Origin of the sequence: Streptomyces longhuiensis (assembly GCF_020616555.1) — a bacterium.
Lineage (GTDB): Bacteria > Actinomycetota > Actinomycetes > Streptomycetales > Streptomycetaceae > Streptomyces > Streptomyces longhuiensis.
The window spans coordinates 565,989-623,252 of sequence record NZ_CP085173.1 but is presented as its reverse complement, the minus strand read 5'-3'; the positions used below and the strand labels follow the sequence as shown (position 1 = coordinate 623,252).

Genomic DNA, 57,264 nt, shown 5'->3' with positions numbered 1-57,264 from the left:
GCCGGCAACCGCGTCGTCGACTTCGCGGCGTCCAGCCTGCACGTGCTCGGCTACAGCGTGCCGGTGTCGAGGACGATGCCGCTGGCCGAGCTGCGCGCGCACCTGCACACCCTTCCGGACCACCCGAACTGGGTCCCGTACCGCACGAGTTACTACAAGCCGGAGTGGGGGTTCTGCCTGGCCCAGGAGACCTTGGACGCGCTGCCGGACGGCGAGTACGAGGTGCGCATCGAGTCCACGCTCGCGGACGGCCACCTCACCTACGCCGAGCACGTGGTCCCCGGCCAGGTCCCCGACGAGGTGATCGTCTCCTGCCACACCTGCCACCCGTCGCTGGCCAACGACAACCTGGCCGGCATCGCAGTGGCGACGTTCCTGGCCCGCGCCCTCGCGCAGGAGACGCCGTACTACACCTACCGGTTCATCTACGCGCCCGGCACCATCGGGGCGATCACCTGGCTGGCCCGTAACGCGGAGCGGATCGAGCGGGTCAAGCACGGCCTCGTGCTGGCCTGCGCCGGTGACGCGGGCCGGCTGACGTACAAGCAGAGCAGGCGCGGCGACGCGGAGATCGACCGGGTGATGCGGCATGTGCTGGCCGCCTCCGAACGCCCGCACCACGTCACCGAGTTCACGCCGTACGGATACGACGAGCGGCAGTACTGCTCGCCCGGGTTCGACCTCGGCGTTGGCTCGCTCAGCCGGACCCCGTACGCCGGGTATCCCGAGTACCACACGTCGGCGGACAACCCGGACTTCGTCTCCCCGGAGGCGATGGCGGACACCCTCGCCGTCTGCCGCGAGGCGTTCGCCGTCCTCGACCGCAACCGGCAGTACGTCAACCTCAGCCCGTTCGGCGAACCCCAGTTGGGGCGCCGGGGGTTGTACGACTCGCTCGGTGGACGCAGCGACGCCCAGCAGGCCCAGATGGCCATGCTCTGGGTGCTCAGCCTCTCCGACGGCGAGCAGAGTCTGCTGGACATCGCCGAACGGTCCTGCCTGCCGTTCGACACCGTGGCCGACGCAGCCGACGCCCTGCGCGGCGCCGGGCTGATCAAGGCCTGACGCCGATGACCATCGAGGGGGAGAAGACGAGGCCGACGGCCGCGGCCGCCAGGCGGGGCGTCGTCGGCCGGCTGTCCTGGGGACTGGCCGACCAGGCGGCCTCCAGCCTGTCCAACTTCGCGGTGGGGATCTACGTGGCCCGCTCGCTGGGGGTGACCGCGTTCGGCGTGTTCAGCCTGGCCTGGGTGACGTACGGCGTGGTGCTCAGCGTCTCGCGCGGTGTGGGCACCGACCCGCTCGTGGTGCGCTTCAGCGGCGTGCCGGACGCGTCCTGGCGCGGGGCGGTGGCCCGGTCGTCGGGTACCGCGCTCGGCGTCGGTGCCGCCATCGGCACGGTGTGCCTGGCGGTCGGCCTCGCGCTCGGCGGCAGCGTGGGGATCGCCTTCGCCTGCCTCGGCGTCATGCTGCCGGGGCTGCTCCTGCAGGACGCCTGGCGGTACGCGTTCTTCGCCGCCGGGACCGGGCGCAAGGCGTTCGTCAACGACCTCGTGTGGGGCGTCGCCCTCGTCCCCGCGATGGTCGTGGCCGCCCGCGTGGGCAGCGTGGCCGCGTTCGTGCTCGCCTGGGGCGCGTCCGCCGCGGTGGCCGCGCTGTACGGCTGCCTCCAGTCAGGCATCCGGCCCCGGTTGACCGGGGCGCGCCAGTGGCTGAGCACCCACCGCGATCTCGGCTACCGGTACCTGGTCGAGAACACCTGCCTCAGCGGTGCGAGCCAGCTGCGGGCGTACGGGCTCGGCGCGATCGTCGGGGTCGGCGCGGTGGGTGCGGTCCGGGGCGCGGAGCTCCTGCTCGGCCCGTTCCTCGCCGTGCTGATGGGGCTGTCCCTGGTCACCGTCGCCGAGGCGGCACGGGTGCTGCGGCAGGCCCCGCACCGCCTCGGATCGTTCTGCCTCCTCCTCGGCGGCGGGCAGGCCGTCGCCGCGCTGCTCTGGGGCACGGCACTGCTGCTGATGCCGGACCGCCTCGGCGAGTTCGTACTCGGCGACGTGTGGCACGACGCCTCCCAGCTCATCCTGCCGGCCGTGCTCGGTGTCGCGGGCGCAGGCCTGGGCACCGGGGCGGCCGCCGGGCTGCGCGCGCTCGCCGCGGCCCGGCGCAGCCTGCGCAGCCAGTTGTTCGCCTCCGCCTGCTACGTCAGCGGCGGACTCGGCGGGGCGGTCGCCGCCGGCACGGTCGGCTCCGCCTGGGGCGTCGCCGTCGCGACCCTCTGCGGCTCGGCCGTGTGGTGGCTGCAACTGCGGACCGCCCTGCGTGAGCACCACCAGAACCACATCCGTGAAGTGAGGACGCCATGACCCCCCACCGCCCCCGGCTGAGCATCGGCCTGCCCGTGTACAACGGCGAGGAGTACCTGGCCGAGTCGTTCGACGCCTTGCTCGGCCAGACGTACGAGGACTTCGAACTGGTCGTCACCGACAACGCCTCGACCGACGGGACCGAGGAGATCTGCCGCAAGTACGCCGCGCGGGACTCGCGCATCCGGTACCTCCGGCTGCCCCGGAACATCGGTGCCGCACCGAACCACAACTACGTGTTCACCCAGTGCCGGGGCGAACTGTTCAAGTGGGCCTCGCACGACGACCTGTACGCCCGGGACCTGCTGCGGCGCTGCGTGGAGGCGCTGGACGAGCGGCCGGACGTGGTCCTCGCGCACTCCGGCCAGGCCGTCATCGACGGCGACGGCCAGGTCAAGGTCCCGTACGAGTACGGCATCGCCACCGACTCGCCTGACGCGCCGGAGCGCTTCCGCAGCTTCCTGTTCGAACCCGGTGGTGACGACTTCTACGGAGTGATGCGGGCCGACATGCTGCGCCGGGTGAAGCCGCACGACAGCTACCACCACGCGGACCGCACGTTCGTCGCCGAGATCGTCCTGCACGGGCCCTTCCACCAGGTGCCGGAGCTGCTGTACTTCCGTCGCGACCACCCCACCCGCGCCGAGCGGGCCAACCCCTCCAAGCGTTCCCGCTGCGTCAACCTGGACCCGCGCCGCGCTGGCCCGCTGCACCCGACGCCCAGGCTGCTCAGCGAGTACGTCTGGGGCTTCATCTCGGCCATCCGGCGGGCGCCGCTGTCCCCGGCCGACCGGCGCGCCTGCTACCGCCACCTCTCCGCTTGGATGACCAGCCGTATCCGGCCCGGCGCCGGCGAGCGGGTCGAGGACCGCGCACCGGTCGACCCCGCCGGGCTCGCCGTCTCCGTCGACGCCCTCGTCGCCGGGCGTGAAAATCGCGAAGGGAAGCAGGCATGACGCCCGTGCGCGTCGGAGTGTTCGGCCTGCTCGGCTCCGGCAACCTCGGCAACGACGGGTCGCTCGAAGCCGTGCTCGGCTACCTGCGCGCCGAGCACCCGGGGGCGGTCGTCGACGCGCTGTGCGGCGGACCCGAGATCGTGGCGACCCGGTACAACATCCCCGCGACGCGGCTGCATTGGTACCGCGGGGAGTACCGGAGCGCTTCGCGGGCGGGCGCGATGGCGGGGAAGGGGCTCGGCAAACTCGTCGACGTCCTCCGCACCGCTGCCTGGGTGCGCCGGCACGACGTGGTGATCGTGCCGGGCATGGGCGTCCTGGAGGCCACCCTTCCGCTGCGGCCGTGGGGCTTCCCGTACGCGCTGTTCCTGCTCTGCGCGTCCGGCCGGTTGCTCGGGACCCGGGTCGCGCTGGTCAGCGTCGGCGCGGACACGATCGCCAACCGGTCGACCCGGGCGCTGGTGCGCTGGTCGGCGCGGCTCGCCGCCTACCGCTCCTACCGCGACGACCTGTCCCGCGACGCCATGCGGGCGATGGGCGTCGACACCGCGCGCGACGAGGTCTACCCGGACCTCGCCTTCTCCCTGCCTGCGCCGCCGGCGAGCGTGCCCTCGGATCCGCCGAGCGGCCCGGTCTGCGTCGGCGTCATGGCCTTCCACGGCGGTGACGGCGACCGAGCCCGCGCCGAGGAGATCCATCGGCGTTACCTCGACGGGACCATCCGGTTTGTCCGCGCGCTGGTCGAGGACGGCAGGCCGGTCCGACTGCTCATGGGCGACGAGTGCGACGCACCGGTGGTCGCCGCGATCCTCGACGCGGTCGAGTCACCGCTGGTCACCGCCGCCGAGGCGGTCTCGCTCGCGGACCTGATGAAGGAGATGGCGGCCGCCGACACCGTGGTGGCGACCCGCTACCACAACCTGATATGCGCCCTGAAGGTCGGCGTGCCGACGCTCGCGCTCAGCTACGCGGCCAAAAGCGACGCGCTCATGGAGCGGATGGGTCTCGCCGCCTACTCCCACCCGGCCCGCGACGTTGACGCCGACCGGTTGCTTCACCAGTTCCGGGCTCTGGAACAGCGAACGGCGGAACTCCGGCGGACCCTCACCGACCGGAATCTGCTCGCCGTTCGGCAACTCGACGACCAGTTCGCCGCCTTGACCACGGCCCTCTTCCCGGCGGCCGACCACACCCACGCCCATGCCATGCGGGAGGCACCGTGAAAGCCATCGAAGTCCCGGAGATCGACGGCGCGTTCCTGTTCGAGCCGACGCCGTACGCCGACGAACGCGGCTTCTTCTGCCGCACCTTCGACGCCGACGTCATCCGCTCGGTGGGCCTCGACCCGGACGCCTTCGTCCAGGACAGCGTGTCCCGCTCCGTCCGGGGCGTGGTGCGCGGCCTGCACCTGCGCTCCGGCGCCGGCGAGGCCAAGCTCGTGCGCTGCTCGTACGGGAAGATCTTCGACGTCGTCGTCGACCTGCGGTCCGACTCACCGACCCACCGCAACCGCGCCTTCTTCGAACTGTCCGGCGACACGCAGGTGACGCTCTACATCCCGGCGGGCTGCGCGCACGGCTTCCAGGCGCTGACCGAGACCGCCGACACCTCGTACCGGATCGACCGCCCGCACGATCCGACCGAGGACGTGACGATCGCCTTCGACGACCCGGAACTCGCCGTCCCCTGGCCGCTTCCGCCCGTATCGATGTCCCAACGGGACCGGGAGGCGCCGAGCCTCGCCGTGGCCCTGAAGCAGAAAGAGAGCTGAAGTCAGCGTGGACACCGAAGAGTTCACCCTGCCCCGGTCGCAGCAGGCGAACGAGCGGCTGCACGCCCTGATCCCCGGGGGCGCGCACACCTACGCCAAGGGCGAGGACCAGTACCCCGAGCACCTGGCCCCGGTCATCAGCCACGGCCACGGCGCCCACGTGTGGGACATCGACGACAACCGCTACATCGAGTACGGCTCAGGACTGCGGTCGGTCAGCCTCGGCCATGCCCACCCGCGCGTGCTCGAAGCGGTGCGGCGGGAGATCGACCGCGGCAGCAACTTCGTCCGTCCGTCCATCGTGGAGGTCGAGGCCGCCGAACGCTTCCTGGCCACGGTGCCGACCGCCGAGATGGTCAAGTTCGCGAAGAACGGCTCCGACGTCACCACCGCCGCGGTACGCCTGGCCCGTGCCGCCACCGGGCGCCCGCGGGTGGCCATCTGCGGCGACCATCCGTTCTTCTCCGTCGACGACTGGTTCATCGGCACCACACCGATGTCCGCCGGCATCCCCGCGCAGACCACCGAGCTCACCGTGGCGTTCCCCTACGGAGATCTGGCCGCCACGGAGGAGGTGCTCAGCCGGTACGAGGACGAGGTCGCGTGCCTGATCCTCGAACCCGCCGGCCACAGCGAGCCGCCGGCCGGGTATCTCGAAGGCCTGCGTGAACTGGCCGACCGGTACGGCTGCGTACTGATCTTCGACGAGATGATCACCGGTCTGCGCTGGTCCGAGGCGGGCGCCCAGGGCCTGTACGGCGTCACCCCCGACCTCTCCACGTTCGGCAAGGCGCTGGGGAACGGGTTCGCCGTCTCGGCGCTGGCCGGGCGCCGCGACCTGATGGAGCGGGGCGGCCTGCGCCACTCAGGGGACCGGGTGTTCCTGCTGTCCACGACGCACGGTGCGGAGACGCACTCGCTGGCCGCCGCGATGGCCGTGCTCACCACGTACACCGAGGAGGGCATCACCGCGCGCCTGCACGCCCTGGGCGAGCGGTTGGCCGCCGGAGTCCGCGAGGCAGCGGCCGGCATGGGCGTGGGCGACCACGTCGTCGTCCGTGGCCGTGCCAGCAACCTGGTTTTCGCCACCCTCGACGAGAACCTGCAGCCGTCGCAGGAGTACCGCACCCTGTTCCTGCGCCGGCTCCTCGCGGGCGGAGTCCTCGCCCCGTCGTTCGTGGTGAGCAGCGCGCTCGACGACGCGGACATCGACCGTACTGTCGAGGTGGTGGCTCAGGCGTGCGCGGTGTACCGGAAGGCGCTGGACGCCGCTGACCCCACTTCCTGGATGGGCGGGCGGCCGGTGAAACCGGTCTTCCGGCGCTTGGCGTGACGAGACGGGCTGCGCCGTCACGTCACGTCACGTGATGGTCAGGGAAGCTTCCGCCGACCGGCGTCGGACATCCTGTCCTCCAGCCGGTCGGCAGCTCTCTCGCTCAGCCGGTCGGCCGTCCGGTCGACCAGCCAGGCGGTCGCCGGTGTCACCGCCAGCGCGGTGCACCAGCCGCCGAGAACGTCCGTCGGGTAGTGCGCGCCCAGGACGACCTGTGCCCAGCCCATGGCGGCGCCGGCGCCCAGCGCCGCGCCGAGCACGAGTGAGGTGCCGGCCGCCCCTCCGAGGCTGAGCCGGCCGGTCGCGAGCAGCGCCACCACGAGGGCGAGCGCGGTGGCGAAGGCGGTGTGCCCGCTCGGGTAGGCCAGGTTGTCGTCGCCATGGATGGTGCGTCCCACCACGTGCTTGAGCAGCGTCGTCGTTCCTACGGTGAAGGAGACGCCGGCGACGACGAGCACCGCTGCGCGAGGACTGCGCAGCAGCAGGCAGCCCGTCACGACGCCCACGATCAGCATCGCCGATCCCGCGGGATCGCCCAAGAAGTCCATGGCCTGAGCGACGTGCCACCACGGCGGCCCCACACCCTCCACCGCCGACCAGACTCGCCCGTCCACCCTGCCGGGTTGGCTGTCCCCGGCATACAGAACCCCGAGCACGACGACCACCAGCGCGGCGAGCCCTCCGGTCAGCCCGAGCCGCACGCGCAGCGACGGGAGCAGCATCGCGGATACCTGACGGTGGTTCATAAGCCCACCGCGTCAAGTACGAACTGGACTGCGCCGACTTCCACTTCAGCTCCGGCCAGGCGATCCAACGCGAGCCCTCCCCATCGTGTCCGAACCACCGTCCAGCGACCACAACTGCCCACGGGAGCACTGATCAGCCGCTCCTTGCCACCCTAACCAACCGCGCCCTGTTCGATCTGTCACTTTGGCGTACGGATGCACACGATCCATCCCAAAACGGATCCCCACGGTCCGCTCGCCGATAACTCCGTTCAAATAGAAGGGCGTCTGGCGCCTGGCGCCGGAGGTCAGGCCGGTTCGTCGGTGGACGCCTGCCGTCGCTTGCTCGGCTCGTGGGCACCTGCGTGTCAGAGCAATCCAGAGAGGCGCTTCCTGCTGGGTGTGAAGGGCCGGGGTTTTCGTCGAGTTGCGTCGCCCTGATGCATTGTTTGGGCGGCTTATGGGGGCTTGCCTGCGAGTGCGGTGTGGCATTGACGGTGGTTGTAGATGCGGCCGGTCGCGTTCGTAGCGGCGGATGACCTGTCCGGTGGGTCGGTGCATGAAGCCGTGAACGGGCAGGCGGGCGTTGCGGTGGAGCATGAAGGCCTAGGTGTGGTGCGGTCCTGGCCGGCTCCACCACATCGCAGGTCTTCGCCACGGTGCCATGATCACGCGCGCCAAAGCAGCTCCCGGCCAAAGTCACTACGCCGACCTCGCTCCTGCGCCTCCGGCTGTACGGACTGGCGACCAGGTGGAACTGCCCGAGGCTGGATTGCAGGGCCTGTCAGTGGCGCTTAGCGTGATGTCGGGGCCTCCAGCGGCAGCTGCGCTGCGGCGAGCGGTCCTGATCACGGACCTCCGTGGGCCGCACGAATCCGCGCGTTCACATGATCATGCGGGGCGCGTCGGTGAAGGCCTGGAGGGGGACCCGACGCCGAATGACACTCTGCGCGCGGGCCTGCTCTGTCGGTGAGGAAAGGTCTGGAGCCTGGCCGCCGACGAGAATGCCGGCGCCGGCATCGTTCCTGTCCAGACCGCCCGCCGAGTTCGTCGGGCGCTGAGAGACGAGGTCACTCATGCCGCAATCCATGCGCGCGCTCGTAGCCGGAAAGGTTGGCGAGCCGGCCGATGTCCTGCGGCTGGAATCCCGTCCTGTTCCCACGCCAGAAGCCGGGCAGGCGTTGATCCGCGTCAAGGCGACTCCGATTCACGCCAGTGATCTGCACGTGCTGCGTGGCCGCTACGGTTTCTCCCCCGAGTTTCCCGCTGTCGGGGGTCACATGGAGTGCGTGGGCCGTATCGAGGCCCTGGGCCCGGATACCGAGGGACTGAAGACCGGTGAGCGCGTGGTGGCCGTTGCTGTCCCGGCGGTACCCGGGCCGCATGTGGCCGGCACTTGGCAGGAATACCTAGTCGCCGATACACGAAGGCTCCTGCCGGTCCCCGAAGACCTGAGCGACTCCAGCGCCTGCCAGCTCGCCGTCAACCCGTTGACCGCGCTGCTACTGGTGACTCGCGAACTCGACGTACAGCCTGGTGAATGGTTGTTGCAGACGGCCGCGGGCTCCACTGTCGGCCGGCTTGTCATTCAGCTGGCCAGGCATCTGGGTATTCGCACGATCAATGTCGTGCGGCGGCGCGCTGCCGTCGAGGAGATCAAGGCGCTTGGTGGTGACGAGGTCATCTGCACAGAGGACGAGGACCTGTTGCAGCGCGTGGCTGAGATTGCAGGACCGGCCGGCGTGCGCAAGGCCACCGACTGCGTCGCGGGTGACGTTGGTGCCCAGGTGTCCCAGGCATTGGCTCCGGGAGGAGTGGTCGTGGTCTACGGCGCGCTCTCCACCCATCGGCAGACTGACCCGGCAGCGCTGACGATCCCGCTGCTCGCACGCTCGGTCATCTACGAGACCAAAGCAGTCCGCGGCTTCTGGCTGAACCGCTGGTTCGGGGCTGCCTCACCTGCGGATGCGCTGCGCGCACTGTCCGAGGTCCGCAGCCTCGTCGCTGATGAAGTGCTGAGCATCCCCCAAGGCAAGCCGTTCCCGCTCGAACGCTTCACTGAAGCCATCTCGTTCGCCGAAGCACCCGCACATGGCGCAAAACCGCTCTTCGTCTTCGAGGATGGCCAGGACGAAGAAGGCACGTAGGACGCGGCCCGGCCGGTGCTGGGCGCAGTGCGGCGGCGATGCAAGATCGCCGACAACCGCGGCGCCGCCCAGCTCGGGCAGTCTGCACGGCTCGGCCAGCCGGTGAGCTCCTGCCCGGTCGATGACCCCGCCACCAGAGACCTCACCTGCATCGCTGCTATCGCAGTGGGGCAAGGCGGGCCCTGAGCGTACGGAACTCATTGCCTTCGGGGTCGGCCAGGACCTGTCGCTGCTCTTCCCCGGTCTGCCCGATGTTGGCCGGGTGTGCACCGAGCTTCAGGGTCTACCGTGCTGCCAGCGGTGAGCGGGGGACGAACTGTGGGCCGATCATGGTGGTTGATGCAGGGGGACGCGCACGGTTGGCACCCTCGTGCTCGACCAGGTAGCCCAGCCGTGGTTTGAATGTCGCTTGTCGCCGACTCTCGCTTGGGAGCCCGCTTCGCCCGCGACTACGAAACCCACCCCCACCCCTTCGAAGCCATGATCCACGTCGCGATGATCGACCTCATGAGTCGACGACGGACCCGTGAATCCGCTCCGCGCTTGCGCAACACCTGACCCCCGCACCGAACACGACCTCAACGGTGCAAGGTGCTCTTCTAGGGCAGCAGCTTCTCGACCGCCGCCGCCCCCTCGGCTTCCAGCTTGCGGCGGGCCCAGTCGAGGCTCGCAGGCGTGACGTCCCTGCCCGTCGCCATCACCAGGTCCTGAGGCGTGACATCCCTGGAGGGAGCGGAGTGAAGCAAGGCGTCCGGGGTGCGGCGGTTGTCGGCCGACCAAGACTCTTCGGGTGCTGACGTAGACATGTTGCCTCCTCATCGGCCCGGATGACCGCATCCGTGCCGGTACCGCAGAACGGGGCACACTCTCACCATTGCCCGCCTCGGCGCACCCTGCATCCGGAGGCCGGTACGGCGTGGCCAGGAGCGCCTGCGCACGCCGCGGCGCCTCACTCGCTCCTAAGCTGGAAGCAGCCCGCACACCAGACCGGGGAGGCCTCAGATGGCCGAGACATCCTTCGAGCAGCACCGGTCCCAAAGCCCCCGCTACCTGCCGATCGCCGAGCACGGACTCATCGGTGACCTGCGCAGTGTGGCCCTGGTAGGCACCAACGGCACGATCGACTGGTACTGCTGCCCCTCCTTCGACTCACCGAGCGTGTTCGCGGCGATCCTCGACGCCGAGCGCGGTGGCCGCTTCGAGCTGGCCGCCGCCGTACCCGCTCGCACCAAGCAGTTCTACTTCCCCGACACCAACGTCCTGATCACCCGCTTCTTCACCGAGGAGGGCGTCGGCGAGGTGCAGGACTTCATGCCCGTTTGTTGTGACGGCTCGGGCGAGGGGTGCCGGCACCGGCTGATCCGGCGCGTGGTGTGTGTGCGCGGCACCGTGCCGTTCCGGTCCCTGATCGCCCCGCGGTTCAACTATGGCGCCGATCCGCACACCCTGCGGTCCCTGGACGGCATGATCCTCTTCGAGTCCCCGGAGCGCTCCCTGGCGCTCACGTCCACCGTCGCGATGGAGAGCGGCGGCGGCGACGCGTGGGCCGACTTCAAGCTGGGGGAGGGGGAGACGGCGGTGTTCGCCCTCGACCAGCTCGACGATCACGTGATGCCGCGCGGCTGCGCCCATGCCGAGGCCGAGCACGAGTTCAACGCCACCGTCTCCTACTGGCGGCACTGGCTGCACGAGTCGCGCTACCGAGGCCGCTGGCGCGAGATGGTGCATCGCTCCGCTCTCACCCTGAAGCTCCTCACCTATGCCCCGACCGGCGCCATCGTCGCCGCACCCACCACCAGCCTGCCCGAGCAGCTCGGCGGCGAGCGCAACTGGGACTACCGCTACGTGTGGGTCCGCGACGCGGCCTTCGCCGTCTACGCGCTGCTCAGGCTCGGCTTCAGCGGGGAGGCCGAGGCCTTCATGAACTTCCTGATGACGCACATCGGCCCCGGTGACGGCGCCGGCTCCGGGCCGCTCCAGATCATGTACGGCATCGACGGCCGCTGCGACCTGCCCGAACGCGCGCTGTCCCACCTGGAGGGATACCAGGGTTCCGCGCCGGTCCGGGTCGGCAACGCAGCCGCCGACCAGCTCCAGCTCGACATCTACGGCGCCCTCATCGACTCCGTCTACCTCTACGACAAGTGGGCGCAGCCCATCTCCAGCGGGCAGTGGGACGACCTGTGCCAGTTGGTCGACTGGGTGTGCGACAACTGGGACCAGCCCGACGAGGGGGTCTGGGAGACCCGCGGCGGCCGCAAGAACTTCCTGTACTCGCAGCTGATGTGCTGGGTCGCGATCGAGCGGGCCATCCGTCTCGCCAACCGCCGAGGGCTGCCCGCCGACCATCGCCGCTGGCGCCAGGTCAGGGACACCATCTACCGACGGATCATGGACCACGGCTGGTCGGAGCGTCGGAGCGCCTTCGTACAGTACGAGGACGCCGACGTGCTCGACGCCTCCGTGCTGATGATGCCGCTCGCCAAGTTCATCGCGCCCACCGACCCGAAGTGGCTGTCCACCTTGGACGCCCTCACCGAGGACCTGGTCTCCGATTCCCTCGTTTACCGTTACGACCCGCAGGTCAGCCCCGACGGACTGCGCGGCGACGAGGGAACCTTTTCCATCTGCTCCTTCTGGTACGTCGAGTCACTGGTCCGGGCCGGCCGGCTCGACGAGGCCCGGCTGGCGTTCGAGAAGATGCTTACCTACGCCAACCATCTCGGCCTGTACGCCGAGGAGATCGGCCGCACCGGTGAGCAACAGGGCAACTTCCCGCAGGCGTTCACCCACCTGTCCCTGATCAGCGCGGCCTTCAACCTCGACCGCGCCCTCGGCTGAGGCCGGGGACTTCGGCCGACGGTTCCAGCACGAGAAGAGGCTGGAGACCGGTTGCGGCGGCTGTGGTCAGCAAGGTCCTCAGCCGCCTGCACGTGGTCCTGCCACGGCAATGCGGTTGCTGTCCGTGTTTGGTGTTCGCACAGGTGGGGGCGGGTGCGAACCCCTTCGAGGGGCAGCGTGTCCGGCGGGGCGAGCGCGTTGCGCGGGTACAAAATTCGGTGTGTGAGACTCCGGCGATGGTCGGTGGATCGCCTCCTGGAGCGGCCGTCGGGCCGCGTTCTGGTGGTCTTTCCGTTCGCTCTGATCGTGGTGATCACCGTTGTGGACGTCCACTCCCGCCGGATGTCCACCTGGGCCCGCTACTCGTCATCGCACCGGCCCTGATCGCCTCCGTCGCGGGACCTCGGCTCACTGCCCTGGTCGGCGCCCTGGCTGTGGCCGCCCAGATGATCGTTGGGGTGCTGCACGGTGGGTTCGGGACGTCCAGTCACATCTCGCAGATCGTCTCGCTCACTGTGCTGTCCGTGCTGATCGTGATCTTCTGTCGTGCGCGGGAGCGGCGCAGCCGGCAGCTCAACCGTGTGCGGTCGGTGTCCGAGACGGCGCAGCTGGTGCTGCTGAAACCCTCACCCCCCAGAGTGGGGCCGCTGCGTGTGGAGTGGCTGTATCTGGCGGCGGAGGACGAGACCAAGATCGGGGGCGACCTCCTTGCCTTCGCCCGCACCGCTCACCCCAGCACCCGCGCGGTCTGCGGCGACGTACGCGGCAAGGGTCTCGCCTCGATCGGTAAGGCGGCGGTGGTGCTCGGAGCGTTCCGCGAGGGGCGCTCACCGGCAGACCGCACTGACCGACTTGGTGGCAGCCATGGAGGACAGCGTCAGCCGGAACCTGGAAGAGGTCGCCGCTACCGAACGCGACGCCGGGGAGCACTTCGTCACCGCCCTCGTGCTGGACATCCCGGACGATGGCCCGCACGCGGAGATGAAGAGCTGCGGCCATCCACCGCCACTGCTGGTGCGCGAGCGCCAGGTCACGAAGCTGCCGTCGCGCCACCCCGCACCGCCCCTGGGGACGGGTGCGCTGTCCGCGCCGGTTCTGCGCACTGACCGCTTCGCCTTCACTCCTGGTGACTGCCTGGTTCTCTGTACCGATGGAGTCATCGAAGCCCGCTCACCCACCGGTGCGTTCTACCCGCTCGCCGAGCGGGTCGCCTCGTTCCCCGTGGCCGGCCCCGACTCCTTGCTGCGCCACATCCACAGAGACCTGCTCGTCCACACCGGCGGGCAGCTCAACGACGACATCGCGCTGCTCATCATCGAACGCGTCCCCGCCCCGCCACCCGCTCCACCCACACCCCAACGGCCATCCGGCCGAGGAACGTGCCGATACGCGTCCGCGCGAAACGCCGCCGTCAACGGCACGCGAGCAGAACATCCGCCCCGCAGCTCGGATGCGGATCCCTGTGTCCACACCCCGGCCGCGCGGATGAACATCCTCAGCCCTCGACGGTTGCGATGTGGCGAGCATCCCCCCACTCGCTACGCCTGTCACATGCGGTGCGCGGAGCCCTCCATGGTCGCGGCAGGTCAGGCGAGCGGCGTGCGTCGCACCGGCCCGGCTGTGCCGAGGTGGCTGGCCGGAACGTCAGGTGAGTGCTCACAAGGCTGTGCCACCAGCAGGTTTGCCCGCTGTGAGGGCGTCGCTCGAGCCGATCGACCGGATTCGGTGCCGAGATGATTGCCCGCTCAAGATGACGTGGAGTGAATAGGGAGTAGCGTTTACCAGTGAGACCGCAACCCGGGACGCGCCACATCGGCGAAGTCTTCTCGCGGTGGACAGTGCTTCTGCTGCGGGGTTCGCGTGTGGACCGTACATGGCCGGCACAGCCGGTGGATGGCAACGGCCACGGCGTGTCTTTCAATTTCCAGAGCGGTGACATTTCGACCGCGCGCCCTGTCCTTCTTGCGTGCGCGGCCATCCATCTCGCGTTCGGGTGCGCGAGACGATGGAAGGGAGAATGGGCTCATGCGAGCACTTCGCGTGAAGCGCGTCGTCGCGGTGACTGCCACTGGCGTTCTGATGGCTGGTGGCGCCGCGATCGGCGCAGCGGGGACGGCCTCGGCCTCGACCAACTCGGGCTCGAACCACTACAACTCCAGCTACTGGGATTGCTACAACCGCGGCTGGAACTGGCACTGGAGCTGGAAGTTCAACCGTTGTGACTACTACGGCCACTACCGGCACAGTGGCTACGGTCGCAACTACTACAACTACAACGACTACGGTCGCGTCTACTTCAACGACTACGGTCGCCGTGGCTACAACGACTACGGTCGCGGTGGCTACAACGACTACGGTCGCGGTGACTACGGTCGTGGCAACTACGGTGGCGGCGGCTATGGCGGCGGTGGCTACGGCGGTGGCGGTGACCACGGCGGCGGTGGCTACGGCGGCGGTGGCGGTGGCTACGGCGGCGGTGGTGGCGGCTACGGCGGTGGCGGCGACGGCGGCGGTGGCGGTGGCTACGGCGGCGGCGGGGGCGGCGACGGCGGCGGCGGTGGCGGCGGCTACGGCGGCGGCGGGGGCGGTGGCGGCGGACGTTGACTGTCTGCCTGCTGAGAGCACGGTGTGCGGGCCCGGTCAGCACCGGGGCCGCACACCGCGTTACTCCCAGCTCGCCCCCACAGTGGGCGTGCGGCACCCGCGCGGCTAACGAGCGCACACACCCGTAGAGGCCGGCTGTGCTGTCTACGACGTACCAGGGGGCACGGAATTCGTTCGCTGCCACAGACAGACGCTTCTAGTCTGCGTCGGGTGATGACAGCTGACGACGTGCAGTTTGTTCTAACTCTGCTGCGACGGGCGAACGTTGACGTCTGGATCGGGGGAAGGTGGGGGATCGATGCTCTGCTCGGCGAACAGACCCGAGACCACCGCGATCTGGACTTGATGCACCGGCAAGACCAGGAAGCCGCTGCGTTGAGGGCCCTTGGTGAGGCGGGCTTCGCGGAGAGCGTGGATTGGAGACCCATCCGATTCGTCATGGCAGCTGCGGACGGACGGGAGATCGACCTTCACCCGCTGGTGTTTGCCGACGACGGCTCAGCAATGCAGGCATCACCCGAACCGCAGCGCCCTTTCACCTACCCCCGCTCGTGTTTTGTGACCGGCATCATCAAGGGATGTTCCGTCCCGTGCTTGTCGGCCGAGCAGCAGGTCTATTTCCACCAGGGATACGAGCCGTCGGAACGCGATCGGCACGACATGGCACAACTGCGCCGGAGCTCCGGGATCACCACGCACTTTTGATCCAGCCTGATCCAAAAGGCCCCGGCGTTCCGCCTTCTACCACGTTCTCACGCCCAGCTTTGCTTTCTACGACTTGATGTTCAATCAGTGCCGTCCTGCGGAGGCCTTGGAGATGTACGTGGGCGCCACGTACATCCAGCACAACCCGGAGGTGGCCGAAGGCAAGCAGGCTTTCGGGTGGTGTGCGGTGATCGTGTTTCAAGCGGGCCTGGGCGGACCCGGTGAGTTTGCAGACCCTGGCCAGCGCGGCGGTCGGGCTGCCCTGGCTTCGGGTGATCTTGGTCCGGAGTCTCAACCGTGCTGAAAGTGGACCCGATCGGGCTGGTGGTGCGCAGGTGCGCCCGGTGCTCGGCGGGGAAGTTGTAGGACGCGAGGAGTTCGTCGACGCCATCGGTGATCTTCTTCACGGCCTTGGGCTATTTCCCGCCGTTGGCGCGCTCGAGGTCCTTCATGGCGTGGTCGCGGTCCTCGACGTTGTAGATCTCCTGCAGGGCCTCCTTCGCGCCGGGCTCGAAAGGACGTCCTGCTCGCCTTCCTCTGACGCCCACCGACCACGGCACCCACTTGCGGACAACTCCGAGGGTCGCAGCCTGTGGGCGAGACGGCCGGGCTCGATGCGCACTTCCACACTGGGAGAGTGGTCGGCCACGACGGGCTTGGCCGAAACCCGACAGCCCACTGGTCTGTCCGTTGCTGCCCCAATAAGGCTCTGCTACAACAGCATCCCTCAGGCCAGATTCATACCCGGGGGACTCATGTCTTCGCAGCCGCCTCCACCGCCTCAACCAGCGCCTGGAGGGCCGCAGCCTCCGCCTTCCGGGACGTCCACTCCAGCACCTCAACCTCCCCCGTACGGACCAGTCCCGCAGCCCGCACCGCCCACCCCTCAGCCTCAGCCCGAGCGCCCGTGGTGGCGTAACTCGACAATCATGGCTGCTCTCATCCCCACGGTCGTGTTCGGTGGACTGGCCGGCTACCTCGCTTGGGACGGCAACCGATCGAGTGACACAAGCGCGACAGCGGACAAGGAAACCAACGACCGAGAGAAGGCAGAGAAAGCCGCGGCAGACCGGGTCGCCAAAGGGGCCCCCATCAAGGTCACCCGTGGCGAGCCGCCGAGCATCGCGTACCAATTCGCCTTCCGGAAGCGCACGTACAACTTCCCTGAGGTCGCCGACAGCACAGAGTGGGACCAGCGGTTCAACGACTGGCTCACCACAAACGGTGGCCGTCCGATCGGCTTGTACTCGGTCAGGTTCACGATCAAGGCCCTCAAGGCTGACACGACCACAATTCAGGACTTCCGCCTCAAGAACCGGCACTGCAGCAACGAGGTCGCAGCGACCGTCGACGACGTCAAACGGAACATGCACGGGACTCTCGTGTTTCCTCCGGCCATGGGCGGGCCAGGGGAGGACGTGAAACGGGACGTGCTGGGTTTCGACGTCAGCCAGTACGACGCCTTGCGCGCGTACCGGATGAAGGACGGTTACCGCAAGCTCGGAGTACCCAGCGTAGGCACTGACACCCAGGTCCCCCTCGAACGGAGCTTTTCCGCAAATCCCGTCGTGATGGAACAGAACGACGCTCGTACCTTCGACGTCTACTTCGCCTCGGGACTCGACTGCACCTTCGGCCTCGAGGTCAACGTGACCGTCGACGCCACAGACACTTGGGTGACTATCCCAATCGGCGCCGGATGGGACAAGGGGAACAGCACAGCCATTGCCGGGCCCGACGAGCCGTACGACACTCTGGTGCGTCCGAAGGCTGACGGGGCAGGCATGGAGGCCGGAAACGCAATGCGCGAGGGTGGCGTTCCTTCGGTCAGCATCACGGTGAATGACGTTCCCTAGCCGTCTGAGGGTGCTATGCCCTTCATGCAGCGCGGCCGCCATGTAGTCGTCGGGCTTCGTCCCTGGGGTGGTGCACAACGTTCCCGAACACCACCTGGCCGCGGGCTTCAGATCGCGTGCCGGCCGGCGGCGCGGCCTGATGACGTGCGGCCTTCCAGGCCCTTGGGGGCCGGCACGACATTCAAGGTGGTGTAGGTACCCATCCTCCTCCTCCCGGGCGCCCGACAGCACGCGCCTTCCAGCCGGCCCGATCCGGAAGACGCCTACTGGCGGCGCGAGATCCAGGAGGCCAGGCGGTGGCTGCGGGAGACGGGGCGCAGCGTGCTTCGGGTGCCGTTCGTGTCGTCCGATGACGCGCAGCCGCACGAACCGGCCGGTACGGCTGGGTTGCGTTCCTCGCTGAGCCGCAGCATCCGAAGCGGTGCTGAGAGATGCAGGTCGCGCCTGTACCGCGTTCGAGTTCTCACGCCCGCGCCTGAGAAGGCCAAGCGGCCGTAGCGGGAACAGACGGTCCGGCCGGCACTGTTGCATCGACCGGGGGACCGGCGTCGCACGGGTGGGAGCGAGGTCATTCGCCTCGACAGGATCCGGGCCCAGTGCTCGCGGAATGCCCGCCGTGGACTCGAACCAAGACCTATTTCTGCAGGAGGACTTATTCATGACTGACCGACCCTTGACGCTGATGGCAGTGCACGCTCATCCCGACGACGAGGCCACCGGAACCGGAGGGGTCCTCGCGCGGTACGCGGCGGAGGGCATCCGCACGGTTCTCGTGACGTGTACCGACGGCGGTTGCGGTGACGGACCGGGAGGTGTCAAGCCGGGCGATCCCGGGCACGATCCCGCGGCCGTCGCCTCGATGCGCCGTCAAGAACTCGAAGCGAGCTGTGACGTCCTCAAGATCAGCGATCTGGAGATGCTCGACTACGCCGACTCCGGAATGATGGGCTGGCCGAGCAACGACGCCCCCGGATCCTTCTGGCAGACCCCCGTCCGGGAAGGCGCCGCCCGACTCGCGGAACTCATGCGGCACTACCGACCTGATGTGGTCGTCACCTATGACGAGAACGGCTTCTACGGCCACCCCGACCACATCCAGGCCCACCGCATCACGATGGCGGCGCTTGAGCTGACCGAGCTGACACCGAAGGTGTACTGGACGACGATGCCGCGTTCGGGGATGCAACGGTTCGGCGAGATCATGCGCGAGTTTCATGAGGACATGCCGGAGCCGGATCCTGCCGAGACCGCCGCATTGGCCGAGATCGGCCTCCCCGACGACGAGATCACCACGTGGGTGGACACCACCGCGTTCAGCGGTCAGAAGTTCGACGCGCTGGCCGCGCACGCCAGTCAGGGCGAGAACATCTTCTTTCTCAAGATGGGCAAGGAGAGGTTCGGCGAGTTGATGGGCATGGAGACCTTCGTACGTGTCCAGGACGCCACCGGCGCGGCCGTACCCGAGAACGATCTCTTCGCCGGACTGCGCTGATCCGACCTCCGACCAGGGCATGGAAAATGCCAGTTCGTTGTCGCATAGCTGAGCTGTCTCCTGCCGGACCCGTCACGTCGACGACGGGGTTCCTGCCCCGAGAGGGGTCACCGTTCCCGCAGATCCGGCAGGGGCGCCTCGTGGGCCCCGCTTCAGTTCTCTGCCGCTCGGCATAGAACTGAATAGAGGTCAGTTGCTGACCCTGAGGAGGGGCGGCGTGATGCCGGTCCCGTCGGGGTTGACGAGGAGCCAGTCGCCGTGGCGGCCGGGCACAAGTTGGGCGGCCTCGGCGACGTCGTCGGTGCCCTCGCGGATCAGCGGCCCCTCGGCGAGGTGTCCGGTGCGCGGGTCGAGGGAGCCGATCCGCCCGCCCGCGAGGATGGCGAGTCGGTTCCCGGGCAGCCGGGTGAGGGCCGTGACCGGCCCGTCCGTTCCGGTGTGCCACAGTCGCTGTCCGCTGCCGAGCCGGTAGCCGGACACGGCGCCGGGGACGGCCTCGCCCGGCTTCGTCACCGCGGTCACCAGAACGTCTCCGGCGACCGCGGCACGGAGCGCGGGCCGGGCGTCGAAGCCCTGTTCGGTGTCCACGGTCATGCGCAAGTCTTCCTCGCGCCCCGAGACCTTCACCGACCCGCGCAGGCGGTCCTGGTCGCCGAAGGCGAGCACAGCATCGGTGCCACGGTCATCCTTCTCCTTGAGCCAGAGCACGAACGGCCGGGCGGAGAGGACCATGGCCGCTTCCCAGCGGCTCTCCGCCGGGAGCGCGGTACGGCGGACGTGCGTGCCGGTCGAGGTGTCGAGCGAGACCAGTTCCAGCGAGCGGAACTTGGAGCCGCTCATGCACTGGACGACCACCCGGGTACGGGCCGCCGCGGCCGAGGCGACAACCGGCGAGCATTCCTTGCCGAGGTCCAGTTTCCAGCGCGGGACGCCCGCGCGCAGGGTGAAGCCCCTTACGGCGGTGTCCTCCAGAGCGACGGCGACGCCGCTGTCGGCGGCCAGCCGGCCGTCGGTGGGCGGCTCGAACCCGGCGCCGCCCTTGATCTTCCGCTCCCAGAGTTTGCGGCCGCTCGTGATGTCCACACCCCACACTGTGTCGCACGGTTCGTCCTCGCGGCCGAAGGCGATCACACCGACGCCGTCGACCACGGTGTCGCTCATCGCGCACGCCGATCCGCGCACGGGCGCGTCAAGGCTCCAGCGCTCATGCCCGTCGGCGAGGTCGTAGCTGGTGAGACCGTCGGTGCGGGCGCGGACGACGGTGCTGTCCACGGGCCAGTTGCCCACGCCCCTGACGGTGCCAGGCCGGTCGACCGGCGCGACCCAGGCCCGGTCGAGGACGGGGCCGCGCATCCACGCGTACGCCTGCCATCCCGGCCAGAGGGCGAGGAGGATGCCCGTGACGACGAGCACGGCGGGCAGCGCCTTGCCGGGCCGGACCCTGGTCAGTTCGGCGACCCGCCAGTTGACCAGGAGCGTACCCGCGAAGGTGCACAGGAACGCCAGCAGGATGGTGGGGGTGGTGCCGTCGGGGCAGGGGCTGAAACGGCCGCCGCACGCGTTGCCCGGTATCGAGGTCCAGCCGAACCAGTGGAAGGCCACCGCGAGTCCGACGACCAGCCCGGCCGCCACGACGAGCAACGCCTCCCCCCACATGGCTCCCCGTGTTCTGCGCGCAGGTCTGCTGTCCTCCACCACGTCGCCCCCCAGGCGTCAACTGCCTTATCTCTTCCCAGAGATGCGGCGATCGATCCTAACTCCCCGAGCGGTGGAGCGGCCCGAGGGAGAGACAGCGGTGCGCCCGGGCCGCCCAGAGGTCAGGACCTGGCATTCACCAGTGCCACCAGTCGGTCGACGGGCATCGAGCTCGCTTCGCAGTGTGTTCGCGCGCGGACGCGTCGGCCACCCGCTGCACCCGGGACTTCAGGTCTCGGGTCGTTGACTCCTCGCGATCGTCTCGTGGCATGGTCCACGCCGACACGATCGGAGTGGGCAAGGGGCGCTTCACGATCGACCTGGACAGCTGACTGACCCTGCCGCCGCCCGGTAAGAAGGCTGGCCCCTCCAGGGCCAGGGGCCACTGGCTCGATCGAGCCCACTGGCGACGTCGTCAAGGGACTCGATCCCAGCGCATTGGTGCAGCCTGACGGATTCGGATCTCGTTCTGCCGTACGGGGGCAGAGGCGGAACAGGTACTGCGGCCTGCCGACAGACGATGGGCGCGGAGCCGGACGACTGCTGGCAGTCCGAAGGGACGCCGGTGGTCTTCCCCGTGCGGGATATTGCCGAGGTGCTGGCGCGCGTGATGGATCCGGGTACGGCGCATGCCTAGGAGGACAAAACAGTGGCATCAGCCCGGACTTCGGTTCATGACCGGAGCCCCGGCATTCGTGCCCTGGTGTCGACCGTGGAGGGCGGGTCTATCGGGGTTCGTGGGCTGCCAACCGGCACGCGCCGGTCGCAGCGCCGCCCGGTACTCCGGCCGCCGTCAACCCGCTCACACAGCCCTGCAGGTCGCCGCTCACGCCACGGTGGCATGCCGTAGAGACGGCGTCGGCAGCGCTGGCACCTGCCTGGGTGGCCATGTTGGTGCAGGCGGGGATGTCCGCGTGGGAGGCGGGGGCGGTGAGAGCTGTGGCGCCGAGGGTGAGGGTCAGGCCGGTGAGGACACCGGCGACGCGGGTCGACGTGGGCATGGGACGCACCTGCTTTCCGGGATTGTCACGCGGCCCGGCCCCGGCCTCGAACCGTGCGGGAAGGGGGCCGAGCGGCGCTCGGCGAGTAGTTCTCCTCGGTGCTGGAGCAGGAGTGTTGTGGAGTCGCCCACGGCATCCAGTCCCGGGGCGGCCGCAGGGGAACAACCCCAGGATGTGCGCGACCTGAGGTGAGATGGACACCTCCGCACGGTGTCTGTGGAGGCGCGCCACCTGCTACTTCCACCGTACGACGGGGGGCTCCCCACCACGAGCCGATCGGGCCCGATGGCGGCCGGGCACGCTGTGTGCACAACCGGTCCCGCAGTCGCCGGAGGTCGGTATGCCGACGTAGCGGGGCGAGAACTCGGGCTGAGGCGGCGGGGTTGTCGCGATCTGGCGACGGGCCGCACATCACGGTCCCCGTCCCGCCGGGGGAGTACGTACTGGAGGAGGCGCAGGCCCGCCACACTTGGCGTAGCGAGTGGGCGGGGAGCGAAGTCACACGTACCGCCACCACGGCCGTCCGTGTGCTTGTCGGCGAGAGCCCTGCCGCGAGTTGGGAGATGGCCCGTCGGCCCGACGACGACCTCCGCCTGCTCCGAGAAGACGGAATCTTCGGCTTCGACACCGCCCTCCGACGGCGAACTGGCGGCCTTCGGTACGACAGGGGACGGCACCTGTCCCGTCTGGGTCGGCCGCTCCGAGGCCGGCGAGGTGGTCGGGGTCGTGGTGCTGGTGGAGCGTATGCCCGAGCTGCTCTCGGAGGACGCAGCCACCGTCGCTGCCTGACGCGACCTACGCGGGGTCCGGAGACCCGCCGTCGCGGACCACCGGCGGGACCTGGCCCCCAACGAGGCGCGCGCAGGGCACAATTGGCCAGGTCACAGCTGGCTTGGCCTGACGAGGCGCTGAAAAGCGTGAAGGGCGGTCGTCTGCCCGCTGCGCGCAGTGAACGTATCGAAGTCATGCCCCACGTAACCTTTTCCTGTGTCAGCCTCCCGCCTCCATCGCGTCGCCGTCCTTGTGCTCGAGGGTGCGAAGCCGCTCGATGTCGGAATTCCCGCGCAGGTCTTCACGACCCGCGCGAGCATGCCGTACGAGGTGCGCGTGTGCGGGGCGGCGCCCGGTCTCGTGGCCGGCGGCGATGGCCTCGCGTACTACGTCGCCCACGGCCTCGACGCGCTTGCGTGGGCCGACATCGTCTTCGTCCCCGGCTACCGGTTCCCGGACCGGGACGACCCGCCGCCGGCTGTCGTCGACGCATTGATCGCCGCGCACGACAGGGGCGCGCGGCTCGCCGCCATCTCGACGGGCGCCTTTGCGCTCGCGGCCACGGGCCTGCTCGACGGCAGGCGCGCGACGACGCACTGGCACTACACGCGGGCGCTCGTGGCCAAGCACCCGCTCGTCCAGGTCGACGAGAACGTGCTGTTCGTCGACGAGGGCAGCGTGCTCACCTCGGCCGGTGCCGCCTCCGGCATCGACTTGTGCCTGCACATCCTGCGCGGCGACCTCGGAGTGGCCGCGTCCAATCATGCGGCCCGGCGTCTGGTTGCCGCCCCCTACCGCAGCGGTGGCCAGGCCCAGTACGTGCCGCGCAGCGTCCCCGAGCCACTCGGCGAGCGGTTCGCCGTCACCCGCGAGTGGGCGCTGCACCGGCTCGGCGAGCCCCTCACCCTCGACACACTGGCGCGGCAGGCCGAGGTCTCGCCGCGCACGTTCTCCCGGCGCTTCGTCGAGGAGACCGGCTACACGCCGATGCAGTGGGTCATGCGCGCCCGCATCGACCTGGCCCGCGAACTGCTCGAGCGCTCGCAGCGCAGCGTCGAGCAGATCGCCGCCGATGTCGGGCTCGGCACCGGCGCGAACCTGCGTCTGCACTTCCAGCGCATCCTCGGCACCACACCGAGCGAGTACCGGCGCACCTTCACCCGGGGCGAGTAGCCCGCCCGGCACCGCCGGCAGTGGCGGGATCCTTTTGAACCGTGGCGATCCCGCCACTGTCAGCGGTGTGAGCTGCAGGCGACCCTGGTGGCGAAGGAAAGGGACATCACTCATGACTCGCATCGCCATCAACGGATTCGGCCGCATCGGACGCAATGTGCTGCGCGCACTGCTGGAGCGCGACAGTGCCCTCGAGATCGTCGCCGTGAACGACCTGACCGAGCCCGCCACTCTCGCCCGGCTGCTCGCCTACGACAGCACGGCCGGTCGGCTCGGGCGCCCGGTGACCGTCGACGGGGACGTCCTCGTCGTCGACGGCCGCCGGATCAAGGTGCTGGCCGAGCGCGAACCGGCGCAGCTGCCGTGGGCCGAACTCGGCGTCGACATCGTTCTGGAAGCCACCGGCCGCTTCACCTCGGCCAAGGCTGCTCGTGCCCACCTCGACGCGGGTGCGAAGAAGGTACTCGTGAGCGCGCCGTCGGACGGCGCCGATGTCACGCTCGCGTTCGGGGTCAACACCGACGCCTACGACCGGGACGTGCACACGGTCGTCTCGAACGCCTCCTGCACCACCAACGCGCTCGCTCCGCTGGCCAAGGTGCTCGACGACCTCGCAGGTATCGAGCACGGGTTCATGACGACGGTGCACGCCTACACGCAGGAGCAGAACCTGCAGGACGGCCCGCACCGCGACGCCCGTCGCGCCCGGGCAGCCGGCATCAACATCGTGCCGACGACGACCGGCGCCGCCAAGGCGATCGGCCTGGTGCTGCCGAACCTCGACGGCAAGCTGTCGGGCGACTCCATCCGCGTACCGGTGCCGGTGGGCTCGATCGTCGAACTCAATACGACCGTCGCCCGCGACGTGACGCGCGACGACGTGCTGGCGGCGTACCGCGCCGCAGCGGAGGGGCCGCTCGCCGGCATCCTCGAGTACTCGGACGACCCGCTCGTGTCGTCCGACATCACGGGCAATCCCGCCTCGGCGATCTTTGACGCGGCTCTGACTCGTGTCGAGGGCCGCCACGTCAAGGTGGTCGCGTGGTACGACAACGAGTGGGGCTTCTCGAACCGCGTGATCGACACGCTCGAGTTCCTCGCCACCCGCTGACCGGACGCCGGCGTGGTGCCTCGCCTTCGGCGACGGTGCCGACCAGCACTTCCTTTGAGCGCTCTGGTTGACCGGTCGGGCCAACCAGAGCGCTCGGTCACAGCGCGTGAGGCCTGGCGCCGGCCGTGACCGATGGCTCGAACAGGGCCATCTGTTCCCTCCGCTCCAGGGGACGCGTGCGAGGAGCGTCGGGCTATGCCTGATGCGCACGTGGGGAGTTGCGTGAAGTCGCGAGCGGGCTGGCGTGGCGGGCCGCGTCCGTCCTCCATTCGGGCGCACGAAGCAGGCCCGGTGGATGCTCTTGGCGTCGGTCGTCGTTAGAACCGGCATGAATCCAGATGTCACCAGCCTGATCCCCGAGCAGGACACCGCAGCCCGCCACCTGGAGCTGCTCACGCTCGAAGAAGCCCACGACCTGCTGCGCCTGCTCCAGATGATTGCCGCGGAGGGCCCGGACGAACTGAGCGAGGAGGCGCAGTGGTTCGCGCGTGAGATCGCGGCGCGTATCCCCTCGGAGAACTGAACGTCTCTGTCTCCTTGCAGGTGGGAGCGTCGACCACCGCGGACATCTGCCGAGGACGATGTACGGACAGGGCAGTGAGGAAGGGGTCCGGAGCTGCCTCGCAACTCCGGACCCCTACCCGGGTGTGGCAGTGCCGTCGGGCGAGCTCGGCCTTGACCGGTGCCTTCGCCGGCGCCGGGTTTCTGCGAGCCGCCGAAGCGCTCCTCGAGACCGGGGGCTCAGCGCCAGTCGACTCCGCCCGCGCCCATGCCCTGCGCCAGTCTTACCTCGATCTCCTCGCGCACCTTCTGCATCACGGTCACAATCCGGCGCTCGCGCTCCTCGGTGAGCCGTGCCACCGGGACCGAGCAGCTGATCGCGTCCCCTGCCGGCGCTTCGCCGTTCACGCGCAGCGCGAAGCCGAATCCGACGATGCCGGTGACGCCCTCCTCGCGGTCGATTGAGTAACCGCGCGCCCGCACCTGCGCGAGGTCGGCAACGAGCGCGGCCCTGGTGGTGTGGGTGCGTGGGGTCAGTGCCTCGTACGGCGCGTCCGGCAGCGCCGCGTCAGGGTGTTCGGCCAGCAGCGCCTTGCCGAGTGCGCCCGCGTGGGCGGGCAGCCAGCGCCCCACCCGGCTGATGGTGCGCAGATACTCGTGCGACTCGCGGGTCGCGAGGTAGGCGATGTCCATGCCGTCGAGGCGGGCCAGGTGGATGGTCTCGCCGAGTTGCTCCGAGGCATCGTCCAGGTACGGGCGCACCACGCGGACCACGGGGTCGGTGTCCAGATAGGTGGTGCCGGTGAGCAGTGTGCGCAGGCCGATTCCATACAGCGAGGCGGTGGCGTCGGTGCGTACCCAACCGCGTGCGATGAGGGTCTGCAGCAGCGCGTACATGGAGCTGCGCGGCACACCCAACTCGTCGGCGAGTTCCTGCAGTCGGGCGGGCCGGTCGCCGCGGGCGGCGAGGAGTTCGAGCAGTTCGACCGTGCGAGCGGCCGACTTCACCTCGCGCACGCCGGACTCGGACGGCCGCACGACAGGCGCAACAGGTTCGGACATGGGTTGATCGTACGTACTGTCGCGACCTGCTTGTCCGCGCCTGCACTTGTTGCCGGATCCCTTGCTCGAACCCATTGACGGGGTGGTTTCCCGAGCCTACTGTCCATCCTCATGTGCGAACGTCATCTACATACGGAGACGGCATGATGACTCGGACCCCCCTCACCGGCACTGCGGCGCGGCTGCACGACGGCATGGCGCAGGGCGTGCTGTCCTTCCCACTCACCTGCTTCCACGCCGACGGCTCGCTCGACCTCGACGGCTTCCGCAGCTATCTGGCCGGGCAACTGGAGACGAACCCCGGCGCAGTCTTTCCGGCCTGCGGCACAGGGGAGTTCAGCGCTCTCGACGACGAGGAATACGGTCAAGTCGTTGCCGCCGCCGTGGAGGTGACGGCGGGCCGCGTCCCCGTCGTAGCCGGTACCGGCTACGGCTACGCCCAGGCGCTGCGCTTCGCCCGTATCGCCGAACAGGCCGGAGCCGACGCACTCCTCGTCCTGCCGCACTACCTCAGCAAGGCCCCACAGGACGGCCTGGTCGAGCACCTCCGCCGGATCGCCGACGGCACCCGGCTGCCCCTCATCGCCTATCAGCGCGACCACGTGACCTACGACGCGGAGACCGTTCGCCGCATCGCCGCGATCCCCGGCGTCATCGGCCTCAAGGACGGCCACAGCGACCTCGACCGCCTCCAACGCAGCACCCTCGCCGTCCCCGACAGCTTCCTCTTCTTCAACGGCGCCCCGACAGCCGAGCTCCAGGCCCGCGCCTACGCAACTGTAGGCATCCCCGCCTACTCCTCAGCCGTCCACGCCTTCGCCCCGGAGATCGCCAACGCCTTCTTCCAGGCCCTGTCGGCAGGCGACGACAGCCGGGTCGACAAGCTCCTCGCCGACTTCTACGTCCCCTTCGTCGAGCTGCGCGACCGACGCCCCGGCTATGCGGTGTCCCTGGTCAAGGCAGCGGCCCGCTGCGCGGCCGCCCGGTCGGACCGGTCCGCGCACCCCTCACCGACCCGACCCCCGCAGATCTCGCAGACCTCGACACGCTGCTCACCACCGGCCTGAACCTCGTTGGAGCCACCCGATGAACGACCTGACGATCACCGACGTCCGGCTGACCCCGATCCTCGTCGCCGACCCCCCGCTGCTCAACGCCCAAGGCGTGCACCAGCCCTACACCCCCCGCCTGATCATCGAGATCACCACCGCGGACGGGATCACCGGCCTCGGCGAGACCTACGGCGACACCAAGTACCTGGAGCTGGCCCGCCCGTACGCCGAGAAGCTCGTCGGCCGGTCCGTCGCAGACCTCAACGCCCTCTTCATCCTCGCGGACGAGGTCGCGGTGGCCGAGGAACGAGTGACGAACCAGGTGGACGTGGGCGGCCTGCGAGGCGTCCAGACCGCCGACAAACTGCGGCTGTCCGTCGTCTCCGGCTTCGAGGTCGCCTGCCTGGACGCCCTCGGCAAGGCCCAGGGCATGCCGGTCCACGCCCTGCTCGGCGGCAAGGTGCGCGACGCCGTCGAGTACAGCGGCTACCTCTTCTACAAGTGGGGCGCGCACCCGAAGGGCGTCGACTCCGAGGTCGACGACTGGGGCGAGGCCGTCGACCCGGCCGGCATCGTCGACCAGGCACGCAAGTTCACCGAGCGCTACGGCTTCCGCTCCTTCAAACTCAAGGGCGGCGTCTTCGAGCCCGAGCAGGAGATCGCGGCGATACGCGCCCTCGCCGAGGCGTTCCCCGGAAGCCCGCTGCGACTCGATCCCAACGGCGCCTGGTCCGTCGAGACCTCCATCAAGGTCATCGAAGCGCTGCAGGACGTCCTGGAGTACATGGAGGACCCCACTCTCGGTACGCCCAACATGGCCGCCGTCGCCTCCGGTACCGACGTACCGCTCGCCACCAACATGTGTGTGACGACCTTCGACGAGGTCAAGGAGGCGTTCACCCGCGACGCCGTCCAGGTCGTCCTGTCCGACCACCACTACTGGGGCGGCCTGCGCAACACCCGCGAACTCGCCGCCATATGCCGCACGTTCGGCGTCGGAGTGTCGATGCACTCCAACACCCACCTGGGCATCTCGCTCGCAGCGATGACACACGTGGCGTCCACGGTCCCGAACCTGCACCACGCCTGCGACTCGCACTACCCCTGGCAGTCCGAGGACGTGCTGAACGAGCGGATCACCTTCACGGACGGCAAGGTGACCGTCTCCGACGCCCCCGGCCTCGGCGTCACCCTCGACCGTGACAGGCTCGCCGTCCTGCACCAGCGCTGGCTGGACGACGACGGCACGATGCGCGAGCGCGACGACGCGGCCGCGATGCGCGTCGCCGACCCGGCCTGGCAAACCCCGCCCGTGCCCCGCTGGTGACACCAACTGCTTGACGGGAGCAGGGCGTTCGTACGCCCCGGCCCCCGGCTCTGGTTGCGGGAGTTCCCTGCCGGCGGCCCCGGCCCCGGCGACTCCCGCCCCTGCTGCATCGACGAGTGGAGCCGAACCTGGCGCAAACTGCCGGTGAACTCCGTACAACCAGCTTCCCCCTTCGACGGTCCCACCAGACAAGCCCGAAATTTTGTCGATCGAGTGGGAGCTTCCGTGCCACACAGCCGCCGCATCTTGACGTACGCCATCGCGGCCGCCGCCGCGGCCACCGCCGGGTTCGCGTTCCCGCCCGGCGCCACTGCCGCCGCACCGCGCGCTGCCACGAGCGACTTCAACGGCGACGGCTACGCGGACCTCGCCGTCGGTGTTCCGGACGGGACCGTGGCCGGCCAGGCCAAGGCCGGTTATGTGAACGTCGTCTGGGGCGGCCCGAAGGGCGTCGGCGCCCACGGAAGTATCCGTGTCACGCAGGCCACCCCCGAGGTTCCCGGCACCCCGGAGGCAGGCGACCGCTTCGGCGCGTCCGTGGCGCTGACGGACCTCAACGGCGACGGCATCGCGGAACTCCTCGCCGGTGTCCCCGGCGAGGACGTCACCGACCGCGGCACGGACGCGGGCATGGTCATCGCCGTAGGCGGCTCGAGGAATGGGCCGGGTCCGGGGTCGACGGTCCTGACCGGGCCGTCACCGTCGGCCGCGTACGGCACATCGCTCGCGGCGGCCGACCTCACCGGCGGCGGCAACAAAACGATCGTGATCGGCGGCACGGACAAGGTCGTCGCTCGCGTCATCGTGGGCGAGGACAGCATGGTCACCACCGTCGTCGCCGCCCCCATGGGCGGCCGTGCCCCCGTCCTGGCCACCGGCGATTTCGACAGCGACGGCACGGCGGACCTCGCCGTGGCGTACTGGACCGCGGGCGACCCCAACACACAGTCCCACGTGCGGCTGTGGAAGTGGGACGCCGGCCAGTCCGAGATGGCCAACTTCTGGAACACGGACAACGCCGGTGTCACGGCCCTGGCCGCCGGCGACTTCGACGGCGACGGTCACGACGACCTGGCGCTCGGCGAGTGCCGTGAGATCGCCGACGAGAACATCGACGACCCGTGCGGCCCCGAGAAGCTGGCCAAGGGCGGCGGCATCCACATCCACTACGGAAGCCCCGCGAGCGGCTCGTTCGGCAGCCGTGCCCAGACCCTCAACCAGGACACCGCGGGCGTCCCGGGGGCGGCCGAGGACGGCGACCGCTTCGGCGCCGCCCTCGCCGTCGCCGACGTCAACCGCGACGGCCGCGACGACCTGATCGCGGGCGCTCCCGGTGAGGCCATCGGAAGCAAAGCGAAGGCGGGCGCCGCCTGGCTGCTGCGCGGCGGTCCGCAGGGACTCCTCGACGCCAACGGCGCTGCCAGTTCCGTCGCCTGGAACCAGGACACACCGGGCGTCCCGGGCGTCGCCGAGGCGGGTGACGCCTTCGGCGCGGCGGTCGCCGCGGGCGACCACAACGCCGACGGCGTGCCGGACGTGACGGTCGGATCCCCGGACGAGAACGCCTCTCTGGGCGCCGTATGGCTTCTCCCCAAAGGCTCGGCCGCCGGTTCGGCAGCCTTCTCGCCCCGCACGCTGGGTCTCCCGTACCTCTCCACGGCTCAGAAGTACGGCAAGCCGCTGAGTAGTCACTGAGCGCGCCCCGTCGGACGTTGCGCCCGCTACCGCAGCGTCCGACGGGGGACGAGCCGAACCTCCCCGCCCGGGGCACGCGATGTGCGCCTCGACAGGTGCACAACTCGGAAGGGGTGGCAGGCCGGGCTCTGCGTCGGTACGGATGCGTCGCGCCCACCAGCGGACGTAACGGCCGCTGACGCGGGACTGGATTGCCGGGAGGATTTGGTCCCGCCCGTGAGGCGAAGACCGTGGCGGGCGTAGTGAGACAGGCCAAGAACAGCAGGCCACGGTTTTGGGGAGTGCGAGCCGACTGAGATCTCAGACTGCCGGCCCATGAGGGCTACTCGGTAGTGCATGTGAGCGGCCCTCCATCCCGGGTTCGGTGGTGGTGGGGTGCTCGTGTGGATCCGTTCAAGCGGTCAGGTGAGCTGTCGGCGGTCAGCGACCAGGACGGCCGCCATGGTCTCGGCGAGCGAGGTCCAGCAGGCCCAGCGCAACAACACGTTCACCTGCGAGCCGACCGCCACGGTGGCGACGACTGCGGCTCTGAGGAAGTGCATGCCGCGTAGCCGTGGGGATGAGAGAGGGAGCGATCGAATCCAGGCGGGTCGCGGCTCTTCGGATGGCCTTTAGGGCGGGGCCTGTTGGGCTGGCTGCCAGGGTTCGTCGGGCGGCAGGTGCCGCTCACGTTCAGGCTTCGACGTAGGCGACGAGCACGAGGGTGCCGAGCGCGGTCGGTACGTACACGACGCGGACCCGGTCCTGCTGGTAGGTGCGGACGGATCCGTTCTTCGACTGCACGCCGATCTGCGGGTCCGCGGCGATGATGTCCAAGGCGAGGTCGAGGCGCGCGAGTTCTGCATCGTTCATCGCCTCGAGCTGCTCGCGGGCGACGTCGTAGAAAACGATCCGCGCGCGGCGGGGGGAGCGTTTGCCCACTAGGCGGCGCTGCTCGCAGTGCGCGGCGGCAGGCCGGCGTCGAGGCGGGCGTCTTCCCAGTCGGTGCATTCGGCGAGGTCGGCGCCTTCGGCGGCGAGGCGCTCGAGGACGTAGGCGACGCCGGGGTCGGTGAGGGCCAGGTCGCGGGCGTCGGCGCGCAGGGCGTTCTGCTCGTCGGGGTCGAAGACGAGGTGCGCCATGGTTCCTCCCGCATGTGCCTGAGGGGTCTAACCGTAGCGGGCGGCGGGTCCCGGTGTCAGGGAGTTGGTGGGGGCCGGGTCTGGTCGTCGCATGTCGTGGCCCTTCGCCCGCGGGGACGTAGTTGTTGGAGTGGCCAATGAGGTCAGGGTCCATCGCCGTACTCATTCCGAGGGGGCGCTTTCAATCTTCGCCTTGGCCCTGAATCTCGTTGGTCATGGAGGACTCATATATGCGTGAATGCGCATAAAACGTAGTCGGAGGGCTATGGGTGCGCAGCGGGTCCGGTCTGTTCCCGTCGGCGAGCGTGGGGCTCGGCGGATTGACGCACAGCCTTATTCATCGCATGATGAATAAAAGTGCAGTCCAGCCTCACTGGACGGTCACTGTGGGCAGGAAGGAAAGCCATGCCGCTCGTCCTCGACTTCACTTCCATTGACGCCACGATGCCGGCCACCGTGGGCGGCAAGGCCGCGAACCTCGGCGAACTGACCAGGGCCGGACTGCCCGTGCCGCACGGCTTCTGTGTCACTACCGACGCGTACCGGATGATCTCGGCCACGGACGGCCTCGCGGGCCTGCGGCCCGACAAGGCGGCGCAGCGGATCCTCGAGGCGGCGGTGCCGGAGAAGCTGAGGGAGGCGATCGTCGCCGCGTACGCGGAATTCGGCGACGATGTGCCTGTCGCGGTGCGCTCCAGCGCCACCGCCGAAGACCTGCCGTTCGCGAGCTTCGCCGGGCAGCAGGACACATATCTGAACGTCGTTGGCGCGGACGCCGTCATCGACGCGGTACGCCGCTGCTGGGCGTCGCTGTGGACCGACCGCGCGGTGAGCTATCGCGAGACCAACGGCATCGACCACGGCACGGTCCAGCTGGCCGTCGTCGTGCAGCGGATGGTCGCATCGGCGGTGTCCGGCGTGATGTTCACCGCGAACCCCGTCACCGGCAAGCGCGATCAAACGGTCATCGACGCGAGCCCCGGCCTAGGGGAGGCCGTTGTCTCCGGGGCGGTCGACCCGGACCACTTCGTCGTGGACGGAGCGGGCGCAGCGGGCAGCCCGGACGGAGTGGGCGGCGGCGAGATCGTCGAACGGCGCCTGGGCGACAAGCGTTTCCTCATCTGCCCGCTGGCCGGTGGCGGCACGGAGAAGGTCGACATCGGCGAGAACCACGCACCCTGCCTCACCGACCGCCAGATCCTCGAACTCGCCGAACTCGGCTCCAAGGTGCAGGCGCACTACGGAAGTCCGCAGGACATCGAGTGGGCGATCGACGCGTGGGGCAAGCTGCACCTCACCCAGTCACGGCCCATCACCACGCTGTTCCCGGTGCCCGAACGGGCCGACGACCACGACGGCTTCCACGTGTACTTCTGTTTCAGTCTCGCCCAGGGCCTGGAGCGGCCGATCACCCCGGCCGGGCGCGCCGCGTTCCGGGAGATCGCCGGGGCCGCCGGCCGGATCATCATGGGCAACCCGGGGCCGGACGGCTACACCGAGTCGGCGGGCCGCGTCTTCATCGACGTCACCACCGTCCTGCGCAGTAGGACGGGAAGGGCCTTCTTCCCGCGCGTGCTCGACGTCATGGAGGCCCGTTCGGCGCAGGTCCTGCGCGGCCTGTACGACGATCCGCGCCTGGCCCTGACGCATACGTCGCCATGGCCCGCGGCCAAGCGGGTGGCACGGCTCGCCCGCAGGTTCCACGCTCCCTCCACCGCACTGCGCGCCCTTGCCGATCCCGAGGCGGCGGTGCGGCGCGCACGGCGCGCGGAGACGGAACTCCTGCAGGCGGCCGAGAAGAAGTCCATCGAGGAAGCCCTGCGCGACTGCGTGGTCCCGGTGCTGCCCACCGTCGCCCCGACCGCCCTGGTGGGCTTCGCGATGCTGGCGCTCACCAGCAAGCTCGTCCGTACGGAACCTGGCGAGCTGCAGACGGTTCTGCGCAGCTTGCCGAACAACGTCACCACCGAGATGGACCTCGACCTGTGGGACCTGGCGCTGGCGATCCGTGAAGACCGAGACGTGGTACGGGTGTTCCAGGACAGCGACGTCGAGGAGCTGGTGGCCCGCCATCGCGACGGCGCGTTGCCCGAGGCCGCGCAGCACGGCATCCGCGCCTTCCTGGACCAGTGGGGTCACCGCGCCGTCGCCGAGATCGACCTCGGTCTGCCGCGCTGGTCCGACGACCCCACGTATGTCATCGGCGTCATCCGCAACTACCTGCGCCTGGACGACGAACAGGCCCGGCCGGACGCGGTGTTCGCGCGCGGAGCGGCCGAGGCGGAGGCGATGATCGACCAGCTCGCACAGCGAGCGAAAAGGCGTGGCCGTTTGGTCCGGTTCGCGTTGCACCGCACCCGGATGCTGGCCGGCCTGCGCGAATACCCGAAGTACCTGGCCATCACGCTCTTCGGTGCCCTCCGTGAGCGCATTGCCGAACGAGGAACCGAACTGCACGCACAGGGCCGCATCGACGCCGCTCAGGACGTCTTCTTCCTGGAGTTCGAGGAGATGCGTGCGGCGCCTGACGACCTGCGGCAGAAGGTCGCCGAGCGGAAAGCGCAGTACGAGCGGGAGATGCGCCGCAGGCACATCCCGCGCGTCCTCCTCTCCGACGGCACGGAACCCGAGGTGACGCAGCACGTGCAGGCCACGCCCCACGCGCCCGGTGACCTGGTCGGCACCGCGGCGTCGGCAGGCGAGATCACCGGCCACGCGCGCGTGGTGACCGATCCGGTCGGGGCGCACCTGGAGCCGGGCGAGATCCTGGTGGCCCCGTCCACTGATCCGGGCTGGACCCCGCTCTTCCTGACAGCGGGCGGCCTCGTGATGGAGATGGGCGGGTCCAACTCCCATGGCGCGGTCGTGGCCCGCGAGTACGGCATCCCGGCGGTGGTCGGCGTACGGGACGCGGTGGAGCGGATCCAGACCGGTGACGTGATCACGGTGGACGGGAGCATGGGCGTGGTGGGGACGCACGCGTCGGCTGTGGAGGAGCGGGGGCGGTAGGGGAGAGGGGGCGTGTTGCGGGTGGAGCCATCCAGCACCTCCGTCGTGCGGCCAGTGGGCGATCGAAGGCATGCGGGTGCCGCCGAGCCGGGTGTAGCCCTTCCACAGCCTGAAGCGGGTCTGCCGGCACCCGGGTCCAGCCCCTCGAGGAGTGCTTGTACGTGCTCGGGCCGTGCCGGCCTTCGTGGTGCGCGAGGCTGATGTGGCTGGACTGTCCGACGCCCGTGTGCCGCACCTCTCCCGCTGAGAGGCCGGATCTGAGAGGACATTCCTGGCCGCAGCCTTCAGCTCGGCTTCGGTGTTCGGCTGCAAGCCGCCGCAGGGAAGGCTCGGTGCTCGGGTGGAAAACAGAAGGAGACGGCTGACCCCGGGCGCTCGCTGAAGGCCCGGCCGACGCTGGGGCGGGGAAATGCTTGGTGTGCGGGGCCGACGGAACCGGGTAACCTCTTTGTCATGTTCTTCCAGACGCTGATTTACGAGTGAGAGCGTGACGGGCCCCTGCTGACGTCCTTCGATGTCGCCGCGCCCGTCCCCCGCCGATGAATCCGTAGATCACTTCACATCATTCCGGGAGAACCCGTGAGCAAGAACATCAACAACCCCGTGGGCATGGGCGGCGGCCAGCGCAAGAAGCTGTCCCGCGCCGAACGGCAGAACAACGGTCCGCACCGCAACCTCGACCGCCGGAGTGCCGCCGACCAGAAGGCGGAGCTGGTGCGCAAGATGCGCGAGAAGGCACGCGCAGCTGAGGGCGTCGGGCAGACGGGCGACGACACGGCACAGAGCTGACGCACTGCCGCCGCTGGGCGGCACCACACGGGGCAGGGCCCGGACCGCGATGCGGGGTCCGGGCCCTGCTGCCGTATCGGGGCCCTGCTGCCGTGCCGGGCGCGGCCCGTCCCGCTCAGCTCTCGGCCGCCCGCCGCCCCCCGCCGCGTCTCAGCCGACCGCTCGGGGGAAGCCGCAGGTTCAGCAGTTCCGTCACCGCCACCAACCCGAACTGCGCGAGCAGCGTCACCACTCGTGCGTTCCCCGTGCCCAGCCGGGGCGACACCGCCAGGAGGAGCGGTGCCAAGCAAGAGCAATGCCGTCAGGGCAGCCCGTAGCGGACGAGTGATGTGGGGATCACCGCGTGGTGGGTGGGGGCCGGGCCCCGGCCGGCGATGTCCTCGCCGAGCCGGCGCACCAGTAGACGGCCCGCCTGCCGGCCCAGTTCGTCGCTGTCGTACGCGGCGATGACCAGTGGCAGCCCGAGCACGTCGGCGAGCTCGAAGTCATCGAATCCGGCGAGCGCGATGTCGGTGCCGGCCGCGCGTATCGCCCTGAATGCGCCGATGGTGTTGCGGTTGTTGGAGCAGAAGAGCGCGGTCGGCGGGTCGGGCAGGGCGAGCAGTTCGGCGGTGGCGCGCGCCGCCTCGTCGGTGTCCTGCGGGCCGAGGCGTATGTGGGTCTCCTCGCGTGGGATCCCGGCGTCGGCGAGCGCGTCGGTGTAGCCGCGCAGGCGTTCGGCGCCGGTGTAGACGGAAGGGGCAGAGCCGACGAAGCCGATCCGCCGGTGCCCCGCGGTGAGCAGGCTTTGGGTGGCTGCGCAGGCTCCGCCGTGGTCGTCGACGAGGACGCAGTCGGCACGAAAGCCGCGCGGCGGGCGGCTGGCGACGACGATCGGCACCCCGCCGGCCGCGGCGGCGGCCAGGTGGCGCTGGTCGTCGCCGGCGGGCACCACGATGATGCCGTCGACGCGGCGGGCGACCAGGCCCTCCACGAGGGAGCGTTCGCTCGCGAGATCGTGGCCGGTGTTGCCGATGACGGTCTTGAGGCCGTGCCCGCTGACGACGGCGTCGACGCCGAGTGCGAGCCGTGAGTAGAAGGGGTTGGCGAGGTTGGTGACGACCAGGCCCACGAGGCCGGTGCCGCCGCCCAGGCGCAGGCTGCGGGCTATCTCGTTGCGCCGGTAGCCGAGTTCGTCGGCGACGGCCCGTACCCGGGCGGCGGTGTCGGGCGCCACCTTCGGGTCGTCGCGCAGGACCCGTGAGACGGTCATGGCGCTGACCTTGGCCTCCCGAGCGACGTCCCGGAGCGTCGGGTGCGGGTCCTTCGCCCCGCGGGTGTCGGACATCTGCCCCCTGCTCTCCCTCTATTCGCGGGCGGCGACGGCGCGCGCGACGCCGACCAGTGCGGCGTCACCGGCGAGCCCGGCCGGCCGCATCGCACGAGTATGCCTCCCTTCCCCGCCGGTCTGGTCCGGTACGGGCCAACCGCCGTCCGCGAGGCCCGCTTTCAGGGCGGGCGCGACCAGGTCCCAGGAGCGGGCCATCGAACCGCCGACGACGACGGCCGACGCCCCGAACGCGGCGAGCCGCGGTCCGAGGACCCGGCCGAGAGCCCCGAACGCCTCATCGAGGACGTGCCGGGCTCGCCGCTGCCCGGCACGGGCCCGTTCGGCGATGTCGCGCACGTCGGCGGCCGGGTCGCCGAACCGGGCGAGGATGGCCCGCCGCGACACGGTCTCCTCCAGCGGCGCCCCGCCCAGCCGCGTCAGGTCCATGCGGCCCTCGGGTGGTATCCCGGGTCCCTGGTCGAGGATCCGGCCCTCGGCGAGGAACGCGGAGCCGACGCCCGTGCCGAGGGTGATGCCGACGGCCCGGGTGTGACCGCGCACCGCACCCGCGGACCATTCCCCGATCAAGAACGCGTGGGCGTCGTTGAGGAAGACGACGTCGGCGGGACACCGGCGCAGCCCGCCGAGCAGGTCGGCGCGGACGTCCGTCCCGTACAGGGAAGCGAACTTGCCGACGTCGGCGAAGAGCGCGATCCCCTTCGCATAGTCGAACGGGCCCGGGACGGCGACGCCCCAGCAGGCCCCGGCCGGGGCGTCGACGGCGTCGGCGCAGGCCCGGACGGCGCGGAGGATCTCCCCTGCGGACCCGTCCGGGTCGAGCGGCAGGTCGGTGCGGTGCGCGATCCGGCCGCTCGCGAGGTCGACTAGGGCGGCGGTGACGTGGGTGCCGCCGACCTCGATGACGGGGATCACCGGACGAGGGCCTTCACCACCCGCACCGGCCGGCCGCCCGTGGCGCGCAGCCGGTAGCGGCCGACGGCGGCGGGCACGGTCAGCGTCTCGGCGAACGCGAGGTCGTACCGGTAGCCCGCCTCGGTGAGCACGCCGACGCCGTCACCCTCGACGACGTTGAGGACGTGGAACCGCCCCGCGGTGTCGTCGTCGGCTTCCGCGCCCGTGTCGAGGGCGAAGCGCCGGACCTCGTAGAACATCTCGTCGAGGGCGCCGAGGACCTCCTCACGCCAGCCCTCGCCCTCGCGCAGGGTGCGTGGGCGGGGGACGAGCTCGCGGGCGACGGCCTCGCCGCGCCGCCCGGTCTCCAGGTTGGCGAAGCCGTGCTCGTAGGGCAGCGGGCGCGGGTTGCCGCCGGCGTCGGGGCGCAGCCAGTCGTAGAAGCGCAGGCTGTACAGGTACGGGGTGGCGCTGATCTCCAGGACCAGGTTGCCGGCTCCGCTGGCATGCGGGGTGCCCGCCGGGATCATGTACAACTGGCCCCGCTCGGCGGGGAAGGCGTGGACGTGGTCCTCGGGGTCCATGGGGACGCCCAGGGTGGCGGCCTGTTCGACCCGCTTGCGGAAGACGTCGACGTCGGCGTCCTCGCGCAGCCCGAGGAAGACCTTCGCTCCGTCGCCGCCGAGCGTCATGTAGTACGTCTCGTGCTGGGTGTAGGGCCAGCCGAACCGCTCGCGCATGTACGGCTCTTTGGGGTGGCAGTGCAGCGAGAGACTGCCGCCGCCGACGGTGTCGAGGTAGTCGAAGCGGATCGGGAACGAGGTGCCGAACCGGGCGTGCACGTCGGCGCCGAGCACGGCCTCGGGTTCGAGGACGCACATCAGCTGGAACGGCACCTCGGCCTGCGCGTCGGGTCCGGTGCCGACGAGGATGCCCGCCTCGGGGGCGATGAGCTCGTAGCCGAGGGCGGTGTTGCGGGCTTCGGGGTTGAAGCCGAGTTCGTTCTGGGCCCAATGGCCGCCCCATGGGGTGGAGTTGAAGTAGGGGCGGGTGCGGACGGGCCTGCGGGCGAGCCGCGCGTACGTGGCGCGCAGACCTGGTCCGTCGATCCACACAGGGTGTTCGGGGTCCTGCACGTCGAGCCAGGCGTCGAGGCGGGGCGCGAGGGCGTCGCGGTGCCGGTCGAGCATCGGCCAGTCGGTGTAGAACAGCCGCTTGAGGTCGGGGTTCTCGGCGGGCAGGCCGAGGTTGGTGCCGGGGGTGCCCGCGGTGGCGGCGGCCTCCGCGTACCGCTTGGGCACGTCGGCGTACCAGAGCACGTCGTGGTCGACGAGCGCGGCGCCAGGCCCGTAGACGATCACGAGGCCGGCGTCGTGCGGGGTGGGGCGAGGCAGGGTGGCGAACAGGTCGTCGAGCGGGTTGCCGGCGAGCGAGCCGAAGTAGGGATCGTCGTCCGTGTCGCCGATGCGGCGCACCTCGGCGGGCGGCGCGTAGTGGGCGCGGATGTCCACCAAGGTGTCCGTCGCGCGGGCGAGGCGGGCGGCGAGCAGGTCCCAGTCGACGGTCGGGGGGCCGTCGACGGCGAGCACCGCCGGTGCGGGCGGCAGGTGCGCGGCCGCCGCCGCCCAGCCGGCCGCGAGGACGGCCTGCGGGGCGGGGGCGTGGCGCGGGTCGAGCCGGTACACGAAGTCTCCTTTGCGCAAGGGGTGTCAGCGGCGGAAGAGGACCGCGGTGGTGCCGAACGCGGGCACTTCGACGGTCAATTCACCATCGTGGGTCGCTACTTCACCGGTGATGCGCCCGTGATAGTCGGCGGCGTGCGCGGACGCCACGTCGAACAGGGCACGCACCGGGCAGGCGACGGGTACCTCGGCGAACGATTGCAGGCGCAGCAGCACGGCGCCCTCGGACGGAGTGGTGGCGCCGACGAGCCGCACGCGCGGGTCGCCGACCGTCGCGAACGCCAGCGTGTCGGGCGCCTGGTCGGACTCCGGGCCGCGGGCGCGCACCGCGTGCAGCGGGCGGGAGCCGCCGCCCGCGGCGGTGCGCGGGCCGAGCCCTGCCGCGTCGGACGCGCACGCCACGCTGTAGCGGAACGCGAACTCGAAGCCCTGCCGGCTGGGGAAGTTGGTGTCCCACAGGTTGTTGTGGATCCACGAGTAGACCGTGGCCGGTTCCTCGTGGTCCATCGACTTGGGGAACGGGGCGTACGGCAGGGCGATGGTGCCGAACTGGACGAGCGGCGCGTCCTGGCTGGCCCAGCCCACGGCGAGCCCGTCCTCCTGGAGGGTGACCCAGCGGCGGATCGCCCGCATGTGCTGGGCGGAACCGGGAACGACGGGCAGCCCGGTGCCGGTGGCGCCGCCGGACGCCTCCATGCGCACAACGGGCTCCTCGAAGGCGAACGGGAACGCGAAGTAGGCGCTCTCCTTGCTCATCGTGGCGTCCTTGTCGACCAGGTTCTCGATGTCGAGGCGGCCGACGCCGTGCGGCAGGGTCAGCGTGGTGCGCACCCGGTTGGCGCCCGCGGGGCGGGTCTCGTACGTGAGGATCTCGGCGGTCACCGTGGTGCGCCGGGCGATGAGCGCGGCGGGCGGGGCGACCGAGCGGCGGCCGAGGTGTTCGAGACGGTCGGACGCGGTGGTGCGGCTGGAGTTGTGGTTGAAGCCACCGGCCGTGGTGTAGCTGTCGTGGATGTAGGCGTTGAAACCGGTGATGGCATCGGCGCGGACCAGTTCGCGGCCGGTCGCCTTGTCGATCACGGAGGCGATACAGGCGCGCGCCAGGTCGACGCGGACGGCGAGGTGTTCGTTCTCCAGCAGCAGCGGGTCGTGCAGGGCATGCGCGGAGGCGGAGGTGCGGGCCGGGTCCTCGCGCTCGGTGCCGCCGGTCGGGTTCCAGCCCGTCGCGTCCTTGACGCGCTCCCGCTCCTCGGGCCCGGTCCCGCTGCCCGGCACGGCGCGTACATCGAGCCGGACCGACCCGGCCGGCGGCACGTCGACGACACGTACGAGGAGGAACCGGCCCGCGTCCCGGTGTGTGTCGTTGATCTGCGCCTGCTCCTCGTGCGGCAGCTCCGCACCAGTACGGGCGTCGTGCACCCTCACCTCCTGCTCCAGCGGCACGCTGGACTCGGGCAGGAAGATCCGGGCGACCTCGGTGCGCGCCCAGGAGCAGGTGTTGACCACGTGGAAAGCGGCCGCCGCCCCGGCCGGCCGGACCAGGCGCTGGCCCAGGCGTGCCGAGGCCCGGTTCAGCAGGGAGTTGCCGTCGTCGTGGCCGCGCAGCGCCTGCGCGTACTTCCAGTGCCACTGCTGCTCGCCGGAGTGGCCGTGGTCGTGGCCGTGCGTCCAGGGGTCGCCGGCGCCCCAGGTGTGCTCGTCGAACAGGGACACCGCCTCGTACACGCCGGCCGCGTCGCGGGTGTCGTCTGCGGCTCCGGACGCGCCGAGTACGCCGGCGAACGTGCCGAGCGTCTGGGCGTCTGCGACGGCGGACTGGGCGGTGCGGGCCATGGACAGCGGGTGGGCGCCCGAGCCGACACCGTCGACCCACCAGTCCGTCCAGTCGCCCTCGAAGGTCTGGATGCGGTCGCCGAGGCGGGCCTCGGCGTCGGTGAAGAAGTCCTCGTTGCGGGACAGGCGCAGCTGCGGGTAGGCCCAGGTCTCGTTCCAGCGGCGGACGGTGTCGGCGATGACGCGGCGGGGCGGGGCGTTGTCGCCGAACTTGCCCTGCACGCGCAGGTGCAGCACGTCCCACGGGTAGGGCTCACGCTTGATCTCGTTCTCGTCCATGGCCCAGCCGAAGACGCCGCCGCGGTACGGGTAGGGGTAGGTGGCGAGCGAGGTCAGGTAGGCGGGCAGCAGGTCGTCGACGCTGGAGTAGTCGGTGTCGAATCCGAGGAGGGGGCCCTCCATGTAGGCGAGGCCGTGCGGGGTGTCGGTCATCCACACGAGCACACTTTTGCCGCTGGGGGCACGCCAGCGGAACAGGCGCGGCAGCTTCTCGCCGCCGACCAGGTGAGGCACCGAGCGCCCCGCCCAGTTGTGCGCCACGGACAGGTACTTGACGCCCGCGTCGCTGAGCGCGTCGACGAGGCCGACCACGGAGCCGGGCACGTCGGTCTGCATGGCGGAGGTGAGGTCGACGCCGTACTCGTCGCGGATCTGGTGGGCCAGGCCGAGGAGTTCGTGCAGCTCGTCGGTGGAGCAGGTCTCGGTGTGCAGGTTGAAGGGCATCGCGGTCAGTTCGATACGGCCCTCGCGCACCCGGCGTACAAACGCCTCGACCTGCTCGCGCGGGCGGGCCTCGGCCCACTGTTTGAACGACCACAGCGACTCCACGCACCAGCGGAACCGCGACTCGGGATCCCAGTCGTCGGTGGCCTCCGTCAGCTCCAGGCACGAGTCGAGGAAGGAGAGGTGCTCGGCGAGGACATGACCCTGCGGGTCGGTGTAGCCGATGTCCAGGTGGGAGTGGTGGACGAGGTGGATGGTCCACTCGCGCTGCGGGGTGAGTGTCAGGTCGATGCCGTCGGCGCCGCCCGGGAGGGCGACGGTGATCCGCTGCGGCTCGTCGACGGCCGGGAGGAGGAGGCGTACGGAGCTGTCGGGTCCCGCGATCCGCTCGGCGGGCAGCTCGGCGCCGGCGGCCGAGCGCACGGTGAGGGTGTCCGGGACGCGGGAGCCGCGCACGGCGTCCACGCGCAGCGACTGCAGCAGGCCGCCGGCGTCGCTGCGGCGCATCAACGGTTCGACCGTGAGCCGCAGTTCGGCCCCGTCGAGAGCCCCCTCGGCGCTCACCACGGAGTCGCGCAGGCTGTCGCGGATGCGGTCGTTGTCCCAGTCGGTGGTACGGACGAGGGCCCGTGTGGTCATGCCGAATCTCCAAATCGAGGCTGCAGAAGGGGAACGTCAGCGGGCGGTCGCGGCGACGCCGCGCAGGAACAGACCGCGGAACGTCAGGAAGACGACGAGGGTGGGCACGGAGACGATGAGGGCGCCGGCCAGGATGACGGGCGGGCCCGAGGACGCGTACGCGTTGTTGAGGTTGCTCAAGGTGGCCATCACCGGCTGGACGTCGGGGCTGCGGCTGAGGGTGATGCCGAACAGCAGGTCGTTCCAGACGGCGGTGAACTGGAAGATGAACGCGGCGCCGAGGCTGGAGGCCATCAGCGGGATGTGGATGCGCCAGAAGATCCGCCAGAACGACGCCCCGTCGAGCATCGCGGCCTCGGTGACCTCGGGCGGCATCGTGGTCATCTGGTTGCGGACGAGGAAGAACGCGAACGGAACCGCGTAGGCGACGTACACGAGCATGAGGCCGAGGCGGGTGTCATAGAGGTTGCCGTCGGCGTACATGCCGAACAGCGGCGCCAGGAACATCTGCAACGGGAACAACGTCCCGGAGTAGATCAGCCAGAACCAGAACGCGGGCTTGGGCAGGGGCAGCACCACCACCGCGAACGCTGCCATCGCCGCGATGAGCACGGCGGCGCCGCCGCACACCACCGCGTACATCAGGGACTGAAGGAACGAATGGCCGATGCCGGCCTTGGTCCAGGCGGTCGAGAGGTTGTCCCACAGTGCGAAGCCGTGCGAGGTCCACGACGCGTTGCCGGTGTACGACGCCACGGGAGTGAGGGCGTTGACGACGAGCAGATAGACGGGGACCAGCCAGAGCACGACCGTGCCGGCGACGAAAAGATTGCGGAAGGTCCTTCCCACGGGATGTCACTCCTTGTCGAGCGGCTCGGGTCAGCGCGGGGACGTGCCGGGCATCTGCCGCCGCAGGTACAGCCAGGAGCAGGCGACGACGATGACGGACAGGACGAGGGCGATGGCGGAGCCGTAGCCGACGTGGAACAGGAGGAACGCCTCTCGGTACATGGTCAGCGCGAGCGTCTCCGAGGACCGGGCGGGCCCGCCCTGCGTGAGGATCCACACCATGTCGAACGCCTTGAGGCTGTTGACGACGGCCATCCCGACCACGACGACGCTCATGGAGCGCAGTTGGGGCAGCGTGATGTGGCGGAACATGCGCCAGCCGGTGGCCCCGTCGAGTTCGGCGGCCTCGACGGTGTCGCGCGGGATGGCGCGCAGACCGATGGCGAACAGGACGACGTTCAGGCCGGTGGCCTGCCAGGTGCTCGCCACGATCATGGAGATCGTGCTGGCCGGCCACTCCAGGAGCCAGGGCCGGGCGAGCGAGTCGAGGCCGACGGCGCGCAGCACCTGGTTGAGGGTGCCGTCGGAGGTGAGGATGAACTTCCACAGGACGGCGGTGGCCGCTCCGGAGATCGCATATGGCAGGACGACGACGAGCTGCGCGATCCGGCCCCGGCGCATTCGGTGGGTGGCGACCGCGATGGCCAGTCCCACGAGCACGGGCAGCAGCAGCGTGCCGGCCACCCACAGCACGGTGTTGAGCAGCGACCGGCCGAAGATCGGGTCGTCGATCAGCCGCGTGTAGTTGTCCAGACCGACGTAGTGGCTGGTGAAGCCGTTGTCGTCGAAGAAGCTGCCGTAGACGCTGCGGAAGAACGGATAGACGAGCAGCACCCCGACGAACAGGACCGCGGGCAGCGCCCACGGGACGCCGGCCAGCCGTCCGCCCAACCGGCCGGAACCGGCTTCCGCGGCGGCCTGGTGGGGTGTGCGGGTGGGGATGCGGAGGCGGGCCCGGCCCGGCTTCACGGGGGTGGCCGCGGCACCGGCCCGGACGGCGCTGCTCATGCGTCGGCCTCCTTCCACACCTTCCAGGCCTCGTCGGCCCGGCCCTGCATCGTCGTGAGGGTCTTGCGGTACGCGGACGGGTCGAGCAGGAATCCGGCCAGGTCGTCGACGGTGGACTCGACGAGTTCGGGCGGGCCAAGCTCCCAGAAGCGATTGAGCAGGCGCAGCTTGCCGTGGCGGACCGTCTCGGCGACCCCGGCGATCATCGCGTTGGCGGGCGGGACGAGCGGGTTGGGGCTGCCGTCCTGGAGGGTGTGCGAGAACGCCTTGGCCACCTTCGGGTGCAGCCAGGCCCCGCTCGCGCGCAGCGCCTCGATGTGGTCGGGCCCTTTGACCGTGCAGACCAGGGCACTCGACTCGAAGATCATGGCCGGCTTGGCCTTCGGGTCCTGCATCGGCAGCACGAACGTGTCGACGTTCTCGCCGACCTTCCCGCCGACGCCGGTGAACGAGGTGCTGAGCCAGGTGGCACCGGGCACCATGCCGACCTTGCCGTGCACCATGGCCGCGGCGGCGGTCGCCTGGTCCATGTCGAGCGAGGTGAACCAGCCCTTGTCGGCGAAGGAGGCGATGGTGCGCATGGCGCGTTCGGTGCGCGGATCGGTGTACCGGGCGCGGCCGTTCATGAGGGCGTCGTAGAACTGCGGGTCCTGGCGGCTGAGCATCTCCTGGAACCAGATGAACGAAGGCCAGCGCCCCGACGTCGTGGCGTGCAGCGGAGTGATGCCCGCGCGCTTGAGACGGTCAGCCGCCTTCAGGAACGCGTCCCAGGTGGTGGGCTTGGTCAGCCCGTGGTCCCGGAAGACGGCCGGGTTGTAGTAGAAGACCCAGTAGGCGAGATTCATCGGCAGGCCGTGAACGCGGCCCCGGTAGGTGAACGCGGAGCGCAGCGAGGGGTCGACCCAGCCTTTGCGCTCGGCTCTCTCCCACTCCTCCTCCAGCTCGACGATGCCGCCCGTGCGGGCGAGGTCCTGGAGGCGGTAACCGGACCAGTACTTCAGCAGGTCGGGCGTCTTGCTGGTGCGCAGCGAAGACTTGACGACCTGCTCGAAGGACTCCAGCGACGGGATGACCTCGGGCACGAGCCGGACGCCGTCGACCGAGCGCATCGCGGCGCCCGCGGCCTTGAGCGGAGCGGCCCATCCCGGGTTGTCGCCGTGCAGCGCCACCTTGCCGGGCGGCTCGCCGACGGCGGTGCCGCAAGCGGCGAGCAGGGGCGTGGCAGCGGTCGCGGCAGCGCCGGCGACGGCGGCGCGCAGGAGCCCTCGGCGGCTCGGACGGGCGGCAGCGGCTGTCGTGTAGATCGTGCGTTCCCGTGCGGACACGGGTGGGTGACGGCCTGTCATGGGGCGGCTCCCTCAGGCATGTTCAAGCCAGTGGTATCGTTAACACGCGCTGTTCGGAGTCTGGGTGCGGAGGTGGGACCGAGTCAATGCCCGTGCGACGCCTCTTCTGCGAGACACCGCAGCACTGCGGTCGCGTACCTCCACAACTGTCAAACCCCGGGTTTCGCAGAGACGTTCACCATCCCCTGAAAAGCAGGCCATCCCTGCGAGCGGAGATCATCCGCTGGGATGGCGTCCGTGGGTGACGACCGACTTCGAAACGACCCGACGCCCTGTCAGTCGCATCATCGGGGAAGCGCTGAGCCTGCCCGAAGGAGACCGCACCACCCTCCTGGCCAACGAACCATGGCTGGTGGGAGCCGGGTGGGCGGCAGGGCTGGCGTGTTGCCTGTCGCCCACCCCCCACCCGTGCCAGGGTGCCTACTCGACTGTCCAGGTGAGCGCGAGGAGCGCCGCGTCGTCGTGTGTGTCGTCCCCGCTGTGGTCGAGGGCGTCTGTCTGGATCCAGTCGAGAAGGTGGCCAGGGGCAGTGGGGCCGGATTGCGTTCGCCCGTAATGGGCGAGGCGGCGGGTGAGCGGGTAGAAGTCACCAGCCGCGTCGCGGGCCTCGGCAAGGCCGTCCGTGTACATCAGGAGGGTGTCACCGGGTCGGAGACGAGTGGTGAGGGCCGCCACCGGACCGACCGAGGGTGCCAGACCGCGCAGGCCCAGAGGCAGTCCCCAGGCTGCGGGGAGTTCGGACACGATGTCGCTGCGAAGGATGAGCGGTGCGGGGTGCCCGCACGACAGCGCATACGTGAGGCCGTCGGGGTGGAGCTCGACCAGAAACGCGGTGACGAACGCCTCGGTGTCGACCAGGCTGCGCCGCAGGCTGATTTCGAGTCGGTCGGTCAGACTGCCGAGGGTAGGGCAGTCGTACGCGGCCTCGTGGAAGGAACCGAGGACAACGGCGGCTGTGGCCACAGCGTCCAGGCCCTTGCCGCGGACATCGCCAATCAGGGCGCGGACACCGAAGGCGGTGTTGACGACGGCGTAGAGGTCGCCTCCAATGCGGGCGAACTGGGCGGCGGCGCGGTAGTCGGCCGCGATACGAAAGGGGCCGAGCCCCGTGGGCGGCGGACGCAGCACCGCGCGTTGGGCGGTCTCGGCTACGGAGGTGACCTTCCGCAGCCGGGAGGACTCACGTCGGCGCTGGCGGACCACGAAGCAGGCCGCGGCTGCGATGACAAGAGTCGCCGCGGTGGTGCCGCTCGCGGCGGCGATGCGCCCGTCGAACGGGAGGAAAGCCCAGCGGGTCGCGGTCACCACCACGGCCGAACTGATGATCATCGGTGGGGAGAAAGCCAGCGCGACGAGGGCGGGGATCGCGACCAGGACCGAGGGAAAGTGCAAGGACGGCGAGGTGCTCAGCTGCATGCCGACCACAAGGGCGTAGAGAAGGACGGCCGTCCCCAGCGTCACGCCAGGAGTCACCCAGGTCGGTGCCGGCGGGCCCTCGGCAACACCGCTGCGCGTCGGCACTCGCCGCCCTCCTCCGGGTCGATACTGCCTGCTGTCGTGAAGCCCGGATCCCTGTTCGAGGGTGGGCCGGCCGGGAGGCGGCATTCATGATCTCGCAGCCGCGGCGGGCCGGCAGGTCCGCCGCGCCGAGCAAGGCAAACCCTGCGCAGGCATCCTTGTGGATGCCGTTGGGGTGATGGGTCAGGTCTTCTTCGCCCTACCTGACGAACCTCTCCTCACGTCGGACGGCGAGGGTCCGGAGGCAGGCGTGCGGCCGGGGATGAGCTGAAGTGTGGCCGCCCCACAGCGCAGGGTGGGGTGGCGCCCTTGCTGTGCCGCTCAAGAGTGGCGTCGTGGTGGATGTGTGCCGTGAGCACTGCGCTCACGGGCGCGTTCCCACCTCCGCGTGACCCGTGTGATCCAGATGCCAGCGGTGTTCCACCTCGAATTGGTGCAGTCCGGTGCGGCGTTCGACGATCACGTCGACGGTGGCGCGTTCGGTGTTGGTGCAGGTGGCGGTCGTTCCGTCGGGGTCGGTGTACGAGAGTGACACACAGTCGGCCGGGTCCTGGGTCACATCGATGCGTACTCTGCGCCGCGCGGTGCTGCCTGTGACCGACCAGTCGGGGAGTCCGATCCGTGCGCGCAGCAGTGGCGCGGTCAGCAGCGGGTCGCGCGGCCAGTCGGTGCCACCGATCCGCAGCTGAAGCATCGGCAACGGTGGCAGCCACCGCATCGTGGGACGGCGGGCGACGGCGGCCACCACTTCCAGCACGTCGCCGCCGCCGAGGCCCGCGTGGAGCCACGCCCATCGCTGGGCATTGCCGTGCCCGGCGATCCGGGCGACGCCTCCCACGGCGTCGGAGAGGATGAACCGCCGTTCTCCGACGACGAGTTCCCCCTCGAAGAGGGCGTCGGGGGCGGGCACGATCTGGGCGGCGGGCAGTATTTCACGTTGCCAGGACCAGCGTGGAAAGGTGTAGAGGGGCTTTCCACGCCCGGCGACGGTCAGGCGCCAGGTGATCGCGCCCGCTGTGCCTTCCAGCAGTTGGGGCGATGCCCGTACGCCCGGCACCTCGAAGTACGCCTCGCCCTGCGGCGGTGGGGAGTCCGGGACCCCGAACCGCTCGGTGACCGGCGGACCGTCGGGTGGGAATACGGATATCCAGCCATGCGCCCGGGCGGGGCCGTCGTGCTTAGGCGCCACCACTTCGTGGTGGATCCACACGCCGGTGCCGGTCCGGGGATCGGTCAACGTCGCGTACCAGACTTCGAGCCGCCCTGGGCGGCCGGTCAACCGCGGCGGGTAGAGCGAGTTCACGAGGGCTTCCTTTCACCGGGGCGCGGGGGCCCCGTACCGTGCGCGTACGCCTGCCTCGACGGTGCTCTCCACGATTCCGGGGCACGCCCGTTCGGCCAGCGCCGCGATCGTCAGTGAGGGGTTGACGCAGAGCGAGGTCGGCACTGCCGAACCGTCGGTGACGAACAGGCCGGGATGGCCTCGCAGTTCGCCGCGATCGTCGAGCGCCGAGGTGGCGGGGTCGTCCCCCATCCGGCAGGAGGCGAGGGGATGCGCGCTCACGGACCCGGCGGCGTTCTCGCTCCAGGGCCGCACCCGCGCAAGACCGTCGCTCTCCAGCACCGCGCGGGCCTCGGCATCCGCGGCGGCCCAGCCGCGCAATGTGTTCGCTGTCGGCCGGTACGAGAGCGTGGACAGACAGAGCGATGTGGCCACGCGCGTCGAGCTTCCTGTGGGGGGCGGTGGGCCGAAGACGCCCTCGTTGTCGTCCTCGGTCATGGCGAGCACAGAGAGCCACGACGGCCAGCGTGCCCGCATCTCCTTCTTGCGGACGCCGAACCAGCTCGTCGCCGGGGCGTCAGTGGCCTGGGCCAGCAGGTCGGTGATGCCGGGAAAGTAGATCTGCTGAAGGGAGAAGCGGGTGAACTCCGCCGTTGCCGCATCGAGCCGGTCGTACGACATGGAGCCGATGGGCTTCCCGATGGGGAAGCCCTGGTACGGGATTCCCGGTGCGCGCTCGAGACCGAGCAGGTCGCGCACCTTGCCTTCGTCGACATCGGCGATGGACACGCGGTCGCCGTTGCCCGAGAAGTAACGTCCGACGGCTCGCGGGACACCGCCGAGCAGGGGAGCCGAGCGCTGCAGCAGCACCGGGGTGGCCAGAGCGCCTGCGGCCAGCACCACGGTCTTGGCCTCGATCGCGCCCACGCCGACCGGCAGCCGGTAGTCGCCGGCGTCGAGCTGCGTGTACGAGACGCGGTAGCGGTATCCGGGTGTGGTGGCAGGCGCGATGGTCTGCGCCTCGTGGAGTGGACGGATCTCGGCGCCGTGCGCGGTCGCGGCAGGGAGGTAGTTCAGCAGCATGGAGCGCTTGGCGTCGAAGTGGCAGCCGTTGAGCATCCAATTGCAGTTGGTGCAGCGGGCCAGGTCGACGGCGACGGGCACAGGATTGCAGCTGCGGCCCGCACGGGCGCACGCTGCAGCGAACAACCCTCCGGGGTAAGGGACTTGGTCCCAGCTCTGCTCGGCGACAGGCAGAGCCTCCTCGACCCGGTCGTACCACGGGTCAAGTGCCGCGCGCGTCAGGGTCGAAGGCCACAGGCGATGGCCCAGACTGCCGCGGCGATCGAAGACGAAGCCCGGAGCCCGCAGCGAAGCGGCGAAGTAGACCACGCTGGACCCGCCGACGCAGTTCCCGGCGACGACGGTGATGCCGTCGCCCTGTACGAGGTCGACGATCCGGGTGTAGCTGCCCAGGCGCAGGTCATGGGTGAAGTCAGGGGCGGTGAGGTGCGGTCCGCGTTCCAGGATCACCACCTTGGCGCCACCCGCGGCCAGATGGTAGGCAGGGATGGCACCCCCGAAGCCGCTGCCGATGACCAGCACGTCGGTGCGTTCGGTGGTGCTCATGCGGGGTGCCCTCCGGGGGTGGTGAGCGGGTGCTCGGAGGCGAGCCTTCGGCCGTACGAGTAGTCGGGGAAGCGCCACAGCCCGTCGGCGTCGGGCGCCGGGAAGCCGATCCAGGCCAGGCCCGGGTGGCGTTGCCGGATGGCTGCGGCGGTGTGCAGGTGAGCTGCGGTGTCGAAGGCCGCGGCGGCGAAGAGGGCGAGCAGCACATACAGCTGCCGGTCCGGGGCGCCGGGCGTGAGCAGCTCTCCGGCGAGCACGGTGCGGTCGGTGAACCGCAGGGCGACGAAGGGAGGTTGAGTGGGCAGCAGGACCCGGCCGTGGGTGGCCGCAAAGGCGAGGGCACGGGTGTTGACGAGCAGCGCCAGCTCGGGCAGCAGTACGCCGATGCCGAGGTCGGGAAGGTTGAGCAGCTCGACGGCCCCCGCCTGCACGGCGCCGGGACCGGGGGCCGCGCCGGCGATCGCCGCGTCTTGGCCGTACCGTTTCTCGCCCGGGACCATGGTGTCCGCAAACGCCTCCAGGGTGGCGGTCGTCGGGTCGGGCACCAGACCCGTCCGAGCCACCGAGACCTGCTCGGAGGCAGGACGCGCCGAAGGCGCGGCATCGGCGGTCAGCTCCCCGGCCCGCAGGGCGGCGACGGCGGCGGTCAGCCCCACAAGCAGCCGGCGCCGAGTGGGACGAGCGGGCGGTTCCCTCAACACAGCCCGCTCACCGGCAGCTGCACCCTCACACCCGCGGCGTCGCGCAAGAGCGCGTCGGCGAGCCGGGCGTCATACGGGCGGATCACCCTCGCGGCCTCCTCGGCCTGGGCGGGCTGCCCGGCGACGGTGATGTTGCGTACCTTCGCCGCGGCACTGCCCTCCGCCTTGTCGAACCAGTAACTGCCGTCCCAGCCCACCATCTCGGTACCGCCGACGGTGGCCTGCACGCTCCAGTGGTCCAACTGCCAGTATCGGCAAGCCGGTACGGCGATCGCGAAGCGCGCCGGCTCAGCCAGTACAAAGCGCGCCGCGCCGCCGTTGGCCACGGTGATGTCCCGCTTGGCGTACTCCACACACAGCGGGTCGGCGCTGAACAGGGAGAGCGGCGGCGTCTCGCCCTCGCCATAGCGGTGGAAGGTGCACGCAGACGCGTACGAGGGGTCGGTGTAGCCCCCGACGCCGGGCTCCGCGGCCGTGGCGGAAGCGGCGGGGAGCAGCGCGGCGCCGGCGGCCACCACTGCGCCGAAGACGGTGAGGCGGACGCTTGTCGACAGGGTGCCTAGGGTGTTCGTCGTGTGGCGAAGTACGGGCACAGCAGGACCTTCTTCGTGTCCCAGCCCTGATGGGCGGCGGTTACCAGCGGTCACATGCAGGCGTCATCTTGATCGCTGCGTGCCATCAGCACAAGACATGGGACGGAGGTGATCCCGGTCGCCGGAGAGGCATGGGCGCCGGAGTGGACCCGCTTGGTCCGTTTCCCGGTGGTGATCACCGTCGAGGCGCGCAAGATCGCCGACACTGCGATGTCCCCAGCTTGGGCGCCTGCCGGGCGGTTCGATGATGGGCAAGGTGGCGGGCTGCTTCGTGGGCCGGGATCCCAAAAATGCGCACCGGCAACGGGATCAAGGGCGACCGTCACTACGACTGGGCCATGACCGACGTCGGCCCGGACGACGCCCGACGGCGACGCGGACGGTCACTGGTGCCTGCTCGTCCGCCGCCACCGCTACCCGAGTTCCTTCGCAGTGCATCGGCCTTCGGACCGATGGTGAAGCGAATCTGATGGTGGCGCCGCGGACCCAGATCCGGCGGAGCCGGACACCGCAGATGTCCAAGCGCTTTACAGGTGGATGGGCAGGTGGCGGGGGCCGCGGAGCATGGCGCTCTGCCGGTAGGGGGGCGGGTCCTGCACCAGTTGTGCCGTGCTGAGGTGGGGGATCAGCGCGCCGAGCGCGGACTCGGCCTCGGCACGGGCGAGTGGTGCGCCGTAGCAGAGGTGGATGCCACTGCCGAAGCCGAAGTGCTCGTTGTCCGGGCGGGTGGGGTCGAACCGGTCGGGCTCGTGGAAGCGCACGGGGTCGCGGCTGCCCGAGGCCAGCCCCAGAACGATGGATGTACCGGCGGCGATCTTGGTGCCGGCGATGTCGATGTCGACGAGGGGGGATCGCTCGCGCATATGGACCGGGGGCTCGTAGCGCAGCAGTTCTTCTACCGCTTGTGGCAGCAGGCCGGGATCGGCGCGCAGACGGCTCAGCTCGTCGGGGTGACGCAGCAGGGTGAGCACGCCATTGGCGATCAGATTGACCGTGGTCTCGTGTCCGGCGAGGAACAACAGGACGGTGGTGGCCGCCAGTTCCTCTTCGGTGAGCCGAAAGGCGGGGTCCGGTTCGTTGATGAAGTCGGAGAGCATGTCGCCAGTAGGCCGGCCACGACGCTGCTCGGCGAGGCCGACCAGGTACTGGCCCAGTTCCTGCCGGGCCTGGCGGGCCGCCCGGTCCCTTTCGGCGTTGTCACTTTCGGGCCCGATGTCTGCGCCCGCGATGATCGCGGTGGTCCATGCGTGGAACAGGGGCTCGTCCTCGGGCGGGACGCCGAGCAGACGGCAGATCACGGTGACCGGCAGTGGGTAGGCGAAGTCGTCGACGACATCGATCTGCCGGCCCTCCTGGAGACCCTCCGCCAGATCCTTCGTGAGCTGGACGATCTCGCCTCGCATGGCAGCGACCCGGCCCGGGCTGTGCGGCGGACCGAACGGTCGCATGGCCGCGTTGCGCAGCCTGTGGTGCTCGGGGTCGTCGAGTGCCAGGAAGGGCGGCTGCAGTTGCACCTCGTAGGGGGAAGGCGTGGTGCGGGAGCGCGGATCAGCACTCATCCGAGGATCGTGCAGCAGTGCGGCGATCTCGTGGTACGTGCCGACCATACAGCTGCCATCCGCCTGCTGTACCACGGGACCGGCCTCGCGGAGTTCCGCGTACAGCGGATAGGGGTTGGGGCGGCTGGCGTAGTCGGTGATCCGTGCCAGCAGGGTCTCGGAGTCCATGGTGGCTCCTCGTCGTGGGACGGGCGGCGGGTCAGCGCATGGGCTGTACCGCGGTCAGCCGGCGGTCGGGCAGGTATCCGGTGAGTGCCACGGTGGGGCCGTGGGAGAGTACGGAAGGATCCGGGACATCGGAGGGGAGCGGTATGTCGGCCGCGATCGCACGGTCCGCCGCGCCGGGCGGGGGCGGGAACGGAGCGGCCGTCTCGATCAGGTGCCGGTAGTAGTCCAGCGACTTGGCCATGTCGACGGTGACCGCGGCGGTGACCCGCCCCTGGTATCCGTAGACCATGGCCAGGCGGCGCGCCTCCAGAGAGCCCTGGGCGATGACCACGTGGTCGGAGTAGGTGGGCACGCCCACCGATTTGATGTTGAGCCCGAACTGGGTCGACCAGAACGTCGGGATGGCCAGGTGCGGGCGCCGCAACGGCCCCGGACTGACCATGTTGTGGGCCGCTACCGCAGCTTGCTCGACCGCGTTGCCCCAGTGCTCCAGGGAGAGCATCTGGTAGCCGAAGAGCGGATGTGGGAAGCGGGAGACATCACCGGCCGCGAAGACGTCGTCGGTGACGATCCCGTACATGTCGAAGGCGCGACAACCGGCGTCGCAGGCGATCCCGCGAGGCCCCGACGCCAGCCCGGAGTCCGCCAGCCACTCAACGTTGCGGATCGCGCCCAACGCCACGACACAGACGTCGGCGTCGACACGGCTGCCGTCGGACAGATCGGCGCCGGTGAAGCTGCCGTTCCCGTGCAGGGCGGTGACCGTCACCCCGGTACGCAGGTCGACGCCGTGGTTGCGCTGCATGGCGGCCGCGAGTTTCGCGAGGGTCCCGCCGAGCGCGCCCACCAGGGGCGCGGGGCCGCGTTCGGCGACCGTGACCGCCAGCCCCAGTTCACGGCAGGCGGAGGCGATCTCCGAGCCGGTGAAGCCGCCGCCGATGACCAGCACTCGCTCCGGACCGGCGGCCAGCCGCTCGGCCAGCCCTGCGCCGTCCTCACGGGTGCGCAGGGTGAACACTCCGTCCAGGGCGCCCTCGTCCTGGTTGGGCCAGGGGCGCGCGCGGGTCCCGGTGGTGATCAGCAGACGGTCGTACGGCAGCGACTCACCGTCATCCAGCAACACTTGTTTCACGAGCGGGTCCACGCCGGTGGCGCGTACGCCCAGCCTCCACTCGGCGTCCGGGTCCCGGCGCATCGGCAGCCCGGTGGTCTCCGCCGTCGCCTGCCCGAGCAGCACCTGCTTGGACAGGGGCGGCCGGTCATAGGGCGGGTGGGGCTCGTCCCCGACCACGGTCAGCGAGCCTTTGAAACCCTCCTCGCGCAGCGCCTCCGCGGCCCTGAGCCCGGCCAGCGAGGCTCCGACGATGACGATGCGGCCGTCCTTGAGGTCACCTGGCACCGCCGCTCACCTCTTTCCCGAGGAGGATGGCCTGCACCGGGCACGCCGCCACGGCCTCGCGCACGCGCTCGACCTGGTCATCGGGGACGGCCGTGGCGTACAGCAGCCCCTCCTCGCCGTGCAGCTCAAACACCTCCGGCGCGTGGAAGACGCACTGGGCGTAGCCCTGGCAGCGCGTGAGGTCCACAACGATCTGCATCCCCACCACTTCCTCGGTCGTCTCACCCCTCCTTCCAGCATGCGACCAGGACTGGGGGCCCGCATGCCGGCCTTCCCGTGGGCGGAAAACGGCCCCTGGCAGCATGCTCGCGGGGCTGCCCCGATCAGTGAGACTGATCAGGCACCGGTCGAGGAGACCGCCGAGAACGACGCGGCGGACACCCCGGCAGAGGGCGGCATGCCTGACGGCTGTTCGAGGCCGTGCATGCCCGCTGAAGGCCGGCGGACACCTCAGCCCGCCCGTTCTTTGACGCCGCCCGCGCATGAGACTGCATCGCATCAGCGCAGACGTCTGAGAAGTCAAACTGCGCGTCCCACAACGACCCCTCGAACCACAGAAAATCGACCCCCTCCCCTGTGCGAGTCCGCAGAACAAGGCCACCCCGCCCACGAGTTGCGGTGCGGCTCCTTCACGTCGGAGTGTCGGAGCAGGGCACCACCGCATGCCGCCATACGACATGACGCACATCTCTCCGTGACGGCGCACCACGCTGATCAGCGAGCAACGCCACAGGAACGAGGCCCAAGTCAGCGCGATGGCACACCAAGGCGCGGCCCACTCCGTCGACCGACGGATCCACGGCCAAAGCATGGGCGGGCGCAGAGGGCATGCACGTCAAGCCCTCGAGAAGCCCTGCACTCAGCCGGCGTGCCAGCTTGATCTGGCCGGGCCCCACGGGCTCGGCCGGTAACCCCGTACTGCTGAACGACCCGGGTCCGTACCTGCCGGCGAACCCCGATTGCCGCAACCCCCGCGCCACGCCGGTGACCCTACGGCTCCCGGGCTCAGACCCGCACGTACTGCTCAATATCCTCCCGGAAATCCACCAACGCCTGGTCGGTCAGGGTGGGACGCGTCTCGGCCACAGCTGCCAGGAAGTCCTCGGTACCCACCGGTCGTCCCTCGCGGTCGGCGAGCTCGCGCTCGAAGGCGGCATGGGCGCCCTTGCGCGCGGCGAACTCGATGTCCGCGGGGGTGAACATCTCACTGTCCGAGACAAGTCGGTCCAGGTCGACCCCGGCGGCGGCCGGCCCGAGGTAGCGCCGCCAGATCGCCGCCCGCGCGACCGGATCGGGCGGGCCGACCGGGATGACGTAGTCGAACCGGCCCGGCCGCAGGAACGCGGGGTCCAGGAAACGCACAGAGTTCGTGGCGCAGATCATCAGCCGGTCGTCGTGGTCGCGGAAGCCGGGAATGAGCTTGAGCAGTTCGTTGGTGACGCCGCGCGCCGGATCGGCAGCCAGGCCGGACCGCACACCGGCGATCTCCTCCACCTCGTCGATGAACAGCACGACGCTCTGCAGTTCGGCCAGGTCGCCGAAGGCGTCACGCAGCGAGGCCGCCAGTCCCCCGTCCCCCGAAGCAGCCAGCCGTGAGGGGAAGAGCTCCACGAACGGCCAGTCCAGCCGGGAGGCGATGGCCTTGGCGAAGCTGGTCTTGCCAGTGCCCGGTGGCCCGAAAAGGATGACGGCCTTCGGCGGCCGCACTCCGTATTGGTCGGCCAGAGCGGGCTCGGCCAGCGGCAATACGATCCGCCGTTCGATGACCGCCTTCTCCTGCTCCATCCCGACAAGTGCCTCCCAGAGCCCCGGGGGTTGTACCCGGCCGCCCAGCTCCGCCAGCAGCCCGGTGTCACTCGCCCCGAGATGCTCGGTCTTTTCGTAGAAGACCAGCCCCCCGCGGGGCGTGTAGCCGCAGTTCTCGAGGGCCGCGGTGCCGGTGGCCCCAGGGGCGAGCAGCGCGGCGATCCGGCGGGTGCCCCGGGAGCGTAGCCGCCGCTCCAGCTCCACGATCAGCGAGCTGCCGATGCCGCGGTTGCGCCACGTCGCGGCCAGCGCCACCAGCGTGATCCAGGCCCGGTCGCCCTGGGACTGCGCCACGGCCATGCCCACCACGTCGTTGCCGACCACCGCGACCACGGCAGGCTCACCACTCCGGGCGGCCGCCATCACCTCGGAGACGGGGAAGACGGCAGGCCCATCCTCAGCCTGCCGGTCCTGGTCCCAAATCTGGATGGCACGGTCCAGATCGTCGTCGTGGAAGTCCCGCAAACGCCATGTCGGCATCATCAGCACCCAACCCTCTGTTCTTCATTCTTCCCAGGCGCAGACGGCTCGGCCACCGGGGGCACGGAGGGCACCAGCACGCTGGGCGACCTCGTCGGGGCGCTGGGCAGCCGACCGGGCTCGACCATGCGGTCAAACTCGCCTGCAGCGCGGGTCGGATGTACATGAACGGCATCGGAATATCTCCGACCTGCCTGCCGCGAGTGCCGGTGGGCTGCCTACTCGGCAGGGCGGCCGCTGGGACTGCTGAGATCGCCTGTTGAAGGGCTGCACATTCCAGCGATCAGGTCACATCGGGTCGCTCTGAGTAGCCAGCCTGATTTCACTGCGACGTCCTTCGCCGCGCCGTATTCCGGGTTCAGGGGCCGCACAGGCCAGGTCAGACAGGGCACACCACAGGCGTTAGCAGCTAGCGGTCGACAGGTGCCAACAATCGGCCCTGGGGCCGCCCGATCCCCGGAACCATGCCGGCACCAGAACTAGCGGCCGGATGGCCGCCTGTTCCGCGTCCGGCATGTCCGAGCGATACATCGTCCGGCGTGTGATTCCTGATGAGACGGGCGTCTGACACGGATGGAAGTCGGCCATCACTCACTGGGCGGCTGGGCGCGGAGCCCCGCTCGCCGCAGGCCGATCGCCGCCAGGTCGGCGATGACCTGTTCGTCACCACGCCGCCAAGCCTCTGCGAACCCGCCGGGTAGCGTGGGCAGCGCTTCGAGTTCGCGCTGCGA

The 57,264-nt window shown here is 70.1% G+C and carries 47 protein-coding genes and 5 pseudogenes (2 of these 52 running past the window's edge); 24 read left to right on the top strand and 28 right to left on the bottom strand.

The window, feature by feature from the left end; translation table 11 throughout:
- The 6 genes in view from LGI35_RS03090 to LGI35_RS03065 are tightly spaced (at most 7 nt apart) and all read left to right on the top strand, a layout consistent with a single transcriptional unit that may run on beyond the window.
- Positions 1 to 1,065 carry the 3' portion of a DUF4910 domain-containing protein gene (locus tag LGI35_RS03090; RefSeq protein WP_227292070.1) on the top strand. The gene continues 210 nt to the left of window position 1, outside the view, so the window shows 1,065 of its 1,275 coding nt (coding positions 211-1,275); its start codon lies off the left edge, out of view; the stop codon is at positions 1,063 to 1,065.
- Positions 1,066 to 1,070: 5 nt separating this feature from the next.
- Positions 1,071 to 2,360: an MATE family efflux transporter gene (locus LGI35_RS03085; protein WP_227292068.1), complete on the top strand. Its 1,290-nt coding sequence runs from the start codon at positions 1,071 to 1,073 to the stop codon at positions 2,358 to 2,360.
- A complete protein-coding gene (locus tag LGI35_RS03080) occupies positions 2,357 to 3,316 on the top strand; it encodes a glycosyltransferase family 2 protein (RefSeq protein ID WP_227292066.1) in 960 nt (319 codons plus the stop codon). The genes LGI35_RS03085 and LGI35_RS03080 overlap by 4 nt, the downstream gene beginning before the upstream one ends.
- A complete protein-coding gene (locus LGI35_RS03075; RefSeq protein WP_227292064.1) occupies positions 3,313 to 4,539 on the top strand; it encodes a polysaccharide pyruvyl transferase family protein in 1,227 nt (408 codons plus the stop codon). The genes LGI35_RS03080 and LGI35_RS03075 overlap by 4 nt, the downstream gene beginning before the upstream one ends.
- A complete protein-coding gene (locus LGI35_RS03070; RefSeq protein WP_227292055.1) occupies positions 4,536 to 5,087 on the top strand; it encodes a dTDP-4-dehydrorhamnose 3,5-epimerase family protein in 552 nt (183 codons plus the stop codon). The genes LGI35_RS03075 and LGI35_RS03070 overlap by 4 nt, the downstream gene beginning before the upstream one ends.
- A 7-nt stretch (positions 5,088 to 5,094) precedes the next feature.
- On the top strand, positions 5,095 to 6,420 hold the full coding sequence (locus LGI35_RS03065) for a glutamate-1-semialdehyde 2,1-aminomutase (protein WP_227292053.1): 1,326 nt from the start codon (positions 5,095 to 5,097) through the stop codon (positions 6,418 to 6,420).
- Between the two features lie 38 nt (positions 6,421 to 6,458).
- Here LGI35_RS03065 and LGI35_RS03060 read toward each other — a convergent pair whose 3' ends face one another.
- Both LGI35_RS03060 and LGI35_RS03055 read right to left on the bottom strand, forming a co-directional pair.
- On the bottom strand, positions 6,459 to 7,166 hold the full coding sequence (locus LGI35_RS03060) for a phosphatase PAP2 family protein (protein WP_227292051.1): 708 nt from the start codon (positions 7,164 to 7,166) through the stop codon (positions 6,459 to 6,461).
- Between the two features lie 862 nt (positions 7,167 to 8,028).
- The gene (locus LGI35_RS03055; protein ID WP_227292041.1) at positions 8,029 to 8,223 is read right to left on the bottom strand and encodes a hypothetical protein; all 195 of its coding nucleotides are present in this window, start codon (positions 8,221 to 8,223) and stop codon (positions 8,029 to 8,031) included.
- Positions 8,224 to 8,233: 10 nt separating this feature from the next.
- On the opposite strand from LGI35_RS03055, the gene LGI35_RS03050 reads away from it, so the two are divergent.
- Positions 8,234 to 9,292, top strand: coding sequence for a zinc-dependent alcohol dehydrogenase family protein (locus tag LGI35_RS03050; RefSeq protein WP_227292039.1), 1,059 nt, complete (start codon positions 8,234 to 8,236; stop codon positions 9,290 to 9,292).
- Positions 9,293 to 9,449: 157 nt separating this feature from the next.
- On the opposite strand, the pseudogene LGI35_RS03045 reads toward LGI35_RS03050, so the two are convergent.
- Positions 9,450 to 9,572: pseudogene (locus LGI35_RS03045) on the bottom strand (VOC family protein); the annotation flags it as partial.
- 155 nt (positions 9,573 to 9,727) lie between these two features.
- Between LGI35_RS03045 and LGI35_RS03040 the strand changes: the two are divergent.
- Positions 9,728 to 9,850 (top strand): annotated as a pseudogene (locus LGI35_RS03040) (IS5 family transposase); the annotation flags it as partial.
- 41 nt (positions 9,851 to 9,891) lie between these two features.
- Here the strand turns inward: LGI35_RS03040 and LGI35_RS03035 are convergent.
- The gene (locus tag LGI35_RS03035; RefSeq protein ID WP_227292036.1) at positions 9,892 to 10,098 is read right to left on the bottom strand and encodes a hypothetical protein; all 207 of its coding nucleotides are present in this window, start codon (positions 10,096 to 10,098) and stop codon (positions 9,892 to 9,894) included.
- Positions 10,099 to 10,294: 196 nt separating this feature from the next.
- Here LGI35_RS03035 and LGI35_RS03030 point away from each other — a divergent pair, with 196 nt between their 5' ends.
- The 5 genes from LGI35_RS03030 (at position 10,295) to LGI35_RS03015 (ending at position 15,442) form a co-directional block, all read left to right on the top strand.
- The gene (locus LGI35_RS03030) at positions 10,295 to 12,133 is read left to right on the top strand and encodes a glycoside hydrolase family 15 protein (RefSeq protein WP_227292035.1); all 1,839 of its coding nucleotides are present in this window, start codon (positions 10,295 to 10,297) and stop codon (positions 12,131 to 12,133) included.
- Between the two features lie 222 nt (positions 12,134 to 12,355).
- On the top strand, positions 12,356 to 12,517 hold the full coding sequence (locus LGI35_RS46345) for a hypothetical protein (protein WP_341483341.1): 162 nt from the start codon (positions 12,356 to 12,358) through the stop codon (positions 12,515 to 12,517).
- 267 nt (positions 12,518 to 12,784) lie between these two features.
- Positions 12,785 to 13,870, top strand: a complete 1,086-nt coding sequence (locus tag LGI35_RS46340; protein WP_341483340.1) for a PP2C family protein-serine/threonine phosphatase — start codon at positions 12,785 to 12,787, stop codon at positions 13,868 to 13,870.
- Between the two features lie 321 nt (positions 13,871 to 14,191).
- Entirely contained in the window at positions 14,192 to 14,737 is a 546-nt protein-coding gene (locus LGI35_RS03020; protein WP_227300769.1) for a hypothetical protein, read from the top strand.
- 213 nt (positions 14,738 to 14,950) lie between these two features.
- Positions 14,951 to 15,442 (top strand): nucleotidyltransferase domain-containing protein, encoded by a 492-nt coding sequence (locus LGI35_RS03015; RefSeq protein WP_227292033.1) that lies wholly within the window; start codon positions 14,951 to 14,953, stop codon positions 15,440 to 15,442.
- 202 nt (positions 15,443 to 15,644) lie between these two features.
- Here LGI35_RS03015 and LGI35_RS46540 read toward each other — a convergent pair.
- Positions 15,645 to 15,951 (bottom strand): annotated as a pseudogene (locus LGI35_RS46540) (transposase); the annotation flags it as partial.
- Positions 15,952 to 16,371: 420 nt separating this feature from the next.
- Between LGI35_RS46540 and LGI35_RS03005 the strand changes: the two are divergent.
- Positions 16,372 to 17,298 carry a hypothetical protein gene (locus LGI35_RS03005; RefSeq protein WP_227292031.1) on the top strand — a complete coding sequence of 309 codons (927 nt, stop codon included), beginning with the start codon at positions 16,372 to 16,374 and terminating at the stop codon, positions 17,296 to 17,298.
- 658 nt (positions 17,299 to 17,956) lie between these two features.
- Positions 17,957 to 18,790: a PIG-L family deacetylase gene (locus tag LGI35_RS03000; protein ID WP_227292029.1), complete on the top strand. Its 834-nt coding sequence runs from the start codon at positions 17,957 to 17,959 to the stop codon at positions 18,788 to 18,790.
- Between the two features lie 189 nt (positions 18,791 to 18,979).
- On the opposite strand, the gene LGI35_RS02995 is transcribed toward LGI35_RS03000, so the two are convergent.
- Both LGI35_RS02995 and LGI35_RS02990 read right to left on the bottom strand, forming a co-directional pair.
- Positions 18,980 to 20,446, bottom strand: a complete 1,467-nt coding sequence (locus LGI35_RS02995) for an outer membrane protein assembly factor BamB family protein (protein ID WP_227292024.1) — start codon at positions 20,444 to 20,446, stop codon at positions 18,980 to 18,982.
- Between the two features lie 764 nt (positions 20,447 to 21,210).
- A complete protein-coding gene (locus LGI35_RS02990; RefSeq protein ID WP_227292023.1) occupies positions 21,211 to 21,486 on the bottom strand; it encodes a hypothetical protein in 276 nt (91 codons plus the stop codon).
- 98 nt (positions 21,487 to 21,584) lie between these two features.
- Between LGI35_RS02990 and LGI35_RS46330 the strand changes: the two are divergent.
- The 4 genes and pseudogenes from LGI35_RS46330 to LGI35_RS02970 form a co-directional block, all read left to right on the top strand.
- A pseudogene (locus tag LGI35_RS46330) lies at positions 21,585 to 22,052 on the top strand (hypothetical protein); the annotation flags it as partial.
- A gap of 421 nt (positions 22,053 to 22,473) precedes the next feature.
- Positions 22,474 to 23,430, top strand: coding sequence for a GlxA family transcriptional regulator (locus tag LGI35_RS02980; protein ID WP_227292022.1), 957 nt, complete (start codon positions 22,474 to 22,476; stop codon positions 23,428 to 23,430).
- A gap of 112 nt (positions 23,431 to 23,542) precedes the next feature.
- Positions 23,543 to 24,541: a type I glyceraldehyde-3-phosphate dehydrogenase gene (gene gap, locus LGI35_RS02975; protein WP_227292021.1), complete on the top strand. Its 999-nt coding sequence runs from the start codon at positions 23,543 to 23,545 to the stop codon at positions 24,539 to 24,541.
- Positions 24,542 to 24,869: 328 nt separating this feature from the next.
- Positions 24,870 to 25,064 (top strand): DUF6417 family protein, encoded by a 195-nt coding sequence (locus tag LGI35_RS02970; RefSeq protein ID WP_227292018.1) that lies wholly within the window; start codon positions 24,870 to 24,872, stop codon positions 25,062 to 25,064.
- Between the two features lie 218 nt (positions 25,065 to 25,282).
- Here the strand turns inward: LGI35_RS02970 and LGI35_RS02965 are convergent, their stop codons facing one another.
- Positions 25,283 to 26,104 carry an IclR family transcriptional regulator gene (locus LGI35_RS02965; protein ID WP_227292017.1) on the bottom strand — a complete coding sequence of 274 codons (822 nt, stop codon included), beginning with the start codon at positions 26,102 to 26,104 and terminating at the stop codon, positions 25,283 to 25,285.
- 146 nt (positions 26,105 to 26,250) lie between these two features.
- On the opposite strand from LGI35_RS02965, the pseudogene LGI35_RS02960 reads away from it, so the two are divergent.
- From LGI35_RS02960 to LGI35_RS02950, 3 genes and pseudogenes are all read left to right on the top strand, one after another.
- Positions 26,251 to 27,194: pseudogene (locus LGI35_RS02960) on the top strand (5-dehydro-4-deoxyglucarate dehydratase).
- Entirely contained in the window at positions 27,191 to 28,483 is a 1,293-nt protein-coding gene (locus tag LGI35_RS02955) for a glucarate dehydratase family protein (RefSeq protein WP_227292016.1), read from the top strand. Before LGI35_RS02960 ends, LGI35_RS02955 begins: the two are co-directional and overlap by 4 nt.
- A 225-nt stretch (positions 28,484 to 28,708) precedes the next feature.
- Complete coding sequence (locus LGI35_RS02950) at positions 28,709 to 30,178, top strand: FG-GAP-like repeat-containing protein (protein ID WP_227292015.1); 1,470 nt, start codon at positions 28,709 to 28,711, stop codon at positions 30,176 to 30,178.
- Between the two features lie 401 nt (positions 30,179 to 30,579).
- Here the strand turns inward: LGI35_RS02950 and LGI35_RS02945 are convergent, their stop codons facing one another.
- The 3 genes from LGI35_RS02945 to LGI35_RS02935 form a co-directional block, all read right to left on the bottom strand.
- The gene (locus LGI35_RS02945; protein WP_227292014.1) at positions 30,580 to 30,720 is read right to left on the bottom strand and encodes a hypothetical protein; all 141 of its coding nucleotides are present in this window, start codon (positions 30,718 to 30,720) and stop codon (positions 30,580 to 30,582) included.
- 130 nt (positions 30,721 to 30,850) lie between these two features.
- A complete protein-coding gene (locus tag LGI35_RS02940; RefSeq protein ID WP_227292013.1) occupies positions 30,851 to 31,099 on the bottom strand; it encodes a hypothetical protein in 249 nt (82 codons plus the stop codon).
- Complete coding sequence (locus tag LGI35_RS02935) at positions 31,099 to 31,299, bottom strand: hypothetical protein (RefSeq protein ID WP_227292012.1); 201 nt, start codon at positions 31,297 to 31,299, stop codon at positions 31,099 to 31,101. The genes LGI35_RS02940 and LGI35_RS02935 overlap by 1 nt, the downstream gene beginning before the upstream one ends.
- 405 nt (positions 31,300 to 31,704) lie before the next feature.
- On the opposite strand from LGI35_RS02935, the gene LGI35_RS02930 reads away from it, so the two are divergent.
- Both LGI35_RS02930 and LGI35_RS02925 read left to right on the top strand, forming a co-directional pair.
- A complete protein-coding gene (locus tag LGI35_RS02930) occupies positions 31,705 to 34,308 on the top strand; it encodes a PEP/pyruvate-binding domain-containing protein (RefSeq protein ID WP_227292011.1) in 2,604 nt (867 codons plus the stop codon).
- 579 nt (positions 34,309 to 34,887) lie between these two features.
- Positions 34,888 to 35,097 carry a DUF6243 family protein gene (locus tag LGI35_RS02925; RefSeq protein ID WP_227292010.1) on the top strand — a complete coding sequence of 70 codons (210 nt, stop codon included), beginning with the start codon at positions 34,888 to 34,890 and terminating at the stop codon, positions 35,095 to 35,097.
- 301 nt (positions 35,098 to 35,398) lie between these two features.
- Here the strand turns inward: LGI35_RS02925 and LGI35_RS02920 are convergent, their stop codons facing one another.
- From LGI35_RS02920 to LGI35_RS02840, 17 genes are all read right to left on the bottom strand, one after another.
- The gene (locus LGI35_RS02920) at positions 35,399 to 36,424 is read right to left on the bottom strand and encodes a LacI family DNA-binding transcriptional regulator (protein WP_227292009.1); all 1,026 of its coding nucleotides are present in this window, start codon (positions 36,422 to 36,424) and stop codon (positions 35,399 to 35,401) included.
- Positions 36,425 to 36,442: 18 nt separating this feature from the next.
- Positions 36,443 to 37,339: an ROK family protein gene (locus tag LGI35_RS02915; RefSeq protein ID WP_227292008.1), complete on the bottom strand. Its 897-nt coding sequence runs from the start codon at positions 37,337 to 37,339 to the stop codon at positions 36,443 to 36,445.
- Complete coding sequence (locus LGI35_RS02910; RefSeq protein WP_227292007.1) at positions 37,336 to 39,003, bottom strand: class I mannose-6-phosphate isomerase; 1,668 nt, start codon at positions 39,001 to 39,003, stop codon at positions 37,336 to 37,338. Before LGI35_RS02910 ends, LGI35_RS02915 begins: the two co-directional genes overlap by 4 nt.
- Before the next feature lie 24 nt (positions 39,004 to 39,027).
- Positions 39,028 to 42,195, bottom strand: coding sequence for a glycoside hydrolase family 38 N-terminal domain-containing protein (locus LGI35_RS02905; RefSeq protein ID WP_227292006.1), 3,168 nt, complete (start codon positions 42,193 to 42,195; stop codon positions 39,028 to 39,030).
- A 36-nt stretch (positions 42,196 to 42,231) separates the two neighbouring features.
- Positions 42,232 to 43,044 carry a carbohydrate ABC transporter permease gene (locus LGI35_RS02900; protein ID WP_116501620.1) on the bottom strand — a complete coding sequence of 271 codons (813 nt, stop codon included), beginning with the start codon at positions 43,042 to 43,044 and terminating at the stop codon, positions 42,232 to 42,234.
- Positions 43,045 to 43,074: 30 nt separating this feature from the next.
- Positions 43,075 to 44,052 (bottom strand): carbohydrate ABC transporter permease, encoded by a 978-nt coding sequence (locus tag LGI35_RS02895; protein ID WP_227292005.1) that lies wholly within the window; start codon positions 44,050 to 44,052, stop codon positions 43,075 to 43,077.
- A complete protein-coding gene (locus LGI35_RS02890) occupies positions 44,049 to 45,398 on the bottom strand; it encodes an ABC transporter substrate-binding protein (RefSeq protein WP_227292004.1) in 1,350 nt (449 codons plus the stop codon). Before LGI35_RS02890 ends, LGI35_RS02895 begins: the two co-directional genes overlap by 4 nt.
- Before the next feature lie 420 nt (positions 45,399 to 45,818).
- Positions 45,819 to 46,859: a PP2C family protein-serine/threonine phosphatase gene (locus LGI35_RS02885; RefSeq protein ID WP_227292003.1), complete on the bottom strand. Its 1,041-nt coding sequence runs from the start codon at positions 46,857 to 46,859 to the stop codon at positions 45,819 to 45,821.
- A gap of 421 nt (positions 46,860 to 47,280) precedes the next feature.
- Positions 47,281 to 48,219, bottom strand: a complete 939-nt coding sequence (locus LGI35_RS02880) for a hypothetical protein (RefSeq protein WP_227292002.1) — start codon at positions 48,217 to 48,219, stop codon at positions 47,281 to 47,283.
- 12 nt (positions 48,220 to 48,231) lie between these two features.
- The gene (locus LGI35_RS02875) at positions 48,232 to 49,827 is read right to left on the bottom strand and encodes a GMC family oxidoreductase N-terminal domain-containing protein (RefSeq protein ID WP_227292001.1); all 1,596 of its coding nucleotides are present in this window, start codon (positions 49,825 to 49,827) and stop codon (positions 48,232 to 48,234) included.
- Positions 49,824 to 50,327: a DUF5987 family protein gene (locus LGI35_RS02870; protein WP_264484715.1), complete on the bottom strand. Its 504-nt coding sequence runs from the start codon at positions 50,325 to 50,327 to the stop codon at positions 49,824 to 49,826. The genes LGI35_RS02875 and LGI35_RS02870 overlap by 4 nt, the downstream gene beginning before the upstream one ends.
- A 194-nt stretch (positions 50,328 to 50,521) precedes the next feature.
- A complete protein-coding gene (locus LGI35_RS02865) occupies positions 50,522 to 51,121 on the bottom strand; it encodes a hypothetical protein (RefSeq protein ID WP_227291999.1) in 600 nt (199 codons plus the stop codon).
- A 527-nt stretch (positions 51,122 to 51,648) separates the two neighbouring features.
- Positions 51,649 to 52,848, bottom strand: coding sequence for a cytochrome P450 (locus tag LGI35_RS02860; RefSeq protein ID WP_227291998.1), 1,200 nt, complete (start codon positions 52,846 to 52,848; stop codon positions 51,649 to 51,651).
- A 31-nt stretch (positions 52,849 to 52,879) separates the two neighbouring features.
- On the bottom strand, positions 52,880 to 54,247 hold the full coding sequence (locus LGI35_RS02855; protein ID WP_227291997.1) for an NAD(P)/FAD-dependent oxidoreductase: 1,368 nt from the start codon (positions 54,245 to 54,247) through the stop codon (positions 52,880 to 52,882).
- Positions 54,237 to 54,446: a ferredoxin gene (locus LGI35_RS02850; protein WP_227291996.1), complete on the bottom strand. Its 210-nt coding sequence runs from the start codon at positions 54,444 to 54,446 to the stop codon at positions 54,237 to 54,239. The genes LGI35_RS02855 and LGI35_RS02850 overlap by 11 nt, the downstream gene beginning before the upstream one ends.
- 806 nt (positions 54,447 to 55,252) lie before the next feature.
- Complete coding sequence (locus LGI35_RS02845) at positions 55,253 to 56,533, bottom strand: ATP-binding protein (RefSeq protein WP_227300182.1); 1,281 nt, start codon at positions 56,531 to 56,533, stop codon at positions 55,253 to 55,255.
- A gap of 587 nt (positions 56,534 to 57,120) precedes the next feature.
- Positions 57,121 to 57,264 carry the 3' end of a hypothetical protein gene (locus LGI35_RS02840; protein ID WP_227291995.1) on the bottom strand. It continues 477 nt past the right edge of the window, so only the last 144 of its 621 coding nucleotides appear in the window; the start codon falls outside the window, past its right edge; its stop codon occupies positions 57,121 to 57,123.

What these genes read in the sequence shown, in the direction of transcription:
- LGI35_RS02845 (WP_227300182.1), bottom strand. Translation starts at nt 56,533, where the DNA reads ATGCCGACATGGCGTTTGCGGGACTTCCACGACGACGATCTGGACCGT.
- LGI35_RS02905 (WP_227292006.1), bottom strand. Translation starts at nt 42,195, where the DNA reads ATGACCACACGGGCCCTCGTCCGTACCACCGACTGGGACAACGACCGC.
- LGI35_RS02875 (WP_227292001.1), bottom strand. Translation starts at nt 49,827, where the DNA reads ATGAGCACCACCGAACGCACCGACGTGCTGGTCATCGGCAGCGGCTTC.
- LGI35_RS02965 (WP_227292017.1), bottom strand. Translation starts at nt 26,104, where the DNA reads ATGTCCGAACCTGTTGCGCCTGTCGTGCGGCCGTCCGAGTCCGGCGTG.
- LGI35_RS02860 (WP_227291998.1), bottom strand. Translation starts at nt 52,848, where the DNA reads ATGGACTCCGAGACCCTGCTGGCACGGATCACCGACTACGCCAGCCGC.
- LGI35_RS03075 (WP_227292064.1), top strand. Translation starts at nt 3,313, where the DNA reads ATGACGCCCGTGCGCGTCGGAGTGTTCGGCCTGCTCGGCTCCGGCAAC.
- LGI35_RS03015 (WP_227292033.1), top strand. Translation starts at nt 14,951, where the DNA reads ATGACAGCTGACGACGTGCAGTTTGTTCTAACTCTGCTGCGACGGGCG.
- LGI35_RS02930 (WP_227292011.1), top strand. Translation starts at nt 31,705, where the DNA reads ATGCCGCTCGTCCTCGACTTCACTTCCATTGACGCCACGATGCCGGCC.
- LGI35_RS03030 (WP_227292035.1), top strand. Translation starts at nt 10,295, where the DNA reads ATGGCCGAGACATCCTTCGAGCAGCACCGGTCCCAAAGCCCCCGCTAC.
- LGI35_RS02890 (WP_227292004.1), bottom strand. Translation starts at nt 45,398, where the DNA reads ATGACAGGCCGTCACCCACCCGTGTCCGCACGGGAACGCACGATCTAC.
- LGI35_RS02970 (WP_227292018.1), top strand. Translation starts at nt 24,870, where the DNA reads ATGAATCCAGATGTCACCAGCCTGATCCCCGAGCAGGACACCGCAGCC.
- LGI35_RS03055 (WP_227292041.1), bottom strand. Translation starts at nt 8,223, where the DNA reads ATGAGTGACCTCGTCTCTCAGCGCCCGACGAACTCGGCGGGCGGTCTG.
- LGI35_RS03050 (WP_227292039.1), top strand. Translation starts at nt 8,234, where the DNA reads ATGCGCGCGCTCGTAGCCGGAAAGGTTGGCGAGCCGGCCGATGTCCTG.
- LGI35_RS03085 (WP_227292068.1), top strand. Translation starts at nt 1,071, where the DNA reads ATGACCATCGAGGGGGAGAAGACGAGGCCGACGGCCGCGGCCGCCAGG.
- LGI35_RS03000 (WP_227292029.1), top strand. Translation starts at nt 17,957, where the DNA reads ATGACTGACCGACCCTTGACGCTGATGGCAGTGCACGCTCATCCCGAC.
- LGI35_RS02935 (WP_227292012.1), bottom strand. Translation starts at nt 31,299, where the DNA reads ATGGCGCACCTCGTCTTCGACCCCGACGAGCAGAACGCCCTGCGCGCC.
- LGI35_RS03060 (WP_227292051.1), bottom strand. Translation starts at nt 7,166, where the DNA reads ATGAACCACCGTCAGGTATCCGCGATGCTGCTCCCGTCGCTGCGCGTG.
- LGI35_RS02895 (WP_227292005.1), bottom strand. Translation starts at nt 44,052, where the DNA reads ATGAGCAGCGCCGTCCGGGCCGGTGCCGCGGCCACCCCCGTGAAGCCG.
- LGI35_RS02995 (WP_227292024.1), bottom strand. Translation starts at nt 20,446, where the DNA reads ATGTGGGGGGAGGCGTTGCTCGTCGTGGCGGCCGGGCTGGTCGTCGGA.
- gap (WP_227292021.1), top strand. Translation starts at nt 23,543, where the DNA reads ATGACTCGCATCGCCATCAACGGATTCGGCCGCATCGGACGCAATGTG.
- LGI35_RS02945 (WP_227292014.1), bottom strand. Translation starts at nt 30,720, where the DNA reads ATGCACTTCCTCAGAGCCGCAGTCGTCGCCACCGTGGCGGTCGGCTCG.
- LGI35_RS03005 (WP_227292031.1), top strand. Translation starts at nt 16,372, where the DNA reads ATGGCTGCTCTCATCCCCACGGTCGTGTTCGGTGGACTGGCCGGCTAC.
- LGI35_RS02990 (WP_227292023.1), bottom strand. Translation starts at nt 21,486, where the DNA reads ATGCCCACGTCGACCCGCGTCGCCGGTGTCCTCACCGGCCTGACCCTC.
- LGI35_RS02850 (WP_227291996.1), bottom strand. Translation starts at nt 54,446, where the DNA reads ATGCAGATCGTTGTGGACCTCACGCGCTGCCAGGGCTACGCCCAGTGC.
- LGI35_RS02955 (WP_227292016.1), top strand. Translation starts at nt 27,191, where the DNA reads ATGAACGACCTGACGATCACCGACGTCCGGCTGACCCCGATCCTCGTC.
- LGI35_RS03035 (WP_227292036.1), bottom strand. Translation starts at nt 10,098, where the DNA reads ATGTCTACGTCAGCACCCGAAGAGTCTTGGTCGGCCGACAACCGCCGC.
- LGI35_RS02870 (WP_264484715.1), bottom strand. Translation starts at nt 50,327, where the DNA reads ATGGTCCCGGGCGAGAAACGGTACGGCCAAGACGCGGCGATCGCCGGC.
- LGI35_RS02920 (WP_227292009.1), bottom strand. Translation starts at nt 36,424, where the DNA reads ATGTCCGACACCCGCGGGGCGAAGGACCCGCACCCGACGCTCCGGGAC.
- LGI35_RS03080 (WP_227292066.1), top strand. Translation starts at nt 2,357, where the DNA reads ATGACCCCCCACCGCCCCCGGCTGAGCATCGGCCTGCCCGTGTACAAC.